Annotated in this window: 52 protein-coding genes (1 of these 52 running past the window's edge); 45 read left to right on the top strand and 7 right to left on the bottom strand. The window is 51.6% G+C overall.

Annotated elements, in window-relative coordinates; genetic code table 11:
• From mutL to trxA, 15 genes are all read left to right on the top strand, one after another.
• Nucleotides 1-1,487: the 3' portion of a DNA mismatch repair endonuclease MutL gene (gene mutL / locus JUF22_RS10170; RefSeq protein WP_203646103.1), read on the top strand. Its footprint begins 514 nt before the window's first position; only the last 1,487 of its 2,001 coding nucleotides appear in the window; its start codon lies beyond the left edge, outside the window; it ends in the stop codon at nt 1,485-1,487.
• Nucleotides 1,488-2,212: 725 nt separating this feature from the next.
• On the top strand, nt 2,213-2,818 hold the full coding sequence (ruvA, locus tag JUF22_RS10165; RefSeq protein ID WP_203646102.1) for a Holliday junction branch migration protein RuvA: 606 nt from the start codon (nt 2,213-2,215) through the stop codon (nt 2,816-2,818).
• Nucleotides 2,819-2,839: 21 nt separating this feature from the next.
• The gene (gene ruvB, locus JUF22_RS10160) at nt 2,840-3,862 is read left to right on the top strand and encodes a Holliday junction branch migration DNA helicase RuvB (protein WP_203646101.1); all 1,023 of its coding nucleotides are present in this window, start codon (nt 2,840-2,842) and stop codon (nt 3,860-3,862) included.
• Nucleotides 3,863-4,016: 154 nt separating this feature from the next.
• Nucleotides 4,017-4,466: a preprotein translocase subunit YajC gene (gene yajC / locus JUF22_RS10155; protein WP_203646100.1), complete on the top strand. Its 450-nt coding sequence runs from the start codon at nt 4,017-4,019 to the stop codon at nt 4,464-4,466.
• Between the two features lie 590 nt (nt 4,467-5,056).
• A complete protein-coding gene (dinB, locus tag JUF22_RS10150) occupies nt 5,057-6,118 on the top strand; it encodes a DNA polymerase IV (RefSeq protein ID WP_203646188.1) in 1,062 nt (353 codons plus the stop codon).
• Nucleotides 6,119-6,529: 411 nt separating this feature from the next.
• Nucleotides 6,530-7,495: a DHH family phosphoesterase gene (locus JUF22_RS10145; RefSeq protein ID WP_125765748.1), complete on the top strand. Its 966-nt coding sequence runs from the start codon at nt 6,530-6,532 to the stop codon at nt 7,493-7,495.
• On the top strand, nt 7,492-8,850 hold the full coding sequence (locus JUF22_RS10140; RefSeq protein ID WP_203646099.1) for a DEAD/DEAH box helicase: 1,359 nt from the start codon (nt 7,492-7,494) through the stop codon (nt 8,848-8,850). Before JUF22_RS10145 ends, JUF22_RS10140 begins: the two co-directional genes overlap by 4 nt.
• A gap of 626 nt (nt 8,851-9,476) precedes the next feature.
• Complete coding sequence (alaS, locus tag JUF22_RS10135; RefSeq protein ID WP_203646098.1) at nt 9,477-12,116, top strand: alanine--tRNA ligase; 2,640 nt, start codon at nt 9,477-9,479, stop codon at nt 12,114-12,116.
• 283 nt (nt 12,117-12,399) lie between these two features.
• Nucleotides 12,400-12,672, top strand: a complete 273-nt coding sequence (locus tag JUF22_RS10130; RefSeq protein WP_024746979.1) for an IreB family regulatory phosphoprotein — start codon at nt 12,400-12,402, stop codon at nt 12,670-12,672.
• A complete protein-coding gene (ruvX, locus tag JUF22_RS10125) occupies nt 12,669-13,106 on the top strand; it encodes a Holliday junction resolvase RuvX (RefSeq protein WP_203646097.1) in 438 nt (145 codons plus the stop codon). Before JUF22_RS10130 ends, ruvX begins: the two co-directional genes overlap by 4 nt.
• An 8-nt stretch (nt 13,107-13,114) precedes the next feature.
• Nucleotides 13,115-13,426: a DUF1292 domain-containing protein gene (locus JUF22_RS10120; protein ID WP_125584156.1), complete on the top strand. Its 312-nt coding sequence runs from the start codon at nt 13,115-13,117 to the stop codon at nt 13,424-13,426.
• A gap of 464 nt (nt 13,427-13,890) precedes the next feature.
• Nucleotides 13,891-14,154: a cell division protein ZapA gene (locus JUF22_RS10115; RefSeq protein WP_125765752.1), complete on the top strand. Its 264-nt coding sequence runs from the start codon at nt 13,891-13,893 to the stop codon at nt 14,152-14,154.
• Between the two features lies 1 nt (nt 14,155).
• Nucleotides 14,156-14,695: a CvpA family protein gene (locus JUF22_RS10110; protein ID WP_203646096.1), complete on the top strand. Its 540-nt coding sequence runs from the start codon at nt 14,156-14,158 to the stop codon at nt 14,693-14,695.
• Between the two features lie 27 nt (nt 14,696-14,722).
• On the top strand, nt 14,723-17,086 hold the full coding sequence (locus JUF22_RS10105; protein ID WP_203646095.1) for an endonuclease MutS2: 2,364 nt from the start codon (nt 14,723-14,725) through the stop codon (nt 17,084-17,086).
• Nucleotides 17,087-17,924: 838 nt separating this feature from the next.
• A complete protein-coding gene (gene trxA, locus JUF22_RS10100; protein WP_125765755.1) occupies nt 17,925-18,245 on the top strand; it encodes a thioredoxin in 321 nt (106 codons plus the stop codon).
• Nucleotides 18,246-18,345: 100 nt separating this feature from the next.
• Here trxA and JUF22_RS10095 read toward each other — a convergent pair whose 3' ends face one another.
• On the bottom strand, nt 18,346-18,864 hold the full coding sequence (locus JUF22_RS10095; protein ID WP_203646094.1) for a YslB family protein: 519 nt from the start codon (nt 18,862-18,864) through the stop codon (nt 18,346-18,348).
• A gap of 187 nt (nt 18,865-19,051) precedes the next feature.
• On the opposite strand from JUF22_RS10095, the gene murI reads away from it, so the two are divergent.
• The 5 genes from murI to JUF22_RS10070 are packed head-to-tail and all read left to right on the top strand — an operon-like array spanning nt 19,052 to nt 21,719.
• A complete protein-coding gene (murI, locus tag JUF22_RS10090; protein ID WP_203646093.1) occupies nt 19,052-19,882 on the top strand; it encodes a glutamate racemase in 831 nt (276 codons plus the stop codon).
• Nucleotides 19,879-20,487: an XTP/dITP diphosphatase gene (locus JUF22_RS10085; RefSeq protein ID WP_203646187.1), complete on the top strand. Its 609-nt coding sequence runs from the start codon at nt 19,879-19,881 to the stop codon at nt 20,485-20,487. Before murI ends, JUF22_RS10085 begins: the two co-directional genes overlap by 4 nt.
• Nucleotides 20,487-21,005: a YfcE family phosphodiesterase gene (locus tag JUF22_RS10080; protein ID WP_203646092.1), complete on the top strand. Its 519-nt coding sequence runs from the start codon at nt 20,487-20,489 to the stop codon at nt 21,003-21,005. Before JUF22_RS10085 ends, JUF22_RS10080 begins: the two co-directional genes overlap by 1 nt.
• A gap of 21 nt (nt 21,006-21,026) precedes the next feature.
• Nucleotides 21,027-21,518 carry a cyclic-di-AMP-binding protein CbpB gene (gene cbpB / locus JUF22_RS10075; RefSeq protein WP_203646091.1) on the top strand — a complete coding sequence of 164 codons (492 nt, stop codon included), beginning with the start codon at nt 21,027-21,029 and terminating at the stop codon, nt 21,516-21,518.
• 42 nt (nt 21,519-21,560) lie between these two features.
• A complete protein-coding gene (locus JUF22_RS10070; protein ID WP_203639234.1) occupies nt 21,561-21,719 on the top strand; it encodes a hypothetical protein in 159 nt (52 codons plus the stop codon).
• Between the two features lie 105 nt (nt 21,720-21,824).
• On the opposite strand, the gene JUF22_RS10065 is transcribed toward JUF22_RS10070, so the two are convergent.
• Nucleotides 21,825-22,694, bottom strand: a complete 870-nt coding sequence (locus JUF22_RS10065; protein ID WP_203639232.1) for a mechanosensitive ion channel family protein — start codon at nt 22,692-22,694, stop codon at nt 21,825-21,827.
• A 900-nt stretch (nt 22,695-23,594) separates the two neighbouring features.
• On the opposite strand from JUF22_RS10065, the gene JUF22_RS10060 reads away from it, so the two are divergent.
• Together JUF22_RS10060 and JUF22_RS10055 are read left to right on the top strand one after the other, a co-directional pair.
• A complete protein-coding gene (locus JUF22_RS10060; protein ID WP_203639230.1) occupies nt 23,595-23,999 on the top strand; it encodes a DUF948 domain-containing protein in 405 nt (134 codons plus the stop codon).
• Nucleotides 24,000-24,025: 26 nt separating this feature from the next.
• Nucleotides 24,026-24,421: a hypothetical protein gene (locus JUF22_RS10055; protein WP_125765763.1), complete on the top strand. Its 396-nt coding sequence runs from the start codon at nt 24,026-24,028 to the stop codon at nt 24,419-24,421.
• A gap of 123 nt (nt 24,422-24,544) precedes the next feature.
• Here the strand turns inward: JUF22_RS10055 and JUF22_RS10050 are convergent, their stop codons facing one another.
• Nucleotides 24,545-25,642, bottom strand: a complete 1,098-nt coding sequence (locus JUF22_RS10050) for a M24 family metallopeptidase (protein WP_203646090.1) — start codon at nt 25,640-25,642, stop codon at nt 24,545-24,547.
• A 483-nt stretch (nt 25,643-26,125) separates the two neighbouring features.
• Here JUF22_RS10050 and ccpA point away from each other — a divergent pair, with 483 nt between their 5' ends.
• The 4 genes from ccpA to JUF22_RS10030 all read left to right on the top strand — a co-directional run bounded on the left by ccpA (nt 26,126) and on the right by JUF22_RS10030 (nt 38,342).
• On the top strand, nt 26,126-27,127 hold the full coding sequence (gene ccpA, locus JUF22_RS10045; protein ID WP_125765765.1) for a catabolite control protein A: 1,002 nt from the start codon (nt 26,126-26,128) through the stop codon (nt 27,125-27,127).
• 772 nt (nt 27,128-27,899) lie between these two features.
• Complete coding sequence (locus tag JUF22_RS10040; protein WP_203646089.1) at nt 27,900-28,730, top strand: hypothetical protein; 831 nt, start codon at nt 27,900-27,902, stop codon at nt 28,728-28,730.
• Between the two features lie 431 nt (nt 28,731-29,161).
• Entirely contained in the window at nt 29,162-33,586 is a 4,425-nt protein-coding gene (locus tag JUF22_RS10035; protein ID WP_203646088.1) for a leucine-rich repeat protein, read from the top strand.
• An 880-nt stretch (nt 33,587-34,466) separates the two neighbouring features.
• Entirely contained in the window at nt 34,467-38,342 is a 3,876-nt protein-coding gene (locus tag JUF22_RS10030) for a leucine-rich repeat protein (protein ID WP_203646087.1), read from the top strand.
• Between the two features lie 147 nt (nt 38,343-38,489).
• Here the strand turns inward: JUF22_RS10030 and JUF22_RS10025 are convergent, their stop codons facing one another.
• Nucleotides 38,490-39,230, bottom strand: coding sequence for an amino acid ABC transporter ATP-binding protein (locus tag JUF22_RS10025; RefSeq protein WP_275404333.1), 741 nt, complete (start codon nt 39,228-39,230; stop codon nt 38,490-38,492).
• Nucleotides 39,223-40,698 (bottom strand): ABC transporter substrate-binding protein/permease, encoded by a 1,476-nt coding sequence (locus JUF22_RS10020; protein ID WP_203646086.1) that lies wholly within the window; start codon nt 40,696-40,698, stop codon nt 39,223-39,225. The genes JUF22_RS10025 and JUF22_RS10020 overlap by 8 nt, the downstream gene beginning before the upstream one ends.
• 277 nt (nt 40,699-40,975) lie before the next feature.
• On the opposite strand from JUF22_RS10020, the gene JUF22_RS10015 reads away from it, so the two are divergent.
• The 17 genes from JUF22_RS10015 (at nt 40,976) to JUF22_RS09935 (ending at nt 54,751) form a co-directional block, all read left to right on the top strand.
• Complete coding sequence (locus JUF22_RS10015; RefSeq protein WP_125765772.1) at nt 40,976-41,713, top strand: YebC/PmpR family DNA-binding transcriptional regulator; 738 nt, start codon at nt 40,976-40,978, stop codon at nt 41,711-41,713.
• Between the two features lie 120 nt (nt 41,714-41,833).
• A complete protein-coding gene (gene comGA / locus JUF22_RS10010; protein WP_203646085.1) occupies nt 41,834-42,799 on the top strand; it encodes a competence type IV pilus ATPase ComGA in 966 nt (321 codons plus the stop codon).
• A complete protein-coding gene (locus tag JUF22_RS10005) occupies nt 42,735-43,790 on the top strand; it encodes a type II secretion system F family protein (protein WP_236000763.1) in 1,056 nt (351 codons plus the stop codon). Before comGA ends, JUF22_RS10005 begins: the two co-directional genes overlap by 65 nt.
• Complete coding sequence (locus tag JUF22_RS10000) at nt 43,783-44,103, top strand: prepilin-type N-terminal cleavage/methylation domain-containing protein (protein WP_203646084.1); 321 nt, start codon at nt 43,783-43,785, stop codon at nt 44,101-44,103. The genes JUF22_RS10005 and JUF22_RS10000 overlap by 8 nt, the downstream gene beginning before the upstream one ends.
• Nucleotides 44,090-44,557: a type II secretion system protein gene (locus JUF22_RS09995; RefSeq protein ID WP_203646083.1), complete on the top strand. Its 468-nt coding sequence runs from the start codon at nt 44,090-44,092 to the stop codon at nt 44,555-44,557. The genes JUF22_RS10000 and JUF22_RS09995 overlap by 14 nt, the downstream gene beginning before the upstream one ends.
• Nucleotides 44,508-44,714, top strand: coding sequence for a hypothetical protein (locus JUF22_RS09990; protein ID WP_203646082.1), 207 nt, complete (start codon nt 44,508-44,510; stop codon nt 44,712-44,714). The genes JUF22_RS09995 and JUF22_RS09990 overlap by 50 nt, the downstream gene beginning before the upstream one ends.
• Nucleotides 44,711-45,142 (top strand): prepilin-type N-terminal cleavage/methylation domain-containing protein, encoded by a 432-nt coding sequence (locus JUF22_RS09985; RefSeq protein ID WP_203646081.1) that lies wholly within the window; start codon nt 44,711-44,713, stop codon nt 45,140-45,142. The genes JUF22_RS09990 and JUF22_RS09985 overlap by 4 nt, the downstream gene beginning before the upstream one ends.
• Nucleotides 45,097-45,363, top strand: a complete 267-nt coding sequence (locus tag JUF22_RS09980) for a hypothetical protein (RefSeq protein ID WP_203646080.1) — start codon at nt 45,097-45,099, stop codon at nt 45,361-45,363. The genes JUF22_RS09985 and JUF22_RS09980 overlap by 46 nt, the downstream gene beginning before the upstream one ends.
• Nucleotides 45,364-45,431: 68 nt before the next feature.
• The gene (locus JUF22_RS09975) at nt 45,432-46,454 is read left to right on the top strand and encodes a class I SAM-dependent methyltransferase (protein WP_236000762.1); all 1,023 of its coding nucleotides are present in this window, start codon (nt 45,432-45,434) and stop codon (nt 46,452-46,454) included.
• A 15-nt stretch (nt 46,455-46,469) separates the two neighbouring features.
• A complete protein-coding gene (locus JUF22_RS09970; protein WP_125765780.1) occupies nt 46,470-47,660 on the top strand; it encodes an acetate/propionate family kinase in 1,191 nt (396 codons plus the stop codon).
• 279 nt (nt 47,661-47,939) lie between these two features.
• Entirely contained in the window at nt 47,940-49,364 is a 1,425-nt protein-coding gene (locus JUF22_RS09965; RefSeq protein WP_203646078.1) for an amino acid permease, read from the top strand.
• A 315-nt stretch (nt 49,365-49,679) separates the two neighbouring features.
• Nucleotides 49,680-50,468 (top strand): aldo/keto reductase, encoded by a 789-nt coding sequence (locus tag JUF22_RS09960; protein WP_203646184.1) that lies wholly within the window; start codon nt 49,680-49,682, stop codon nt 50,466-50,468.
• A gap of 14 nt (nt 50,469-50,482) precedes the next feature.
• Nucleotides 50,483-51,091 (top strand): metallophosphoesterase family protein, encoded by a 609-nt coding sequence (locus tag JUF22_RS09955; RefSeq protein WP_203646077.1) that lies wholly within the window; start codon nt 50,483-50,485, stop codon nt 51,089-51,091.
• Nucleotides 51,092-51,205: 114 nt separating this feature from the next.
• Nucleotides 51,206-52,585, top strand: coding sequence for a bifunctional metallophosphatase/5'-nucleotidase (locus JUF22_RS09950; protein WP_203646076.1), 1,380 nt, complete (start codon nt 51,206-51,208; stop codon nt 52,583-52,585).
• Nucleotides 52,586-52,596: 11 nt separating this feature from the next.
• Complete coding sequence (locus JUF22_RS09945; protein ID WP_203646075.1) at nt 52,597-53,322, top strand: YutD family protein; 726 nt, start codon at nt 52,597-52,599, stop codon at nt 53,320-53,322.
• Nucleotides 53,323-53,334: 12 nt separating this feature from the next.
• Nucleotides 53,335-54,129: a TIGR01457 family HAD-type hydrolase gene (locus JUF22_RS09940; RefSeq protein WP_203646074.1), complete on the top strand. Its 795-nt coding sequence runs from the start codon at nt 53,335-53,337 to the stop codon at nt 54,127-54,129.
• The gene (locus JUF22_RS09935; protein ID WP_203646073.1) at nt 54,122-54,751 is read left to right on the top strand and encodes a TIGR01906 family membrane protein; all 630 of its coding nucleotides are present in this window, start codon (nt 54,122-54,124) and stop codon (nt 54,749-54,751) included. The genes JUF22_RS09940 and JUF22_RS09935 overlap by 8 nt, the downstream gene beginning before the upstream one ends.
• A gap of 72 nt (nt 54,752-54,823) precedes the next feature.
• On the opposite strand, the gene JUF22_RS09930 is transcribed toward JUF22_RS09935, so the two are convergent.
• Together JUF22_RS09930 and JUF22_RS09925 are read right to left on the bottom strand one after the other, a co-directional pair.
• Nucleotides 54,824-55,489, bottom strand: a complete 666-nt coding sequence (locus tag JUF22_RS09930; protein WP_203646072.1) for a VTT domain-containing protein — start codon at nt 55,487-55,489, stop codon at nt 54,824-54,826.
• A gap of 126 nt (nt 55,490-55,615) precedes the next feature.
• Entirely contained in the window at nt 55,616-56,125 is a 510-nt protein-coding gene (locus JUF22_RS09925; protein WP_203646071.1) for a phosphatidylglycerophosphatase A family protein, read from the bottom strand.
• A gap of 128 nt (nt 56,126-56,253) precedes the next feature.
• Between JUF22_RS09925 and JUF22_RS09920 the strand changes: the two genes are divergently transcribed.
• Together JUF22_RS09920 and JUF22_RS09915 are read left to right on the top strand one after the other, a co-directional pair.
• The gene (locus JUF22_RS09920) at nt 56,254-56,847 is read left to right on the top strand and encodes a peptidylprolyl isomerase (RefSeq protein ID WP_203646070.1); all 594 of its coding nucleotides are present in this window, start codon (nt 56,254-56,256) and stop codon (nt 56,845-56,847) included.
• A gap of 35 nt (nt 56,848-56,882) precedes the next feature.
• The gene (locus JUF22_RS09915; RefSeq protein WP_125766254.1) at nt 56,883-57,272 is read left to right on the top strand and encodes a CvfD/Ygs/GSP13 family RNA-binding post-transcriptional regulator; all 390 of its coding nucleotides are present in this window, start codon (nt 56,883-56,885) and stop codon (nt 57,270-57,272) included.
• The last annotated feature ends 399 nt before the right edge of the window (nt 57,273-57,671 follow it).

Genomic DNA, 57,671 nt, shown 5'->3' with positions numbered 1-57,671 from the left:
TCGTCAACCGGCTGGCCTTAAGCTATCCCGACGTGGCGTTTTCCCTGGTCCACAACGGTCGTGAGCTTACCCGGACAGCCGGGCGGGGCGACCTGCAACAGGTGATTGCCGGCATTTATGGCGTCCAGAGCGCCCGGAAGATGGTAGCCATCAATGGCAAGAACCCAGATTTTCAGGTGAGCGGTTACGTGAGCTTGCCCGAGTTGACGCGGGCAAGTCGGCAGTACATTTCGTTACTGCTAAATGGCCGGTACATTCACAATTTTCAATTGAGCAAGGCTTTGATTGCCGGGTACGGGTCCAAGCTGATGGTCGGCCGTTACCCGCTGGCCGTACTGGATATTAAAATGGACCCCTTACTGGTGGACGTGAACGTGCATCCAACCAAGCAAGAGGTCCGCATCAGTGAAGAGCCGGAACTGACGCAGCTGATTCAGGACACCGTGTTCAAGCGGCTTTCCCGGGAGAATTTGATTCCGGATGTCTTCGATGAAATGCCAACGAAAAAGCGGGAAGCCGCCACCACGGATCAACTGACCATGGCGTTAAACGACGTCTCGGCCAAGTATGATATGTCGGCGCGCCACACCCAGCCAGCGCCACAACCGGCCGAGAGTGCGGCATCAACGCCTACACCGGCGCAACCAGCCGCAACACCGGCCGCTGGCCCGCAACCGTTGAGCACGCCAGAAGAGGTCCCGGTTGAGCCTGTGGTCGTGCATGACAAGCAGGATTTCCAATTGCCAGCCGTCCAGGAATTTGATGAGAAATATCAAACGGAACGGGTTGCCGCACCCCTGGGTGGGTCAACGCCGCCCGTTGAGGAACCGGTCGCCGAAGTTTCATTGACGGCGCCCGAACCGCCAGCCCAACGCTTCCCTCAGTTACGCTACCTGGGGCAGGTCCACGGCACGTACCTGTTGGCCGAGGCCGATGATGGGCTATATTTAGTCGACCAACACGCCGCACAGGAACGGGTGAACTATGAGTTCTACCGCCAGGCAATCGGCGAGGTCAGCGATGACGAGCAGAAATTGTTGGTGCCCATCGTCTTGGATTACCCGACGACGGACGTCTTGGAACTGACCAATCACTTGGAAACGTTAGCTAGTGTGGGCATCAACCTCGAGTCATTTGGCCCGAATAGTTTCATCGTGCACGAACACCCAACTTGGTTCAAGGCCGGGCAGGAGACCGATACCATTAAAGAAATGATTGACTGGGTCTTAAAGGACGGCAAGATTTCCGTGGCGGCTTTCCGGGAAAAGACGGCCATCATGATGAGCTGTAAGCGCGCCATCAAGGCCAATCATCACCTGGACGACCAGCAGGCTCGCGCTTTACTGGTGAAATTATCCACAGCGGAGAACCCGTTCAACTGTCCTCACGGCCGACCAGTGCTGGTCCATTTCACGGATCAGGACTTGGAAAAGCTGTTTAAACGGATTCAGGATCCACACCACTCCGGCGACGACTGGGGCGAATAGGTGGTCTTAAATTCTTCCGGCAGCTAAGGCCCACACCTGTGGGGACCGACTGAAGCCAAAGAGCGGTCTTCAGTCTCGCTTTGAGCTTGCCAAGAGCGCAATCTCAAAGTCGTCCCGGGACCTAAGCCGGCGAAAAACACCGACTAAGGTCCCCGACACAGGTGTGGGCCTTAGCTGCCTCCAGAATGACCACCTATTCGGTTCGCTTTTGTTTTTGCTTTGCTTGTCCCAGTTGACTGTCTCCGGCTAACCGCTCAGTTATTGCTGGGCTAGATTCTATTTTTTGGCGTCAGAAAACTCAGAACAGAATCTATAGTCTAAGTTGAGCCAAGTGTGGTACAATTTAAAAAAGCAAACATATGTTTTCTTAAAGATAGATAGATGAATAAGACGCTTGAGGCTGGCTAACAATCAGTCAGTTTTGAGCTAGTAAAAATGTCTCGGCCAATGTAAGTGACCAGAGGCGGGCCAAACTGACCAGCTGTGTCGGTGGTCTTGGCTGAGGGATTTTTCTCAGCCTAGAGCACGGGACGGCCTTGGAAACTCGTGATTCTTAGCGAGGTTTCAAGACGAGGCCCCAGACCGCTTCTCAGGCTGGAGCCGTTCCCCACAGCAGGGCAGTTTGAGCCCGCCGCCGGGAACGAAAGCATCGGCCCGACTTCGTTTTTACTAGCTAACTGATCCGGTCATTTACCTGGATGCAAGCGCAAAGGAGACTAACTGGCATGTATGAATACCTTCATGGCACGATTGCGGCGGTCTATCCGGACCACGTGGTCGTTGACGTTAACGGGGTGGGTTATCTGGTCAATACCGCTAACCCTTACCGCTACGCCGTTGGCACCACACCAGTCACGATTTACGTCTATCAGGCGGTGAGTGACACGGCGCAGACCCTTTACGGTTTCGCAGATTTTGCTGAAAAACAATTGTTCCTAAAATTAATCAACGTTAACGGTATTGGGCCCAAGAGTGCACTGGCGATTCTGGCCAATCCGGACCATCAAGGGCTGATGTTGGCGATTAAGACCAACGATATCAGCTTCCTGACGAAGTTCCCCGGAATTGGGAAGAAGACTGCTGGCCAGATTGTCTTGGACCTGCAGAACAAGTTGGATGACCTGGCACCAGTCGACGATGGGGCCTTGTTCACACCCGAAGCCGTCACGACTGGCGAGGGAAATCCGAAATTGGATGACGCGATTGCGGCTTTGACAGCACTGGGATACAAGGCCGCTGCCGTTAAAAAAATCACGCCGCAGTTGCGGAAATTTGCCGGCGACTCGACCAATGATTATCTGAGCGAAGGCTTACGTTTATTGACAAACTAGTTTTTGAAAGGAGGCTGACCCATGACTGATGATGAACGTGTCGTGTCACCGGAACCAGCGGATGATAACGAAGACTCGATTGAAAAATCATTGCGACCGCAAACCCTGGCCCAGTATATCGGTCAGGACCCCATCAAACACGAATTGTCCGTCTACATTCAGGCGGCCAAGCAACGGGAAGAATCCTTGGACCACGTGCTGTTGTATGGACCACCTGGTTTAGGGAAGACGACCTTGGCGATGGTGATTGCTAACGAAATGGACGTACACATCCGCACGACCAGTGGTCCGGCGATTGAAAAGCCGGGCGACCTGGTGGCTTTACTCAACGAACTGCAACCGGGGGATATTCTCTTCATTGATGAAATTCACCGGCTACCGAAAATTGTTGAGGAAATGCTCTACTCCGCAATGGAAGATTTCTACATTGATATCGTGGTGGGGCAGGGGCCAACCGCCCATCCGGTGCACTTCCCGTTGCCACCATTCACGCTGATTGGGGCCACGACCCGGGCCGGCTTGTTGTCCGCACCGTTGCGGGACCGGTTTGGCATCGTGGAACACATGGCTTACTACCAAACGCAAGATCTCCAAGAAATTGTGACGCGGTCGGCGGACATTTTTAACACGCGCATCGCAACTGAGGGGGCCCACGAGATTGCCTTACGCTCACGGGGCACGCCCCGAATTGCGAACCGCTTGTTGAAACGGATTCGGGATTTTGCGGAAGTCTCGCCTGATCATACCGAGATTGACCTAGCCATCGTGAACCATGCGCTGAAATTACTGCGAGTGGATTCGGCCGGGCTAGACGCCACTGACATCAAGCTGTTGGAAACCATGATCGATTACTATAATGGTGGACCAGTCGGGTTGAATACTTTGGCGGCCAATGTCGGTGAGGAAACGGAAACTGTCGCGGCCATGTACGAGCCCTATCTCCTGCAGCGCGGGTATTTGAAACGCACAGCCCGGGGACGGGTCGTCACGCCGGCGGGGTATGAACATCTCGGCCGCCAATTCCCACAACAGGAAAATGGTTAAGCGCCTGATCGATAGCGTCCGTCCGCGGTGACAAGCCGTTTCTGAAAGTACGCGGCAATGCCGAACGTCTAAAGAATTTCTAGAAATAATTGGACGGATTCCCCGTATTCTGGTAAAGTTGTCCAATAGATAGAATATAAAGGGGTGAACAAATGTGTTTGATAATTTAAATATTGCTGCTGGCGCTGCCGGTGGTTACTCAACGTTGATTATCTTAGTTGTCTTCTTGGGGTTGATGTACTTCTTAATGTTACGTCCACAACAAAAACAACAAAAGAAGCATCGTGACATGATGAGCGAACTTAAAAAGGGCGACCACGTCATCACGATTGGCCGGTTACACGGTGTGATCGACGAAATCAACCAAGCTGACCAAACGGTTACCTTGGATTGCGACGGGATCTACTTGGTCTTTGACTTGCGTGCCATTGCCCAAGTAACGTCTCAAGCACCACAAGCCGTTACGGCCCCAGCCGCTAACGACGCAACCAGTGAAGCAGCCAGCGAGGATCAACCCGCTGAAGATGCCACTGAAGAACCAGCAAGTGACGCCGCTGTAAGTGACGAAACTGCTGAAAAAACTGACGATGACTCAGCTAAATAAGACATCAAAAAGTTCGGTCTCCTAGAGGCCGTTTTTTTTTCGGCCAAATTTTGAGTGAACGGTGAGTAAAAGCCGAAGAATTACGGGAAAAAGATAACGGCTTTTGATTGAAGACAAACGTTTGTTTGGGTATAATTTATATACTAATAAACAGTAATAGTTCGGTGAATGCTCAGTTAGACCTGGTGGGTTAACGGTTAATTCAGGCCTTTTGGGGGTGAAACATCATGTTGTTCGCGCAGACAGCCCATATTCATACAGTTAATTAAAAGCTTAAATAAAAGTTGTTGTAAAAAATGGCTAGTCTAAGTGACCAGAGGCGGATCAAGGTGATCAGCTGTGTCGGTGCTCTTGGCTGGTGGTTTTACAGCCTAGAGCACGGGACGACCAGGGAAACTCGCGAATCTTTGCGAGGTTTCCTGGCGAGGTGGAAGACCGCCCCTCAGGCTGGAACCGTTCCCCACAGCAGGGCACCTTGAATCCGCTGCCGGGAACGTACCGATTCGACAAGCGTTTTGTTACATCGTGGAAAGGAGGGGACGGCTGTGGTCCCAGAAAAATACACGCAAAGAAAAATCATTCACGTCGACATGGATGCGTTTTACGCGTCGATTGAAGAACGGGACCACCCCGAGTTCAAGGGTCACGCGCTGATCATTGCCAGAGATCCCCGAACGACTGGCGGTCGCGGCGTTGTGACCACGGCCAATTACGTGGCGCGACAGCTAGGCGTGCATTCCGCCATGAATGCCAACGAGGCGTTTAAACTGGCCCCGCACGCGACGTATAAGACCCCAGACTTCCCCCATTACCGCGAAATTTCCGACCAGATTCACGAAATTTTTCATGAGTACACGGATAAAATTGAAACCGTGGCGTTTGATGAAGCCTACTTGGACATCACGGAGAATAAGAAACACATCCGCTCGGCGGTTCAGGTGGCTCACGAGATTCAGGTGGAGATTTTTGATAAGACCCATTTGACCTGTTCGACCGGCATTTCCTATAGTAAATTTCTGGCCAAGGAGGCCTCGGACTTCCGTAAGCCGGTCGGCGTGAGCGTGATTCTACCGGAGGACGCACACGATTTTTTGATGGGGTTGCCGATTGAACGTTACCGGGGCGTGGGCAAGAAGACCGTGCCTAAAATGCATGAGCTGGGCATTCAAACCGGGGCGGACCTGTATCAAAAATCCCAATTGGAATTGATCCACGACTTCGGTAAGTTCGGTTACATTTTGTATCAACGGGTACGCGGTATTGATGAGCGGCCGGTCGAGTATCTGCGCGAACGCAAGTCGATTGGCAAGGAGCGCACGTATGGGCCACCCTTGTCGTCGGTCGGTGAGGTGGAAACACAATTGCAACGACTGGCAGAAATGGTCGCGGCAACGGTCAAACAAAAGCAACGGCACGGTAAGACGCTGGTGCTCAAACTACGGGACAGCGAGTTTAACACCATCACGAAGCGCGTGACCCAAACGGACTTCATTGCCAACGACGCCAACATCTATTACGACTTAGCCCTGGACCTCTACCACAGCGTGGCCAGGGATGACGAGCAGGTCCGCTTGCTGGGCATCACGCTAACCGGACTAGCCGCGCAAACTTTTGAAAACGTCAAGTTGCCACTGTTTAGTGGCGATGAGTAGAAAATGTTGGACGAGGTCAGGCTATCGGTAGTTAGGAATTAAAGCAAGCTTACAGGAACAGTGATTAATGACAATTAGCGACAAGATTAATGAAATGCGGCAGCGTGGGTTCAACCAATGTCAGCCGCAGGGGTGGGAAAAATGGACTCAGCCGTGGGATTTCTTAAGGGGAACCCTTAAGAAATGGCGACTTTGAAACTCGTTTCTCAGAGGTTCAAAGCGAGTTCAGAGACCGCTCTTTGGCTCTGGACGTCCTGCCCACCGCGTTCCGGTCCAATTTTTCTCACCCCGGAGGCGATGGTTTAACCCTACCAGCCGAGTTTTATTGAAATTGCGCGCTAAAACTTGTATACTGAAACGCGGTATCGACGCGTCTTGGTCGAAAAAATCGGATAGAAAACGGGTGAACCTATGGCTATTGAAGCTGCCATTTTAGAAGAAATCAAAAAGTATCAGACAATTATTATTCACCGTCACCAGCGGCCTGATCCCGATTGTATCGGGGCTCAACTGGCTTTACGGGACATTTTACAAGCGAGCTTCCCAGAAAAAAAGGTTCTGGCTGTGGGTAAGCATTACCCTGGCTTCGACTGGATGGGCCAAGCCGACCAAGACGTGGAAGATGGCGTTTATCAGGGTGCGTTAGTGATTGTTGTGGACACCGCTAACCAGCCTCGAGTCGATGATGAACGGTGGTCCACTGGGGCCGCGGTCATCAAGATCGACCATCATCCGAATGACGATGCCTTTGGCGACATTCAATGGGTGTTGGATCAAGCGTCCAGCACGTCCGAAATCATTTATGATTGGTATGCCAAGAATGCCGCGGCACTCACCATGCCTGACGATGCGGCACGACTACTTTATGCCGGCATCATTGGCGACACCGGGCGGTTCATGTACCCGGCTACGTCAGCCAACACGTTTGCCGTTGCCAGTAAGTTACTGACTTACAACTTCTCAATGACGGACGTCAACCAGGCTGAGGATGAAATTTCCCCAGAAATGGCGCGGTTGTCCGCTTACGTTTACCAGAACTTAGAAATTTTGCCTAGTGGGGCGGCTTATTTGAAGCTGACCGACGAAATCGTGGAGTCCTTTGGCCTCGCTGCCAGTGACTCCACATCCGCCGTCGTGCCATTGCCCGGTAAGATCACCTCCGTTGTGGCTTGGGCCATCTTCGTTGAAGCCAAGGACAAGACCTTCCGCATTCGGTTGCGTTCAAAGGGACCTTCCATCAACGAATTGGCTAAGAACCACGGTGGGGGCGGTCACGCCTTGGCCAGTGGTGCCACAGCCCACGATCAGGCAGAAATTGACCAAGTTATTCACGAGCTCGATGAGTTAGTGGCTAACACTAAAGGAGAAAATGAATGACCGCAGATTTTAAACAATTCAACTTGCAGCCGTACTTAATGACGGCCTTGCAAAAGATTGGTTTCGCGACCCCGACCAAGGTCCAGGAAAAATTAATTCCCGTGATTGCTTCGGGCAAAGATGTCGTGGGCCAATCCCAGACTGGGAGCGGGAAGACGCATACGTTCTTACTGCCCATCTTTAACCAGTTAACGTCAGAAAACCAGGTTCAGGCCGTCATTACCACGCCTAGCCGGGAACTGGCTTACCAAATTCACACGGCCGCTGAACAATTAGCTGCTGAATCCCCATTTGAAATTCGGATTGGGAACTACGTCGGGGGGACCGACAAGAAGCGCCAAGTTGAAAAACTGCGGCACTTCCAACCCCAATTGGTTATCGGGACGCCCGGTCGGGTCATGGACTTGATCCAATCTGACGCCTTGGATGTGCATACCGCACGCCAATTTGTCGTGGATGAAGCCGACATGACCCTGGACCTTGGGTTCTTGGACCAAGTCGACCGGATTGCTGGGCGGATGCCGAAAGACTTACAAATGATGGTCTTCTCGGCCACCATTCCGCAACGATTGAATCCCTTCTTAAAGAAGTACATGAACCATCCAGTCGTTGAAGAAATTCCTACCGATACGATTATTTCTGATACGATCGACAATTGGTTGATTTCAACCAAAGGTCAGAACCGTAACCAATTGATCTACCAATTGATTACCATGGGTGAGCCTTACCTGGTCCTGATCTTCGCCAACACCAAGACGCGGGTTGAACAAATCCACGACTTCTTGCAGGCCCAGGGCATGAAGGTCGCCATGATTCATGGGGGCATCAAGCCTCGTGAACGGAAGCGGGTCATGCGTGAAGTCAAGAACCTCCAATTCCAATTCGTTGTGGCCACCGACTTGGCTGCCCGGGGAATTGATATTGAAGGGGTCTCCCACGTGATCAACGATGACATTCCAGAAGACTTAGACTTCTTCGTCCACCGGGTCGGCCGGACGGGTCGTCAGGGGATGCACGGAACGGCCATCACGTTGTACTCACCAGATGAAGAAGCCAAGGTCGCTGAGATTGAAGCCATGGGCATCAAGTTCCAGCCTAAGCGAATCAGCAACGGTGAAATCATCGATTCCTACGACCGGAACCGCCGGACGCAACGGAACAAGAGTACCGAAAAGCTTGATCCAGGTTTGATTGGTTTCGTTATGAAAAAGAAGAAGAAAATCAAGCCAGGCTACAAGCACCAAATCAAGCAAGAAATTCACCGTAGAAAAGACCAAGAACGGCGAATCGCCCAACGCCAAAGCGCCAGAAATGAACGCAAGCGGCGCAAGCGCGAGTCGGATCGGTATCAATAAAAGAGTGCGGAACAGGGCGGTTAGGTCCTGAGCATTAGCGAGAAGAGAGTCTCAAGTCGGCAAAGCCGGCTTGGGACTCTCTTTTTGCTAAGCGCAGGGACCTGTCCTGTGGAGCACGTTTCAGAAGCCGCAAGTTTCCGAATAGACTGGCGAGAGCAAGAATAGCGCAGTAAGCCAGCACAGCCAGCAAAGATGCAGCCAATCAAGGGAAGCCAGGTCCTACACAACCGTCAATAAGCTTAAACACACGACAAATAAGTTCAGACGGGAACGCCCCAAACCAGTCTAAGCCGATTGGCCGTCCGGCAGGCGATGCAGACAGCTGGCGTTCACCCCAAAGTTTTCCCGAACGTTTAGTTGACAAGAAAGTGCGCCACACCTATAATTTCAAGTGGACATTTAAATATACTATCGAGGACATACCCTGACCCCATGACTTTCAGAAACGTTTTGGTTGCTGTGAAAAACGACTCATGGATTCAGTGGCGCTCCCTCAGGAACATCGCGACTCAGCGTTATGAGTTTAAGAGGTTAACGATTAAAACATCGTTGCAAGTAGAGTGGTACCGCGCTTCGGCGTCTCTACGGGCAACGGTGTTTTTGACATTTTTGGAGGTATTTGAGAGATGAAAGAGCTAACTAGTAGTCAGATTCGGCAAATGTACCTCGACTTTTTCAAGTCGAAGGGCCACACGATTGAGCCTAGTGCATCACTGGTTCCCAAGGATGATCCATCATTACTGTGGATCAACTCCGGGGTTGCCACGATGAAGAAATACTTCTCCGGCCAAGTTGTGCCAGAGAATCCCCGTTTGACCAGTTCTCAAAAGAGTATTCGGACAAACGATATTGAAAACGTTGGGAAGACCGCACGGCACCATACGTTATTTGAAATGCTCGGGAACTTCTCAGTGGGTGATTACTTTAAGAAAGAAGCCATCACTTGGGCATGGGAACTCTTAACGTCCCCAGACTGGTTCGGCTGGGATCCAGATAAACTGTACATGACCGTTTACCCAAAGGATACCGACGCCAAGACTGATTGGGAGGCTGCTGGTGTCGCCCCTGATCACATCATCGCTGTCGAAGATAACTTCTGGGATATTGGTGAGGGTCCTTCTGGTCCTGACTCCGAAATTTTCTACGACCGTGGTGAAGCCTTTAACAATCTGGCCGATGACGATCCTGAAAACTACCCTGGTGGCGAAAACGAACGCTACCTGGAAGTTTGGAACATCGTGTTCTCCCAGTTCAACCACGAACCCGATGGCAGTTACAAGCCATTGCCGCGGAAGAACATTGATACGGGGATGGGGCTCGAACGGGTCGTTTCGATTTTCCAAAACGCTCGGACGAACTTTGAAACCGACTTGTTCATGCCAATCATTGAAAAGACCGCTGAACTCAGCGATGGCAAGAAGTATGGTGTTAACAAGGAAGACGACGTGTCCTTCAAGGTGATTGCGGACCACGCGCGGGCCATCACATTTGCCATCGGTGACGGTGCGCTGCCTGGTAACGAAGGCCGGGGCTATGTCATCCGTCGTTTGATTCGGCGGGCTGTTGTGAATGGCCAAAAGTTAGGCATCAAGGGTGCCTTCTTAGACCAATTGGTTCCCGTCGTTGGGACCATCATGCAGTCTTACTACCCAGACGTTTTGGCTCAGGCTGATTACATTGCCAAGGTCGTTCGTTCCGAAGAAGACCGCTTTGGCGAAACGCTGGACGGTGGGTTAACCTTGCTGAACAGCTTGATTGCTGACCTGAAGAAGCAAGGCGGTAGCCAAATCGCCGGTCCCGACGCCTTCAAGTTGTACGATACGTACGGCTTCCCAGTTGAACTGACCGAAGAATACGCCGATGACCAAGACATCACGGTCGACGTTGACGGCTTCAAGGCCGAAATGCAAAAGCAAAAGGATCGGGCACGTAATGCGCGTGGCAAGCAAACGGCCATGGGCCTGCAACACGACCTCTTGATCAACGTGACGACGCCTAGCCAATACGTGGGTTACACCCAACTTGAAACGACGAGCAAGTTAACCGAACTCGTGGTTGATGACCAACTGGCTGACGAAGCCACGACTGGTACCGTTGAAGCGATGTTTGACACCACGCCATTCTACGCTGAAATGGGTGGCCAGGTCGCTGACAAAGGGGACATCTTGGACGAAGCCGGTCACGTGGTTGCTCACGTTGCTGACGTGCAACACGCCCCTAACGGCCAGAACCTGCACACGTTGACGGTTGTTGCCCCATTGAAGAAGGGCGCCACTTACCAACTCAAGGTTGATGCTATCTTCCATAGCAAGGTCGAAAAGAACCATACCGCAACCCACTTGTTAGACAAGGCGTTGCGTGAAGTCTTTGGCGAACACACCCAACAGGCCGGTTCACTGGTTGAAGGGGACTACTTGCGGTTTGACTTCACCCACTTCGGTCAGGTTGATCCTGCCGATTTGGCCAAGGCCGAAGCCATTGTGAACGAAAAGATCTTCGCTGAATTACCTGTGACGACGGTTGAAACCGATATCGAATCCGCTAAGCAAATGGGCGCCATTGCCTTGTTCAGCGAAAAGTACGGTAAGGTCGTTCGGGTCGTCAGTGCTGGCGATTTCGTCACCGAATTCTGTGGGGGGAACCACGTCAAGAACACCAATGAAATTGGCCTGTTCAAGATTACCTCAGAATCCGGTGTCGGTGCCGGTGTCCGGCGGATCGAAGCCGTGACTTCTGCGGCTGCTTACAAGTACCTGCATGAACACGATGACATCTTGCATGCCGTTGCAAGCGATTTGAAGGTGACTCAGGTCACTGAAGTCGCCCAGAAGGTCAATGCCCTGCAAGCTCAAGTCAAGAGCTTAGAACAAAAGCAAGCGGCCTTAGAAGGCAAGTTAGCTAGTCAACAGGCCGGTGCTGTCTTTGATAACGTGGTCACGGCTGGTAACTACAAGTTGATCAGCGGGACGGTTCAAGTTTCCAAGATGGACCAGTTGCGGGCCTTAGCCGACACTTGGCGTGACCAAGCCCTTTCCGATGTGTTAGTATTGGGTGCGGAAGTCAATGGTAAGGCGAACCTGATTGTGGCCGTTAGCGCGGACAAGCAAAAGCAGGTCAAGGCTGGCGATTTGATCAAAGCCATTTCACCAAAGATCAACGGTGGTGGCGGCGGTCGGCCTAACCTGGCCCAAGCCGGTGGGAAGAACCCAGCGGGCTTGCCAGATGCCATGACGGCTGCGGCCGATTGGTTGGCTGATCAAGACTAACGCTGAGGCGTTTTGCTTGAAAACTGTGGTCATTCTGTTAAACTATTAATCATGTTTAAGGTTGGTGTTGCCGTCGGTGCTGGGGAGTTTGCCAGTGGTGGCGCGACCCGGCTGTGTAAAAAATTAGCGAAAAGCTTGGTCAAGAGAAGGGAGCGGCTCGAGTTGAGTGGCTCCCTTCCCAGCAACAGTATTACGAATAGATTACATTGCTGAAGTGCGTTGTAGTTTGGGCGGTAATCGAGTAAAATTGAGGCTAAGCGAGGAAGTGCGGGGGTGTTTTATAGTGAGTTCATTAGACAAAACGATGTATTTTGACTTTGGGGCTAACCAACCAAAGGACGTTCATGATACGCTGGTAACGGTCTATCAAGCACTAGAGGAAAAGGGTTATAATCCAATTAATCAGATTGTCGGCTACCTACTATCGGGCGATCCTGCATATATTCCACGTATCAATGATGCACGGAACTTGATTCGGAAGCACGAGCGCGACGAGATTATTGAAGAGTTAGTGCGTTTTTATCTGAACCAGAATGGACCGGTGAAGCCTTCATGAAGTTAATGGGTTTAGACGTGGGTTCCCGTACCGTGGGTATTGCAATCAGCGATGCTCTCGGGTGGACCGCCCAAGGGATTGAGATCATTCCAATCAAAGAAGAGGAAGAAGTCTTCGGGTTGGATCGGGTCGCAGAACTGGTGGCGACACACGAAGTCCAAGGCTTTGTGGTCGGGCTCCCCAAGAACATGAACAATTCGTTAGGTCCCCGGGCCGCGGCATCTAAGCGGTACGGCGAGATGTTAACTGAACGGTTCCATTTGCCCGTCGATTTTGAAGACGAGCGGTTGACAACCGTTGAGGCGGAGCGTATGTTAGTGGAACAAGCGGACACTTCGCGCCGCAAACGTAAAAAAGTAATCGATAAATTAGCTGCCGGACTGATTCTCCAAAACTATTTGGACCGTCACGGCAAGTTAACTCAAGAAAAGTGAGGTTTCCCATGAACGAAGACCAAGAACAAATTACATTAGTTGACGAAAATGGTAACGAAGAACTGTACGATGTCCTGTTTACCTTTGAATCTGACGATTTTGGTAAGTCATACATCTTGATTTACCCTTCAGGCAAGAGCGACGACGAGGAAGTTGACATCCAAGCCTACGCGTTACCTGCAGACGATGACCCAGCTAACCCATCCGGTGGCGACTTGCAATTGATCGAGTCCGACGAAGAGTGGGACATGGTTGAATCCGTACTGAACACTTTCCTGGCTGATGGGACCATTGATCCTAACGCTGGTAAAAAAGACTAGTCAGTTTCAACGAAAGGACGGAATTTTTCCGTCCTTTTTTGTATGACGAGAAAATTTGGTGGGATTAACAGGTAAATGGGTGGCTTGCTAGTGGGTGGAAGTGGCAGTTTAAAGTGTATTTAGCGGATGATGAAACTGTCGGACAGAAAACGTTGCAGTTAAAATGGCTGAAAGCCAGTGTGAGTGTAGCCGGAGGTAGACAGATACGTAGACCTGTGTCGGTGGTGTTAGGCCGGTGAATTTCCGGTATTACACCACGGGCGAGCTTTGAGATTCGGATTTTTCGAAGCTCAAAGTCGAAGTCAAAGACCGGTTCACAGGCTTTGATTGGCCCCCACGGTCGGTGTATCTGTCTACCGCAGGCGAAACGGACAATCTTACAACCATTTTAAAGGCCAAAACGTGCGCCCGACCACTGTTTAATGGTAAAATAAGACGTTGCGCAAAACAGGGGGAATTTTAAAATGACTGAAGAAACACACCGCTTTAAAGCCGTCATTGCCGGCAAGAGTTACACGATTGTCGGGCAAGCCACGGACGAACATATGCGGGCGGTGACTGAGGTGCTGAATGAACAGTTCACCCAGCTCAAGGAGCTGTCACCCAATATTAGTAAAGAAGACGCGGCAATCTTGATGGCGTTCAACGCTGTTTCGGACCAATTAAAGATGGCAGCGGCCAACGACCAAGCGGATTCCGCTAAGGACTCATCAGAAACGGAGGAATAGTTTGGTTTTAAGCTTAATTATTCTCGCAGTTCTCATCTTTGGTTTTCGTCGGGGCTACCGGCGGGGACTGGTATTACAGATTATTAGCACGATTGGCTACTTGATTGTTTGGATTATCGCCCGGTTGGGTGCCAAACCACTGGCGAGCGGCGTGGGCCAGTTCGTGGGAAATCTTTCCCTGAACAGTTCCGCTAGTGCCGTGACCGCGGCTGAGAGTAGCAGTTTCTTTTTAAATGGTCTCGCATTTTCGGCCATTTTGACCGTGGGCTTTTTCATTGTCCGCAAGTTAGCTTATGGCATCAACAAGGTGACCTGGTTGCCGGTGATTCATCAAGTTAATTCCTTAGCGGGTGGTCTGATTAATCTGGTCATTCGTTATGTGGTCATTTTTTTAACCTTAAATTTACTGATCCTGTTACCAATTCAGGGTTTTCAAAACAGTTATCAAGCCTCTCCAGTCGCCCAGTGGATCGTCAAACAGACACCCGTGCTGTCAAAGCAGGTGTTCACCTGGTGGCTGACGGAGCATGAATCGAATTAGATTGATTCGGGAGAGAGGAGTTCGCCGATGAATCAAAAAACATTAAAAATTATGGAGTACGACCGAATCAAGCAAGCCTTACGCACTTACTTGGTCTCGGCAGCTGGTCAGCATGAGCTGAGTCAGCTGGCCCCAACCGCGGATGCCAAACAACTGCAGACCTGGTTGGATGAAACCAGAGACGGTGCCGACATCTACCGCTTAGAGAGTGGGATTCCACTGCCCAAGTTGGATGATATCCGGCCGCATTTACATCGGTTAGCCATGGAGGCTGCCCTGAACGGGTTGGAATTGGCCCAGATCAGTCGGGTCTTATGGACGACTGGAACCGTGGTCAAATTTTTCCACGACCTCGCTGAAAAGGAAGTTGATTTACGCCGGCTGGACCGGGTCGTGAAGGAATTGGTCACGTTACCCGATGTGACGCGGCGGTTGCGAATCTCATTAGAGGGCGACGGTCGCATCACGGATGAAGCCTCACCCGCCTTGAAGCAGATTCGCCAGCACATCACCCAGACCGAAGCTGAAATCCGCCGGACCATGGACCAATACACCCGGGGTAAAGATGCCAAATATCTGAGTGAAACCATCGTGACCATTCGGGATGACCGTTACGTGATTCCCGTTCAGGCCGCTTACAAGCAACACTTTGGTGGCATCGTGCATGACCAAAGTGCCAGTGGCCAAACGCTGTTCATTGAACCCCAAGCAGTTGTGGGCTTGAACAACCGGTTACGGCAAAATCAAATGGATGAACGTCACGAGGAACAACGGATCTTAGCCGAATTGACGGCCTTACTTGACCCGTACCAGGATGAAATTTTACGGAACTCAGAAATTTTGGGGCACTTTGATTTCATCAACGCCAAGGCCAAGTACGCCCACCATTTGAAGGCCACCGAACCCAAACTGTCCCTGGATAATCAGGTCAGCTTGCGGCAAGCCCGTCATCCACTGATTGATCAGCGGAAGGTCGTGGCCAACGACATCACCATCGGTAAGGACTACAAGGCCATCATCGTGACCGGGCCCAACACGGGTGGGAAGACCATCACGCTGAAGACGTTGGCGCTGGTCCAATTAATGGGTCAGTCGGGACTATTTATTCCCGCCAATGAAAACAGTGTGATTGGTATCTTCAACGATATTTTCGCGGACATCGGGGATGAACAATCCATCGAGCAGAGCCTGAGTACGTTCTCCGGGCACATGGAAAATATCGTGTCTATCCTGAAACAGGCCGACGACCACAGCTTGATTGTCGTCGATGAACTGGGTGCCGGTACCGATCCCCAAGAGGGGGCCGCACTGGCCATTGCCATTTTGGATGAAATCGGAACGCTGGGCAGCTATGTCATGGCGTCGACCCACTATCCTGAGCTGAAGGCTTACGGGTACAACCGGCCGGATACGATTAACGCCAGCATGGAGTTCAACGGCGAAACGCTCCAACCAACGTATAAGCTGTTGATTGGGATTCCTGGACGGAGTAATGCCTTAGACATTGCGGCCCGGCTGGGGATGCCGTCACAGGTGATCGACGCGGCTCGGGGGTTGACCGACCAAGACAGTCAAGACTTGAACGCCATGATTTCCGATCTGACCGAACAAAAGCGGCGGGTCGACGATGATGCCGAGAGTTTGCGGACCCAATTGGCTGAGGCCGATGAGTTACACGATCAATTACAAAAGCAATTTAACAGTTATCAACAGCAAAAGGATCAGCTGATGACGGACGCTAAGCGCGACGCCAACCGGCTGGTCGATGAGTCTCGCAAACGGGCCAACCAAATCATTTCTGATTTGCGGAAGAAACAGTTGGCGGCCGGTCAGAGCGTTGTTAAGGAAGACGAACTGATTGCGGCTCAAGGGGCTTTGAACGCCCTGCAACAGGATACCAAGCTCAAGAAGAACCGGGTTCTGCGGCGTGAAAAGGCCAAGCTCGACTTCCATAAGGGTGACAGCGTGCTGGTCAAGTCCTACGGCCAAATCGGGGTCCTGATGCAGCAGCTGGATGACGGCCACTGGGAAGTCCAACTGGGAATCCTGAAAATGAAGATTGCCACCAACGACCTGGAAAAGGCCAAGGATCCAGCCAAGTCGGCTAAACAACCGCGAGCCAGTGTGAAACGCAGTGGCTCCAACGGCATGTCGCCAACCTTAGATCTCCGGGGTCACCGCTACGAAGAGGCGATGGCCGAAGTCGACCGGTACATTGATTCCGCCTTGCTAGCGGGTTACCCATCCGTGACGATTATTCACGGGAAGGGTACCGGGGCATTGCGGAAAGGGGTCACCGAGTACTTGAAGCGGAATAACCGCATCAAGAGCTTCGGCTTCTCCCCAGCCAACGCCGGTGGTGACGGGTCTACGGTTGTACGGTTTAAGTAGTCTTTTTCAGCGCCTTACCGGGCGGGGAAAATACTCTGGAACGTTAGGGGGAGGACGGCTGAAGCCTGAGAAGCGGTCTTCAACCTCGCTTTGAACCTCTGAGAAACGAGTTTCAAAGTCGCCATTTTCTAAGGGAAGCACTTAGAAAATCCCCCAACTGAGAGTATTTTCCCCGCCCTCACGGCTTACAGGGCGTGAGAGCCCAACGGTGGAGCCATCACCGGGGCGTGTGTGGAGTTGTGTATGTATTAAATTGTCTCATGTTCAAAGTCCCTCAGTAAATTGCTTACTGGGGGACTTTTTGGTTAGGCGGATTATAACATAGCTGCGTTATAGTAACCATGTGATTGGAACTGTACCAACTAACCAATTAGTCAGACAATTAAGTGCGACCAAATTGATTGATGAGCCGTTTGATGCGGGGTAATGCCGCGTCAGCCGCAGGACTGGTGAAAATGAGCCGAGCTGGCCAGTATAAGTGACCAGAGGCGGGGCAAAATGCCCAGCTGTGTCGGTGGTCTTGGCTGAGGTTTTTGCTCAGCCTAGCCCACGGGACAACCTTTGCGACCGGGTTTCAGGCGCAAGGTTGAGGTGGAAGCCCGGTTCTCAGGCTGGAACCGGCCCCATAGCAGGGCGTTTTGAACCCGCCGGCGGGAACGGACAGCTGACACAGCGTCACGGCTCAGTTTTCACCGGCCCGGAGGCGAAGACAACGACGTACCCCCGGATCAAATGCGAATGCTAATAAATTGTAAGCAACTTAGTTGTGATTTCAAAAAATTCTGGTAGACTGAAAGATATGAAGTCGTGATTAAATTTGATAAGGAGGCAATTCTGAATGGCAGCAGTAGCAGAAACAACTGATAAGACCTTTGAACAGGACACCGCTAAGGGCGTAACCCTGACGGACTTTTGGGCAACTTGGTGTGGTCCTTGTCGGATGCAATCACCAGTCGTTGAACAATTATCTGAGGAAATGGACAACGTCACGTTCAACAAGATGGACGTTGACGCCAACCCTAACACGCCACAATCCTTTGGGATCATGAGTATCCCAACCTTACTCGTGAAGAAAGACGGCCAAGTGGTCGATTCTATCGTGGGTTACCACTCCAAGGATCAATTAAAGAAGATTTTGGACCAATACGTGGAAGCTTAACGCGTTGGCAAACGGTCGTCACTGCGGTGGCGGCCGTTTTTTTTAACGAAAAAAGCACTGACCCTCGTGATAGCGCGGTCAGTGCTTACGTGAAACTTGGCTAGTTTTCTTCAGGTGATTCGGCAGGTTCGTCGCGAACCACCGCCAGTGGGGTGGGGGCGTCGTAGTCCGGAATCACATCTTCGGGATCGGTGTAGACGTCGAAGGTGACGGTGGTAGCCTGCAGCTTACGTGAAGTTTCAGTCAACTCGGCTTCAGCGGAAACACCCAGTTGTTGGGCCATCATTTCTGCGAGGAAGCCCGCTTCCAACGTGAAGTCGTCATCGCCCTGTAATTGTTTCCGCAGCTTAACGGGCGTACCGCTGAGTTGCCAACGGGTCATTTGGGCCGTCTGTTTGATCAGGGACAAGTGGCCAAACCCAACTTGCTCAAAGAAGGTAGCGGCGTCCTTGGGATTGCCGATTGGGAACCGGCGAGCCAGTGATTTGCCCGCCCAGTAGTTGATATCGCCCTGGTCATCGCCTAACAATTCTGGGAGTAAGGCTTCTCTGAGTAACATTTGTGGCAGATTTGCGGCACCGTCGGCATCAGCCATGACGGTTTGATATAAGTTTTTCACGATGGTGGACTCCTTCATTCCGATAGTTTCTGAACTCATTATACCGTATTTGTTTCAGGAATATGACTATCCGGTGAATTTTACGTATATTTATGAGAATTGGCGTTTTGCCTGGCAGGAAACTTGAAACCGGTTAATAAAAAGGCGATAATGGAGATTCAAGAACATCGAGAAGGAGCGTTGATTCATGCAAACAGATCCGATTGGTCTCATGGATTCAGGAGTCGGCGGTTTAACAGTTTTAAAGGAAGTTCAGCGGTTATTACCAGCTGAAAATACGGTCTTTTTGGGCGACCAGGCGCGCTTGCCATACGGTCCCCGAACGGTTGAAGAGGTCACGACCTTTACGCGACAGATTGCCACTTACTTACGGCAACATGCCAACATTAAAATATTTGTTATCGCTTGCAACACGGCGACAGCAGCGGCCTTAACGCAGATGCAGTCGGAACTACCCGTGCCCGTGGTTGGGGTGATTGCTCCCGGGGCCACGACGGCGGCTAAGGTCACCAAGAACCACAAGATTGGTGTCATTGCAACGGAAGGCACCGTCAAGAGCGGCCAGTATCAACAGGATATTTTGGCCGTCGATGCGCAGAACCAGGTTGTGAGTGTCGCCTGTCCCCAACTGGTGACGTTGGCCGAACACAATGATTTGACCTCGGCTCACGCCCAAGAAGTGGTGGCCCAAAACTTGGCACCCTTCCAAGGCACCGACATTGATACGTTGGTCATGGGTTGCACTCATTTTCCACTGCTGCGGGACGCCATTCAACGGGCAATCGGGCCCGACGTCACGTTGGTCGATCCCGGTGTATCAGCTGCTGAACAAACGGCAGCCATTTTGAAAGACAAGCATGAGCTGAATACCACGGGGCAACCCGTGACGGCGACGTATTACACGACCGGTGACGTTGACCAGTTTAATCAATTGGCCAGTGAGTGGTTAGACATCGCACCGAAGCACGTCACCCACTTAGATGTCAGCACGTTAGCGACTCCCGCGGAGGTAGAATAAGCATGGACAACACATTGGTAATCGCCACGAACAACGCGGGGAAGGCCCGTGAATTTCGCGCTATTTTTGAGCCCAAGGGCCTGACGGTGAAGACGCTGGCAGATTTCCCCAATCTCACACAGGTTGCGGAAACGGGGACGACCTTCACGGAAAATGCCACGCTGAAGGCGACCGCGGTGGCTGAACAGACGCAGCTGCCCGTTTTAGCGGACGATTCCGGCCTGATGGTCGACGCCCTCAATGGTGAACCGGGCATTTATTCTGCGCGGTACGCCGGTGATCACGATGATGCCAAGAACAATGCCAAATTGTTGGCGAATCTACAAGGCGTTCCCGCCGCACAACGGGGCGCTGGGTTTCATACGTCGCTAGTGTTGATCAAGCCAAATGGCAAGAAGCTCGTGGCTACGGGTGAGGTGCGCGGTGAAATTTTAACGGCGCCCCGTGGCGAAGACGGTTTCGGGTACGATCCCTTATTTTATGTGCCCGCAGAACACGCGACCTTTGCCGAAATGAGCTTGGCCCAGAAGAATCAACACAGTCACCGGGCTAAGGCCACGGCGGCAATGTTACCGCAATTCGATGAATGGTGGGAGGAAAAATAATGACACGTTGGCTGGTAGTCAGTGATAATCATGGAGACCGGGACATCCTGGTCAGTCTCAAGCAGGCATTGCAACCGGATACCATTTTTCACTGTGGCGATTCCGAAATGAACGCCGATGATCCCTGGTTTAAGGATGCGTACGTGGTGATGGGCAACATGGACTTTGACAGTCAGTTACCGTTGGTGCAAACGCCCACGGTCGATGGCTGCAAGGTGCTATTGACGCACGGCCACTACGATGAGGTGCATTGGGACCTGACCAAGCTGAAATTGCACGCGGATCAGGAACAGGCCGACCTGGTCTTTTACGGCCACACCCATGAGCTGGCGGCCGAAGCGGTCGGGGGCCACGTTTTCGTGAATCCCGGGAGTATCAGTCAGCCGCGCGGCGAGTTCCGTCAGCTAGGAGGCACCTGTGCCATGATTACCGTGACGCCGACGCAATGGGTCGTCCAGTATTACACCCGTGACGCCCAGCCCGTGCCCGATTTAAAATTTACCTTTGACCGTTCGTAACTAGAAAGGATGACATGACCCATGATTGACCCTGCTGTTGAGCAGCTATTGCGCAATGACCCCAAGAGCTATGTGATTCCAGCCGCGGTCGTTGCCAACGTGACAGCGACCAATACGCTGGAGCATGCTTTGATGGTGCTCTCTAAGGTCGGGTACAGCCGGATTCCGGTTCTCGACCCCGATGATCACCTGCAGGGGATGATTTCGCTAGCCGCAATTACCGATAAATTGTTGCATGTGCCAGGCGCTGCGGTGGAACAGCTGAGCAACTACACCGTGGCCGACGCCATGTTACCGGTAGAGCACTGGGTAGATGACCCAGCTAAATTAGAAACAATCTTAAGCTATATGGTGGATGAACCCTTTATCCCGTTATTAAATCAAGATAATGTTTTTCAGGGTATCATTACCCGCCGTGAAATTTTAAAACGCGTAAACTACTTAGCCCACAATTTAGATGACCATTACCTGGTCACCCCGCGGGAAAAAGTGATTGAAAATGGCGACCACTAAGCATTGGTGGTTCGCCGTCGTTAAATGAAGGGGGAATTTCTGATGAAACTGGTTTTAGGTATCCTGATTGGGATCCTCTGGTTATTTGCGATTGGGCTAGCCTTCATGGCAGCTACCGGTGCCGGAAGTTACTGGTCATTTTTGATCCTATTTGTCCTGGCCTTGATCAGCACCATTGATTGGTGGCGGCTGGACCGCTAGGTAACTGAAAATCGCAATTAGGAAAACAGGTGATGGCCGCGGTCGTTACCTGTTTTTTTCGTGCAAAAAAAGCTTGACCCCAGAAGACTCGAGTCAAGCTTCGTGTTATTTATTCTGGAGCGTGTTGTGCGTGGGCAGGAGAATGCCAGCCTCACGAATCGCCTTGAGATAGGCGGTTAGGAAAGCGGCCTGTAAGCCAAATTGGCTACCACTCTTGGCAACCAGGTTGACCTGATAAACCAGTTCGCCGGTTGGTAACGTGACCACACCGGTGATGACGGGTTCGCCGACCACGCTGGGATGTTCCGGCAGCAGGCGGTCGTTTGTGGCATGAATAATGGCGGGTAACTTTTCGACCGGCGTCGTTGGCGCGATGGGAATATTGATGGTGGCGTGCATGTCGTTACGCGAGCGGTTGGCCACGATGGTGATGTTGCGGTTGGGGATGAAGTTGACGGTCCCATCCGCCTCGGTAACCTGCGTGGTGCGCAAGCCCATGGCTGAAACGGTCCCGGTGATCAGCCCAATTTTAACCGTGTCGCCCACGTCAAATTGTTGTTCCATCAGGATGGAAATCCCGGTGACCAAGTCGCTGACAAAACCCTGGGCACCCAGGCCTAAAGCCAAACTGAAGATCCCGGCACCAGCGACCAACGTCCCGACCGGCACACCCAAAGTGGAGAGCATGGCGTAGGCCCAGAAGAAGATAATCGTGTAGTGGAACAGATTCATCGTCAGCATGCTGATGGTCTGTAGGCGGTTGGTGGGGCCGTCTTTAGGTACCAGGTAGCGTTTGAAACTCCGGTTGAGAATCCACCGACCCACCACGTTGATCACGAAGAACAACAGGGTGAGGAAGAGGAGACTCAGAAAGCGGCTGGTAATCAGGTGCAGCACCTTTTCCCAGTCAAAGGTATTTAAATAATGTTGCAGCCACTTGGAAGAGGTGGCTGTGGTGGTTACTAGGTCCGTCACGAGACGAGCCCTCCTTTTCTTTTTTGATTTTACGGGTTAAATACGTTTTTGACATCGCCTCCGGGCTGGTGAAAATAGGCCGTGACGCTGTGGGCGCACGCCCGGAGCCAAAGGGCGGTCTCCGCGCTTACTTTGAGCCGAAGATCACGTCTCAAAGATATCAGTTGCCTAAGCGGTAAACCGCTAAGGCAACTCCCACGGCTGAGCCTATTTTCACCAGCCCTGCGGCTGACACGGATTTAGCCCGTCAATAAATTTCTTAAAGTGTTGGTTGGCAACTGTTTGTGGTTGAACAAGATGTTCGTTAGCAAGGTTGAACACACAGGATACTCATTAGTGAGGAGTCTTGAGTAAATACCGGTTTACATAATGTAAAAGAAACTGATTAGTTGTCCGATTTGATTGACCAGCCATTGATTGGTGACAGCAACTGAAACAGGGCTGACGAGTTAGTGACTCAATTAATAGTCGTTAATGCAATGTCCATCGCCCGGAGTAGGTGAAAATGAGCCAGACCGGTCAGTGTTAGTGACCAGAGGCGGGTCAAAATGCCCAGCTGTGTCGGTGGTCTTGGCTGGGGTTATTTCCCAGCCTAGCCCACGGGACAACCTTTGCGACCGCTCTTCAGGCGCAAAGTTGAGGTGAAAGCCCGCTTTTAGGCTGGAACCGGCCCCATAGCAGGGCGTTTTGAACCCGCCGCCGGGAACGGACAGACCCGCCACAGCGTCACGGCTCAATTTTCAACCTCCCGGAGGCGAATGACAGAGACCTAAGAATTAGCGCTATCCCATATTTTACTAGTCTTGTTGAATAAAACCAATCGAATTCGGGGTTTTAATTGCGTGTAAGCGCTGAGAATGCTATTCTATTGGTAAGTAACGAGCACAAGGAGGGGTTGTCATGACCGGTGGACAAGTAGCGGGCCTAATCGCGGCGATTGCGTTTTTGATTTTGGTTCTCTTCATTGGCATGTTCTTAGTAAAGATGAATAAAACATTGGGTGAGGTGAATCGCTCAATGAAGACGATGACTTCGGACGTGGACGTAATCAGCCACCAAGCCGAGGACATTATGGCAAATGCCAACGAACTGTTGGAAGACGTGAACAAGAAGGTTGCGACCATTGATCCCGTTTTCCAAGCTGCCGCTGATTTGGGTGAAAGTGTTTCTGATTTAAACACCGCCACTCGTAATTTAACCGACCGGGTAAGTGAGACCGCCAAAACGACGGCTAAGACATCACTGGCTGCCCGCGCTGGCAAGACCGTGTTTGATTTATACAAGAACCGCAGAAACAAAGAATAGTTGCTTACGGAAAGGGAGTCATGAAGATGGCAAAACACAAGTTATTAGCAGGATTAGTACTGGGTGGCGCAGCCTATGCGGCTTACCACGCCCTCGACTTGGAACAACGCGAAGCCTTAAAGGATGCCGCTCGTGACCGGTACAACGCCTTCAAGGACCGCGCTGTCGACTACGCATTTTACGCAGCCGATGCCGCCGACGACTTCAAGGAAGCCTTAGACGACCGGTTGGCCGGTAAGAACGATGCGCCAGCTTGGCGGAACACGGATGCCGATGAAACGGCCGAAGATGAAGACGACGATATCGTCTTGAGCAGCGACCAGGTTCCTGATTTACCTAGTGAAGACGCCGATGCCGCTGATGAAGCCGACAACGACGAAACGCCCGCTAGCGACGAACCAACGGCGGACAAGCCTGTTTAATTTAAACAAAGACTAGTTAGGAGTTGCGACTGCGGTCGTGGCTCTTTTTATTTTGCCGGTGAAAAGAAAAAGTTCCCGCAACTTTCAACGTGAAAGGCGAGAACTTATTTGTTGATCATTTAATTACCCAACGTAAGTTAATTCCTTAGAGGTGTGGGTGAATGGTAAGCTGCCATCGGCCGTGACGTGGACACAGTCTTCGATCCGGACGCCGGCGACACCTGGGATGTAGATCCCAGGTTCGATGGAGAAGCACATGCCGGGTTCGAGAACCAGGTCGTTGCCTTCCATGATGGATGGGAATTCATGATCGCTCATGCCCATCCCGTGGCCCAACCGGTGAATGAAGTATTCGCCGTAGCCGGCCTTGGTGATGATGTCGCGGGCAATCTTGTCGAGTTCAGCGGCGGTCATGCCAGGCTTAACGGCGGCTTGGGCAGTCAATTGGGCTTCCAAACAAACGTCGTAGATTTCCAACTCTTTGGCCGTTGGGGTGCCTAAAGCAACCGTCCGGGACGCATCGGAAATGTAGCCATCGTAGACCGTTCCCAGGTCAAACAGCACCAGTTCGTTGTTCTGGAACTTGGTGTCGTTGGTGGCACCATGGGGTTCTGCGGCATGGGCGCCGGCTTGAACCAGGCTACCGAAGGACATTTCCATAATGCCTTCTTGCATCAAGGCGTATTGGAGTTCGGCAACGGCGGATTGTTCCGTCTTACCGGCCTTAACTGCGGCAAAGCCGTGTTCAAAGGCGAAGTCGTCCCACTTACCGGCGATTTCCAACTTCTTGATTTCTTCGGCCGACTTGATCAAACGCATGCGTTCGATGAAGCTGGTGATATCCAAATCAAATTTAGGATTGTCGAATTGGGCAGCCAAGGCTTCCATCCGGGCAACCTGAAGTTGGCCCTTTTCCAACGCGATGTGGTCGGGGTTGACGTGGCGTTGCTTGACTTGAGCGGCAATCATTGCCCAGGGGTTCTCGTGGTCCAAGTAACCAACGACGGGGAACTGCCAGCCGGTTGCCTTAATCACTTCGACCTCTAAGGCTGGTGCGAAGATGAATGGGTCTTGGTCTGGGAAAATGACCAGGGCTAATACCCGTTCGATCGGGTCACTCCCAAAGCCAGTGAGATACTGGATAGTTTTGGGATTGCTGAGGTAGGTCATACTAGCGTGTTGTTCTGCGGTCCATTGCTGAATTTGTTCGAGTTTAGTCATTCAATCACCCCTTTAAAAGATGTGTTAATTATAGCATAAGCCAGAGACTAGTTGCACTCGTGAAAAGGACTGCCGCGTCCCGCAAAATGTCGCGCGGAAATCGGGCCGGTCGCGGGCGTAAAGTGCTGGGATATCAGGGCAGGCTGATGTTGGCATAATTGAAATTATATAATGAAAAATATAAATTAGCTATCTCTCATAATTCAAGCGAATAAGGTCGGATTAATTTTTTATCACCCGCTAATTGATTTTGTTTTCTGTAAACGGCTTAACAACGCGGTTAAAGTGACCTATAGTAAACAATATCAGGGCCAAAGATTCTACCGTATGGGGAGATGTGCCTTGAAAATTCGATGAAATTAAGGTATTCTTTGATATGAAAGCGTTTTCAATGTTGCGTCCCTGATTGACTTTCTGTATACTGGTCAAGTTGCTTGAAAACGAATGAAAACAAACCAAAACAAGGAAGAAAGGGCTATCGCTATGGAAAAACAAACAGTTACAATTTACGATGTGGCACGGGAAGCGGCGGTCTCCATGGCCACCGTCTCGCGGGTCGTCAATGGAAATCCCAACGTCAAGCCAGCTACACGAAAGAAAGTGCTTGAGGTCATTGACCGTCTTGACTACCGGCCAAACGCCGTTGCACGAGGCTTAGCAAGTAAGAAGACCACGACGGTTGGGGTCATCATCCCAGACGTCACCAACATCTACTTCTCATCACTGGCGCGAGGCATCGATGATATTGCCATGATGTACAAGTACAACATTATCTTGACCAACTCCGATGAAAACGGCGGCAAGGAAGTTCAAGTGCTGAACACCTTGATGGCTAAGCAAGTTGATGGCATCATTTTCATGGGTAATCAGGTGACCGATGAGCTTCGCGAAGAATTCAAGCGTTCTAAGGCACCCGTTGTCTTGGCTGGTTCCGTGGATTCTGAAAAGGCGCAACCTAGTGTCAACATCGACTATGTAGCCGCTGTGGCGGAAGCCGTTAAGAATTTGATTGATCACGGCAATGAAAAGATTGCCTTCGTTTCCGGCTCCATGGACCAAGCCATCAACCACGATTACCGGTTGAAAGGCTACAAGAAGGCCTTGAAGGACGCAGGGATTGCTTACGATGACAAATTGGTCTTTGAAACGGACTACACGTACAAGGCGGGCCAATCATTGGAACCAGCCTTGAGCGCAGTGGGTGCCACGGCTGCCTTTGTCGGCGACGACGAACTGGCTGCTGGCGTGATGAACGGCTTAACGGATGCCGGCATCGACGTTCCTGGCGAATTTGAAGTCATCACCAGCAACGATACGAAGCTGACTGAATTGGTTCGGCCTAAGATGAGTTCTATCACACAACCTTTGTATGATATTGGTGCCGTTGCCATGCGTCTACTGACGAAGCTGATGAACAACGAAACAGTTGAAGAGAACACCGTTATCTTGCCTTACGGGTTAATGAAGCGGAGTTCGACTAAATAAGCGTCATGAAAAGGTTCCGGAACCCGTTTCCAGAACCTTTTCATATACATAATTTTTGTTTTAGTGAAAACTGTGTTGGTACGCGGTTGCGTGTGTTGTTCGTTCCCGGCGGCGGATTCAAAAAGCCCTGCTGTGGGGACCGGTTCCAGCCGAAGTGCGGTCTGGAACCTCGACTTTGAGCCATAGAGCGGTCTCAAAGGTCGTCCCGTGCTCTAAACTGAGAAAAGCGCTCAGTTAAGACCACCGACACAGCTGGTCATTTTGATCCGCCTCTGGTCACTGACACTAGCCGTGTTGGCGCAGTTTCACTAGCTTTGTGGTAGAGAACGGTTTTATAGCAATATCATTGTTGGCTGAGGCCAGTTACTGATTGGACTCAAGTTGCTGAGACAGCTTGTGATATGGATAAAGTCAAACTGTAGCATGTTGCTGAGTGTCTATCGATGGGGCTATGTTAGCCGTAGGAAGCCAGGAACGTAGCCAGCTGTGTCGATGGTGTTAGCTGGTGATTTTTCCAGCTTACAGCATGGGACGACTTTGAAGACGTGTGGTTTACACGGCTTTAAAGCGAGACGGAGGACCGGTTCTCAGGCCGCAGTCGTTCCCCACAGCAGGCGGAGTCCCTGGAAGCCGGAGGCGGACAGCCCCATCCATGGTACAGTGGGGAACAATTGTGTAAGATTTTGCCCAATTAAGCTGCTCTTAACCAATCTGAAATTTAGATGTGCTACAATGATAAGCAAATCATATTGGGTAACGGGAGGTGGTTCTTATGAGTGAAAATAGTCGCATGGCGCGCTACCACTCAGATGAAGAACCGGAACCACAACAAGCACCACAAACAACTGAAACGTATCAACGGCGCCCAGCCTTGGCCCGGTGGGTGGCTTTTCTAATCTTATTATTGACGGTCAGTGCGGGCCTGAAACTCACCGTGTTTAACGCCAACTATACGGCGGGCGTGGTGTCACGGTCGTCGGTTGGTGAAAAAGTCATCAATCACGTCAATGATGATCTGCAAAACCTGGGGGTCTCCGGGGCGCCGGTCACGTCTAGTCTGATGCAACCGTATTTGGCCATGGGCGTTGCCAAGCTCTACGGGGAAACGGTCGATACGCCGGTTGACACCACGGACCTGTCTGCCGCCATTAGCACGCAGGCTCAAACCATGGGGGTAACCGCGACGGCGGGGATGACCGCGGCCATCGCTAAGCAGGCGAAAAAACGGGCCCAGGCGGCGTTTAGCACGTCTGCCATGTCCCGGGCTGCTATTCAGGTGCAACGGGCCAAGAAGATTAATTTTGCGGTCCTCCTGGGGAGCATCCTGCTGCTGATTGTCACGTTCTTCTATGCCTTCAGTGTGCATCACGTGTTTGCGAGCCTGGGTTCCGGCATGACGGTGGGTGGCTTACTGACTGGTCTGGTCGGCGTCGGCGGTTACTTCTTCTTGCCGTACGTGGTGACGAGTGCTAGTAAAAGTGCAGCCAGTTTGTTGACCACAATTGGTCGTAGCGGTCTCGGCGTCGTTATTTTCGCCGGCATGGCGGAAATCGTGATTGGCCTGGTCATCATGCTGGGTCACCGAACATTCCGAAAAGAATAGGTGTTAGTCGAGGAGCTGGGTGAAAACCGCGGCTCCTTTTAATTTTTGTCAAATAGGCATTTAGTGATGGTCTGTAAGCTGGGCACATCGCTGAATGTCTTTTCATTTGCAAATTTTTTACTGAAAACGATGTACCCCATGTCGAATTGGTTAAGTGGTAATTCTTTTTATTAGATTGACTTTTATTTAAATTATTTGTTGACGGGCGCAATTCTTGGGGATAAAATATGGATAACTTTAATGTATAAATGGAAAGAACCACCGAACAAATGGCTATCTAACAGCGTTTAAAAAACGATTTGGCGCCACAAATTAAGATTAGTAGTATTGATTGATTTGGGCGTTAAAATATCAGGGCAGCATGCGGACCGAGAAATTGGGTAGATGTTCAGTGGGAGTGGCCATCCCCGCCTTAAGAGGAGTAAGAAATCGTGCAAGAGAAAAAACATTATAAGATGTACAAGGATGGGAAACATTGGGTTGTCGCAGCTGTGACCGTTGCCGCCATGGGACTAGGAACCATGATTGGCCAAGGCACCGTTGCCCACGCCGAGACGGCATCGGCAGGGACGGACAGTAGTCAACCAGCGACCGGGACGCAAACGACGACGGGTTCGACCGCAACTTTGAAAACTACTGGGGCGGCTGAAGAGACCTCAGCAGAAAAAGAGTCGCAGCCGGGAACTGAGACGACTGGTGAGAAAGATACTGAAACGAGTGGTCTGAATCAAGGGATTAAAGAAGTGACGAACGATACTGAAGCTGCGTCAGGCTCAGATGCCGGTTCAGGAGTGGACTCAGATACGGGTAAAGACGTAAATTCAGATAAAAACGTAAATTCAAATACGGAAACAAATACAGATACAAACTCAGATACAGATAAGCAAACGACCGATACCGATTCGCAGGTAGCGGCTAAGGAAACGTCTGACACCAAGGTCGTTGTGGACGAATCAGCTCAGAATAATGATAGTGAAAAAGCTGACGAGAACGCTGTGAACAACACGCCATCGGACCAACTGGCTGACGACACAGCATCTGATTTAGACAAAAATGGGACTGACGTCAATCAAATCAACCAAGACGGTTTGGATGTCAACAGTTTAGAAGACGTCAAAGTGTCCGACTTAGCAGGTTCATTACTGCAAATGTCAGCTGGTAAGTTGGGCATGATGAAAGCCATGGCCCTTTCGGCTGATGTACCAACGACTGACAGTAATTTTTCGTATACCTTCAATGATGATGGCACGGCGACGGTTAATGGGGTCATCAATACGGTGGACTCGACCACGCTGACAATCCCGGGGACGGCGGTCAACCAGAAAAATAACCAGACTTATACGGTGACAGCTATTTCGAGTGGGGCCTTTGCCAGCAGTACGTCTAAGACAGATAATGTGACGACCGTTGTGATTGGTGACGGCATCAAGAGCATTGGTGACGATGCCTTTGCTTACCTGAAAAATCTGCAGGTGGTCGATCTTAGTGAGAATCACACGTTGGAAACAATCGGCAAGCAGGCGTTTGTTAGTACGGGGGTGACGTCCTTAACGTTACCGGAAACGGTCACTAGTATTGATGATCAGGCCTTTCTGTATGATAACTTAACCACACTTGATTTAAGCCAAGCCACGCAGCTACAAACGATTGGCAACGAAGCCTTCTTGGGCAGCAAATTTGATTCCTTAGTCTTGCCTGACAGTGTCACGACTATTGGTGATCAGGCCTTTCAGTTCAACAGCAATCTGACAAATGTAAAGCTCTCGCAAAGTTTGACCAAGATTGGGGATTCTGCCTTTGCCAATGATAATCAGCTTGCGGATGTGGACCTTTCCGTGGCGCCAAATTTGGCTAGCATTGGGCAAAACGCTTTTGCCGGCGCTAAGATTACCAGTCTTAACCTCAGCGGCGTGACGTCAATTGGGGCGGGGGCCTTTAAGGATAACCAGGATTTGACCACGGTAACCTTGGGCTCTAACGTGAAAGAAATTGGGGAGTCAGCATTTAATGGCGATAAGAATTTAACGACGCTGAACGTTCCGAGTGACAGTCAATTAACCACCATTGATGCCAGTGCCTTTTATGGGACCGGTTTAACGGCTGTGCACTTCCCAGCTACCTTGACTTCAATCGGGACCGCAGCCTTTGAATCGAACACCGATTTGGCCGATGTCACGTTTGCTGGTCAGGCGGCGAACGACGACCTCACCATTGGGGAAGACGCGTTTGCTTATGACGGGCATATTGTGAACCTGACTTTGCCAGCGAACCTGGTGACGATTGGCAAGGAAGTTTTTGCCGCAGATAATTTAAAGGATGCCGCTGGGAATACAATTGGTGGGCTGAAAACGGTGACCTTTGCCGATGGCAGTCGACTGACAACTGTGGGCGACAGCGCGTTTGTTTATGACACGGTTTTGGAAGATATTACTTTGCCAGATAGCGTGACGGCGATTGGCACGCAAGCCTTTTTAGCTAATTCAGCGCTGAAGAGTTTCACCTTGCCAGCGAGCCTCCAAAGTATTGGTAATAACGCTTTTACCTATGATGATGGGCTCAAGACGGTGGACACTAGCAAGGCAAATCAGCTTGAAAAAATTGGTAACGGGGCCTTTGAATATTCTGGGGTCACGGGGTCTGGTCAAACGGATGCCGATGGTAATCCAATTTTTGTGATGCCAACCAACACCCAGACAATTGGGAACTATGCGTTTGCTGGGAGTCAATTAAAGCAAGTGACCTTTAATGATGGCCTTCAGTCGATTGGTGAAGGCGCCTTTACCTACAATGAACTGGATGGCAGTCTCGATTTGCCAGATTCAGTGACAACTGTCGGGACGAAAGCCTTCTATGGGAATCAAATCAAGGGGGTCACAGTCCCATCGGCAGCGAATGTTGGGGAAAGTGCCTTTGATTATAACCGGATTGTCCAGCTGTCAACGAGTGCAGATAACGGGGCAGTTGCTTTGAACCAATTTGCGGCTTATTTTGGTAATTCTAAGAATGTGACGATTGATACGTTATTTGATACGCAAGTTGGCGATTTAACCAATAAGAACCTGGTCGTTGATGCTACTTCCCTGACCAATGGCGTGACATACAATCAGGCGGATGGCACTTTCAGTATTCCGGCAGGGACAGCTGGCTTTAAATTCAATTGGTCTCTGCCAGGTACAGATGGCACTAACCTCTATGGTGGGTCCTACCAAGTTGTCTTGAATGATCCAGTGATTAAGGTCGTAGATGGGCAAGCATGGTACAAGGATAATTGGACCCCTGCGGATAACTTTATTAGTGCTAAAACACTAGATGGTAAAGTTATAGATCTTAGTGACTTAACTGTGACAGCTGCGAAAGTAACAGGAGACTCTGTTCCGGTTGATCAGGTAACACAAACGCCAGGGACTTATCTTATCACCTATAGTTATAAGGGTGACGATGCGCAAACAATTACTTTGACTGTTTCTAAGCGACAAGGAACCTACACGTTGACGGGCAATCAAACGGTTCAGTATACAGGAACCACGCCAAATCTGGTTGTGGCAGATGGTAACTATCAAGTTGCGATGTCCGATGGGTTTGTGTACACGGTCAAGGATGACGATTTAGAGGTTGTCCCAACTGATGATACAGCCACTCGTACAGCAACCAGCAACCTGCCAAATGTGGGGACCTACCGGGTGCAACTGAAAAAATCAGCGATTGATCGGGCGATGGGTGAAGCAGCCTCTGCGGAGCTTTTTGAATGGACGGATAAGAATTCAACGGCAACGTTGACCATCACGCCAGCCAAGGTAACCGTAGCTGTTAAAGGTGATCAGATTGACGGCACTACGCAGTTAACTAAGGTTGCCGGAACCCAAGATCCAACACCAACGTTTGTGGTGACGGCCGACGATGATGAAACGCAAACGCCACTGACTAACTTCCCCTTAACCATTGACTATACTCGGGAAAAGGGTGAATATGTTGGAGCGTATAATTACACGCCACTGATTCACGGCACTGACGCGGTACCTGCGTCTAACTTTGACGTCACCTACCTACCGGCAAAGTTAACCATCACGCCGGCGCAAGTAACGGTGTCTGGTAAGGATCACACCATGACGGTGGGGGATGCGACGCCAACGGCCGCAGACTTCGGCGCCACGGGGACGGATGAAAATGCCCAAGCTGTGTCAGCTGATAAGATTGCCGTAGATTTGAGCAAGGCTGACCTGACCAAGGCCGGCGATTATCAAGTCACACTCAGCTATGGTGAAAAGACATTCCCAGTCACTTTACACGTTAAAGCGGCCACAACCGGCGGCGATAACGGCAATTCTGGCAATCAGACCGACCCGGACACGGGCAACGGTGGTGGCACGACGACTGAGCCAACCGCACCGACGAAGCCGGTTAAACCAACCACACCGGTCAAGCCGACGAAGCCAGTAACGCCAACGAAGCCTGTGACACCAGCTAAGCCGACCCCTGGTCAGAGTGGTGATCAGTACATCGTTAGCGAGACGGGGACACATGAAAATGTCTCCGCTGGGACATCCGGTGAACACGATGTGCAACAGTTCTTGGTGAAGTCCGGTTGGGCGGCCGCCATGGTTCAAGTGGTTGACGACACGCCAACGACCAGTCACCAGACTGCGCCGACACGGTTAGCTAAGGCAACCACGGCAACCGCACCAGTCACTACCAAGCGAAACCAAGGCACGACCGCAACGTCAACCACGGACACGGACCAACCAGCAACTGCTGAGCTCCCCCAAACGGGCGACGCGCAAACCCCATGGTGGGCTATGTTGGGCACCTTACTGGGCGGATTGAGCCTGGTCGGTTGGCAACGGAAGCGTCATGAATAAACCGCGTTAAAAGTGATTAAATTTAAAGCAACGCCTCATCAGAGAAACTCAGCCAGATTAACCGCTGACTTCTCTGATGGGGCGTTTTTGCGTTCACTGTCAGGCAAATTGGCGCCTCTTCTTGATTGAAAAAAGTGACAGGCTCCATTGATGCCTCCTGATTTTCTAATCTTGTTGGGGCGTTCACATTAATTTGTCATTTTGAGCAAGCGAGTCGGAAAATTTAGGTGGATAAAGGACTGAGACGGTCGATGATTTCGATGACTAGAAATCTAAAGATTGATTTATCAAGGGATAGCCGATAGTTTGCACAGAAACCGTTTTAGACATGAACTAAAGGTCATCTTGAAATGAAATAGCTGGCCAGAGAGAGAACAATGTGCAATTTATATTTTGTCAAAAAACTAGATTAATTGAATTTTAATAGTCAACAAAAATACCGTTACAAAGCGACTTCAGACTATTATTTCATTTGATAATATGCTATAGTAACGCCATATAACAAAGCAAAAAGTAGACACAATGTCCTAAAATCAATCGGCGTTTAAACGCCGATTGATTGCGAGCCAAGAGTGCTAACTAGGAGCCTAAGTGGCGGCTTGCTTCATCGTGAGTGCGACCTTTAAATCATGGGATTGGGGACTATTGTGTTGAAATAATTTTCAAATGAACAGTAGATAGGGATTTATAAAGTTGAGGAAAATGATTAGTGACTTGGTAAGGCTTAGAGCCCAACTTGATGGCATAAGTTGGGTTTAGTTGCACTCATTGGTTGAGGCGCTAAAATGCTCAGTAAAGGATTGAGCCAGCCGGTCATTTAGTTGTTGATAGACAGGCTTTGGGGGACATGAGACTCCAATGGTGAGAGGGGCAAACAACGATGCAAACAAAACAACACTACAAGATGTATAAGGATGGCAAGCACTGGGTCTTCGCAGCGATTACGGTCGTTGCGGTTGGCTTGGGAACGCTGGTTGGGCAAGAGACGGCCCAAGCGGATACGGCGCCAGCCAGCAATGACAACGTGAGCCAGCAGAGTTCGGGGTCGGACAAATTGACGGAGAAAGTCGTGCCAATTGCCAACCCAACGAGCGACGCTGAAAATGCAAGCGCTGCCGTGGCGGGTACGGTTACAAAGAACAATGACACGACTGGAAATGGCTCAGAAGCGGGTGCCGGAACCGGGACTGAAGCTGGGACACCAGTGGACGATGGCGACACCACTACTGGCAGTGAATCGGTAAGTGGTGCTGGTCAAGAAAACGTCGAATCTGGTAGCCAGGATGATCATCAGTCGGCTGCGGGTGAAGAAGCCGCACCCACTAATACGGAAAATGAGGAACAGTCACAGGAGAAAACCGGTGATGGCTCGACTGGCGGCGTGAAAACGGAGTCACCAGCTTCCGATACAGACAATCAAGAAAAATCGAATGATCAGTCAGCTTCAGGGACTGGGTCAGACAACGATGCCACGAATCATGATCAAAAATCTGATCAGTCCGGCGACACACCAGTTCAATCAGTATCCGCGGTCAGCTTTTCAGCACCGAAAATGGCCCGAGTCGCCCTACCTGTGACGGACCAAAGCAATTTCCAGTTTGACTATGATGATGCCACTGGGACGGCGACACTGCTGACGCTGAATAACCAGGCTTTGTCGGGGACCGTTGTGATTCCAACGACTGTGACCAATGGTGGTAAAACCTACAACGTGACGGCAATCGGGGACGGGGCGTTCTACAACCAACCAGACCTAACAGAAAACATCACGGGTCTGGTGATTGGGGACGGCATCACGTCAATTGGTGACTATGCGTTCGGGTATCTGAACAGTATTAAGGTCGTTGATTTAAGTGAGAATCATACGTTAACGAACATTGGCGAAGGAGCCTTTCTCAGTAGTAGTATTACCGACCTGGTCTTACCGGCGACCGTGAAAACGATTGGGGCTAGTGCCTTTGAATACAACACGCAACTGGCCAACGTCGACTTCAGTCAGGCGACCCAGTTAGAAAGCATTGGCGACCTCGCTTTTGCCGGGGATGAGTCCTTGACGAGCTTAAATATCCCAACGTTGACGACCATGGGAACGGCGGCCTTTGCCGGCACAACGAGTCTTAAGAGCCTGACATTAGGCGACGGGGTCCTTCAGATTGGGGATAACGCCTTTTCAAGTTACCAAAGTGGGGATGTCAGTTTTGACCCCGACACGGCCCTGACTTCGGTCGATTTTGGCAACGGCTTACAGACGATTGGCAACTACGCCTTCACGTACGATGGCGGCATCACCACGCTGAACCTACCAGCCAGTCTGACCAGCATCGGTGACTACGCGTTCGGTGCCATGACGACCAAGGACGCTACGGGCACCACGGCCGGCGGTTTGACCACGGTCAACTTTGCCGATGGCAGCCGGTTGACCACGATTGGCAACTCGGCGTTCATCTATGACACCATGCTGGCCAACATCACCTTACCCGCCAGCTTAGTGAGCATTGGCGACCAAGCCTTTCTGGCGAATTCCTCGCTGAAAAGTATCAAATTACCGGCCAGCCTGGTTACGATTGGGGCTAATGCCTTTACCTACGATTCTAAATTAACGTCCGTGGACACCAGTGAAGCCACGGCACTCACCACGATTAAGAGTGGGGCGTTTGAATACGCTGGTCTGACAGGGAGCTTAACCTTGCCACCAGCCTTAACGACCATCGGCGACCTGGCCTTTGCCGGGAACCGTTTGGAATCATTGACGGTCAATGCGAATCTCACGACGATTGGCACGAGCGCCTTCACCTACAACGCCCTGGGCGGTCAGCTGGACCTCAGTAACCCGGCGCTCACCACGATTGGCAAGCAGGCGTTCTTCGGCAATCAACTGGCGGGTGTTCAGGTTGCAACGTCGACAAAGGTCGGTGCCAATGCGTTTGACTATAACCGGTTGACCAGCCTGACTGCAGCGGGTGACATGGCGATTCTGGCCCAAAACCAGACGGCCACCATCTTCACGAGTAAGGCTAAATTAAATTCAATCGATGATCTGTTTGACGTTGCTGTTGGTGACCTCAAAAACACTGATTTAACCTTGACCAAGTTGTCTAACGGCGTGACCTACAGCAATGGCAAATTTACCATTCCGGATAGCGTGGAGAACTTCACGTTTGCCTGGACACTGACCGACAGCACCGGCGCTACTTACACAGGAAACTACCAAGTCGTCTTGAATGACCCGAAGATTCAAGTGGCCAACTCAACGGTTTGGTATGGCGATGGCTGGCAACCAACGGACAACGTGGTTAGCGCCGTGATGACTAACGGTGAAAACATTCCTTTAGACCATCTGGTGGTCACGATTACCGATGCCAAGGGAGCTAGCGTTGATGCTAATCAGGTGACGCAGAACGCGGGCGTTTACAACGTGACTTACAGCTACGAAGGCGTTGATTCCTCGACGGCTCAGGTGACCGTTATCAAGCGGGAAGCTAGCTACAGCCTGTCCGGCAACGCCACCGTTACGTATACTGGCCAAGCGCCGGTCTTTGACGCATCGCAGTACACGTTGACGTTGTCCGATGGGTTCGTGTACACCCTGAAGAGCGGGGATTTAATCGTCACACCGTCTGGCGAAACGAGCACGTCTAAATTTAACGGCAAGACCTCAGCCTTGACGGCGGCCTCTCTGCCAAACGTGGGGACGTACCAGGTCAGCCTCGACCCAGACGCCATTGCCCGGGTTCAAGCGGAAGCGCCCGCCAGCGATTACTACGACTGGACCGATAATGGGACCGACGCGACGCTGACCATTGTGGCGGCACCACTGACGGTCAACGTTGCCAGTGCTACCAAGGATGCCGGTACCGCTGATCCAACGCCTGTCTTTACGGTGACCGATAGCAAGGGCGACGCGATGACGACTTCTGGCCTGCAAGTGACGCGGGTGCCTGGCGAAACAGCTGGCGACTACGCTTATCTGCTGGATACCAGCCAGTTGGACGCAAACTACATGGCAGCTAACGTCGCCCTTGGCAAATTGACCATCAATCCGGTTGCGGCAACGTTGACCGGGAGTGACTACACCATGCAGGTGAATGGCACTGCGCCAACACTTGCTGATTTTAAGGCCGCGGCAACGGATACCAATGCGTTACCGGTTGCCGACAGCGAGCTGACCCTGGATATGGGGGATGCGGACACGACTAAGGCCGGTGATTACACCGTGACACTCCATTACGGTAACTTGACCAAGACGGTGACGCTTCACGTGGTTGCCCCAACCACGGGCGGCGGAGGCGGCACCACGAATCCTGGTAACGGGGGCGACCCAGATATCACGGATCCAACCGACCCGACCGACCCAACCGATCCCGTTAAGCCCGTTGATCCAGCCAAACCGACAGATCCCGACGATGTGCACAAGGTCATTAGCGACCAGGGTGTTCATAAGAAGGGGGCCGGAGCAACCATCAACGTGCAGGCCAAAAAGAGTGCCCAGAAGACGCTTGAACGTTACAATGGCGGCATTGGTGCCGCGATTACGGGTGACCCAGCAACGGGGACCCTGCACCACGGTGGGGATGGCGCGTTGATTACGCCAACCACCACAACTGCTAATAAGTCGGCCGCACAGCCAGTTGTCGCACCTGTCACGAAGACAACGTTGCCACAGACTAACGAGGCTCCGACAACCTGGTGGGCAGCCTTAGGCGTTTTGCTAGGCGCCCTCGGTCTTGCAGGATTGAAGAAACGTCGTCATGAATAAATTAAGTTAGTCGTTATCACGAAAAAAGAGGACCGTTCACGAGACAAAATCGTGAACGGTCCTCTTTGACTTGCCCTTGTGAGAACGAGAATCAGATAGAAAAAATGCTCGCCGGCGCAAGGTCGACGAGCATTTTTAAGCAGTTATTTACATCAGAATCTTAGATAAGAAGTCTTGTGCCCGTTCCGTTTGGGGATTACTGAAGAAGTCGTCCGGGGTACTGTTTTCTTGAATGTAGCCATCGGCCATGAACCAGACGCGGTCGGCCACGGACTTGGCAAAGCCCATTTCGTGGGTGACTACGACCATCGTCATGCCTTGTTCGGCCAATTGTTGCATAACGCTCAGCACTTCACCGACCATTTCGGGGTCCAGGGCAGAGGTTGGTTCATCGAACAGCATGACCTTGGGATCCATGGCCAGGGACCGCGCGATGGCAACCCGTTGTGCTTGACCACCGGAGAGGCTGGCAGGGAAGGCGTCGGCGTGGTCGTCTAAGTTGACCTGCTTGAGAAGTTCATGGGCCCGCTTAGTTGCTGTGGCGTCATCCACGTGCTTGACCTTCATGGGCGCCAGCTTGATGTTTTCGAGCACAGTCATGTTCGGGAAGAGGTTGAAGCTCTGGAAAACCATCCCCATTTGTTCCCGCAACTCGTTGACACGCTTGGTATCCAGGGTCGTCAGATTTTCACCGGCGAAGTCGACCTCTCCAGAGGTGGGCGTTTCCAGTAAGTTCAAGCACCGCAGGAAGGTTGATTTCCCACTACCTGAAGGACCAATAACGACGATGACTTGGCCAGGGGTGACTTGTTCCGTAATATCTTTTAAGACTTGGTTTTTGCCAAAGTTTTTGGCGAGATCTTTAACCTCAATAATTGGTTTAGTCATGTTGCATTCTCCTTTCGAAGTAGTTCAGAATCCGAGAAGCCGTGAACGTCAAGATGAAGTAGAGCACCATGATGACGGCGATTGGGGCAACCCCCCGGTAAGTGTCAGAACGCACAATGTTGCTTTGGAAGATCAGTTCGGAGACCCCAATGATGGAGACGATGGAACTGTCCTTGATCAGGGTGATAAATTCGTTTCCGAGTGATGGCCAGATGTTCTTTAGGGCTTGTGGTAAGACGACGTAGCGTAAGGTGGCACCGCTGGACATCCCCAGGCTCCGGGCAGCTTCCGTTTGACCGTTGTCCACGGAGTTGATTCCTCCACGGATGTATTCGGCCACGTAAGCCCCAGAGTTCAAGGAAATGGCGATGATCCCGGAAGTTAAGGCGGGGAGGTTAACGATGAGTCCTAGGCCAAAGTAAACGAACATGACTTGGACCATCATTGGCGTGCCCCGGATAAATTCAACGTAGGCCGTTGCCAACCACCGTAGGGCCGTTTTGAAGACGCCGCCGCGGGCCATCCGTGCCAGGGATAAGAGCACCCCTAAGATAAACCCGAAGAAGACGGAGCAGACGGTGATGATTAAGGTGTATTCGATCCCAGTCAGGAAGGCTTTCCAGTAGTGGAACATGCTGGTGTTAACCGTGTTGGTCTTTAAGTATTTCCCAGCAGCGGGCAGGTAAGCCTTGTTGACGAGGTTCTGTTGCTTAATCTGGTCAACGGACTTGTTGGCCTTGTTGACTAAGGCCGTGGAGCCCTTAGCGAAGGCAACGGAAGCACTGGTATCCGAAGCGCTTAAATTAAAGTCACTGGGAATAGCGGCAAGTTCCTTGTTGTTGGCCACGTAGGCTTGCGCAGAAGGCTTTTCCATCGCGACCCCTTGGATCTTGTGGCTTTGCAGCGCCAAGATCAGGTCGGACACGGAGGTCATTCCTTTAACGGTCGTACCACTGGTTTGCTTCTTGGATTCGTTGTACATGGTCGACCCGGTTTGCGCCCCAATGGTCTTGCCAACGAAGGAATCTTTGTTCTTATAAATACCCTTGTCACTCTTGTTGATGACGATGCTGTACCCACCTTGGTAGTAGGTGTGGGTGAAGGCCACGTTTTTCCGCCGAGCGGGCGTGGGGTTCATCCCGGAGATAACCATGTCGACTTTCCCCGTTTGTAAAGCAACTAACAAGGAATCAAACGACATCGACTTCACGACGAGCTTGACGCCCATGTCCTTGGCAATCTTTTGGCCGACGGCAACGTCCATCCCGACAATCTTGGTCTTGCCGTGAACGGTTGCCTGGAATTCATAAGGTGGATAATCGGGCGAGGTCCCCATGACCAGCGTCCCCTTTTTCTCAATCTTTGTCAGTGAGTTGTCGGTGGCAGCGTTCGCCGTCGTGGTTAGGGCGGTGAAGCCGGTGACCAGCGCCAACAGCAGAGCAAAGAATAATATCAATCTCTTCTTCATATAAAAGCTCCTCAATATTTTTTGATGTTGCTAACGAGTATAGCAGGACTCGATTATTTATACAAGAATTATTTTGAAAAAGGTGGTTTTATACATAATCTATTCTTTTGAAATTCGTGAAAACACTGTTTTAAAGGGGAAGGGTGATAACGTTTATACATTTTTTGTTGTATAGATAAATAGTGAGCTTGCCAATTGAATGAAAGCGGAGTAAGTGCTAATATGAACAGTGTCTGTTTTATACGGATATATAAAACTTTAGAAAAGAGGAGTTACGATGTCAGGACATTCTAAATGGCATAACATCCAGGGCCGGAAAAATGCTCAGGATGCAAAACGTGGAAAAATCTTCCAAAAAATCTCACGTGATTTGTACCAAGCTGCAAAAGCAGGTGGTCCTGATCCCGACGGTAACCCTCAACTTCGTTTGGAAATGGACAAAGCGCGGGCAGCTAACATGCCTAAGGACAACATCAAGCGGGCTTTAGATAAGGCCTCTGGTGTTGGTGGCGCTAAGTTCGAAGAAATCACCTACGAAGGCTACGGTCCAGCCGGGACAGCAATCATGGTTGCTGCCTTAACGGATAACAAGAACCGGACGGCTGCGGCTGTTCGTTCTGCCTTCACGCACCATGGTGGTGCATTGGGTGCAGCCGGTTCCGTTTCATACATGTTTGATCGTAAGGGTTACATTGTCATCTTACGTGATGGCTTGGATACGGATGAAGACACGATGTTGATGGATGCTTTAGACGCCGGGGCAGATGACATGCAGACCACGGACGACGAGTTCAAGATCTTCACGGATCCACAGAGTGAAATCAGTGCCCGTGATGCATTACAGGCCAAGGGTTACAAGCTGGACACCGCTGAAGTGCGGATGTTCCCACAAAACACGACCGAAGTACCAGAAGCTAAGGCTCCGCAATACCAAGGTTTGATTGAAGAACTCGAAGACAACGACGATGTTTCTGATATTTATGAAGCAGCCGTTTTGCCTGAAAGTGTTGAATAGATTTTTTCGAAATAACGTTCACTTCGGTGGGCGTTATTTTTTTTGCCTTTTTTTCAAAAATAAAAAACATTTGGCGATTGATTACGGAGTTAACTTAAAAGGACTTGGAGGTGGCACAACTTGATTGAGGACCTGATTCAAAAACTGATTGCCGCAGCGGTAACGCAACACGCTAGCGATATTTACGTCTTACCCCACGAAACGGGGTATCAGATTCGCTTGCGAACAGCATTGGCACTCGTCATTTGGCAAACGGTGACGCTGGCAGTGGGGATGCAGATCATGACGTATTTTAAATTTCACGCCAACATGGCCGTTAGTGAACGGCGGCGGCCTCAAGTCGGGGCACTGACCTGGTCGGGACCCGTGCCGGTCGAGCTACGTTTCTCGACCGTGGGGGACTACGCCAACCAGGAATCCCTGGTGATTCGCGTCATCTACCCTTATGCAGCTACCCGGGCGGCCTATTTAGTGCCGCCACAACAGGGACAACTCGTGTCTTTGGCCCAGCGACGGGGACTGATGCTATTTGCCGGGCCAACCGGGGCGGGGAAGACCACGACCATGTACACGACGGCGAGCGGCTTAGCCCAGTCTGCCGTGGTGCTGACCGTGGAGGACCCGGTGGAAATCAAAGAGTCGCGGTTTATTCAGCTACAGGTCAATGAACCGGCGGGGATGAGTTACGATGCACTGATCAAGGTGGGCTTACGGCATCGACCTGACGCCTTTATTATTGGGGAGATTCGCGACCAACAGACGGCCCAGGCGGCGGTCCGGGCGGCGCTGAGTGGCCATCTGGTCATGAGCACGGTGCACGCTCAAACGGCGGTCGGGACCGTGAGTCGGTTGGCGGACTTGGGGGTTGCCCCGAGCCAGCTTCGTCAGGTGTTGACGGCGGCGTGCTATCAGCGATTGATTCCTAAGCAAGACGGCACACCGGCCGTGCTCCTGGATATTGTGACGGATTCTTCCCTGTGGCAGGCAACCGTGACTCCGACAGAAAGGTGGCGAGAAACCCTTGAAAACGCAGCAGCAACCCAGATTATTAGCGCGGCTACGGCGGCAAAATTTCGGGCGGGCTAGGTGGCCATTGACGACTCAGGCCCGGTTCTGCCAATTACTGGCCGACCAACTTGCGAGTGGCTTTTCACTGAAGCAGGCCGTGACCTTCCTGCGTACGGTCGGCGGCGAGTTTCCGGCCGGCTTGGCAACACTTGAGCAAGCACTGTTAGGTGGGGCCGACCTGGTCCCCTTGCTAGCGCCATACCTGCAGCCCAATATTTATTTTCAACTGCAGGTCACCACGACCTATGGCGAGCTGGCACCAGCATTACGGGAGGCGGCCGAACTTTTACGGCTGATGGCGACCCAGCGGCAACGGTTGCGGCAATTGTTAGCGTATCCGCTGGGCCTATTTGTCAGTATGGCCGGGTTGTTTCTGACACTACAGGTGGGGATTCTCCCTCAGCTTCAGCATGAGGTAGCGCCGACCCAAACACTCCCGATTGGCTGGCAACAGTACAGCTGGCTGGGCGGTGGTCTCATCTTGGTGCTGGTCTTAGTCAGTGCCGCGCGGTGGTGGATGCGCCAACCCAGTCTGCGTTTGGCGAGCCTGTACTTGCGGGTCCCCTTTATCGGCCGCATCTGTCAGACCTACTATGCGTACTACCTGACGGCAAACCTCGGTCAGCTGGTGCAGAGCGGCCTGAGTGTTAAACAGATGATAGCGGTGCTCCAGCACTTGCCGGAACGCGCCTTGCTTCACCAACTGGCTTATCGGCTGGAACGCCAGCTAGCCGGTGGTCAGTCGCCCGTTGGCTGGTTAAGGGAGCAGGCGTTTATTCCGGCACAGGTGTTGGTCTTTCTACAAAAGGGGAGCACCAGTGCCCAATTGGCTCGGGAACTCCGGGCGTTCAGTACGCTCCAGTATCGGGAGCTGGTGCGCCGGACGGAACGGGGGTTAGCTTTGGTCCAACCGATTCTGCTGGGCGTCGTCGCCCTGCTGATTGTCGGCGCCTATCTGAGTCTCTTGTTACCGATGTATCAAAACTTACAGGGGGTCTACAATGACTAACGTGCGGCACGGCTTTACGCTGGTGGAAATGACCATCGTGCTCTTTATTATTTCCTTATTGATCTTAATTATCCTGCCCAACCTGAATAATCAGCGGCAGCGCGCCAACCAGATTCATGGGAATGCCATGACGACGGTCGTTCAGGGTCAGGTCACGGCCTATCTGGATGATCACCCGGTCAAGGATGCTCGGGAACCGCATGTGACCTATGAGATGTTACAGAGCGGCAAATACCTGACCGCCCAACAGGTTGAACGTGCCGAGCAGGAACGCATTCAAATTAAAGGGGACCAGGCCATTGCCCAGAAGTAGGGGCTTTACCCTATACGAAATGCTGATTGTTCTGGTCATCGTGTCGGGACTCACAGTATTGGTCACGTTTCAGGGGCAGCGGCACCAACAGCTTTTAGCGGAACGGGCTTTCTGGCCCTCTTGGCAACGGATGTGGACGGCGGGTCGGCAAGCCGCCATCCGTCGCCGCGAAGTGGTAGGCATTCGGGTGATTTCAGCGCAACACGTAGTCACGCTTAGCACCATCAAGGGTCACCAGGTTCTGGGGCAGTTAAGGATTCCGCCAACCCTACAACTGCGCGATCCGGACACGGCTTGGACCATTCGGCCTTCCGGTGCCTCGACAGCGTTACGAATGGAATGGTACAGCACGGCCAGCCATAACTGGATTTATCAAACGTTTCAATTGGGAGGAGCGATTTTTTATGTGGAAACCACGTCAACACGACGACCGCCACGGGTGGGTGCTACCTGATGCCTTGTTGGCGCTCGCGGTTGTGTGTCTGGCAGTGACCCTGACCACGGATTTCTTACAGGCCACCCATCATTTAGAGCGGCAGCGACAGGTTAGATTAGAGACGGCGCGTCAGGCCCACGACCGGGCCTTACAGCACTGGTTGGACCAGCAATGAGGCGCCGCGCGGGATTCACCCTAATTGAAACTGTCGTGGCGTTAGCGATTGCGGCGGGGATGTTTGTCCTGGCAACCGGCACGGAGCAAACATTTCTGCGGCCACTTCGGCATGACCCGGTTGCTTGGTATCAGGTGGTTCAGCTTCTTGAACAGCCGGGCCGTTACCGTCTCGCAGCGGCTGACGATGACGTCCTCACCGTTTACGACCAGCAGCAGGCAAATAAACCAGTGAGACTGTCAATTGACCGTAAGCAAGTGTTGAAGCTGACCAACGCTCGGTTTCGGGGATACGACCCCTTGCTCCGCCAGGTCACGGCCATTCACTGGCAGGATTTGGGCAAAGGGGTGGTGCGGCTACGACTCAAACAGGAGGGATTACCTTGGCAGACCACACTCGTCGATTTACGCGGCATCACGGGTTCCTGACACTCTGGGCGCTCTTTTTCTTAGCCAGTGTCAGCCTACTTTTGAGCGTCGTTGGGGTCGGGCTAGCTGCGCGTCGAGAGACAACCAATCAGCTGGTTCGCGACTATCAGCAATCGACGCAAAAGATTGTGCACCAGACCCGACAGCTCGTGAAAAAGGGGGCGACACCCCGACGTCACCAGCCGACCAAAGCGGATTCGCCGCAAAGATTGCTTGAATAAAGGGTAAAAAATCGGTAGTATAGATAGCGGATACAATGTGTCATGGAAAATTCACAAGGAGGCGAAGCGTGCTGTCACAAGAACAGACTGAAGCGCTCTTTAAGGTCCTGGACGAGTCCACGACGACCTTACAAGCAGCACTAAGCACATCTTATTTAGATGCGTTCGTTGAGACGGGGGATAACCTCCTCAACGGACAAGTTCAAGTTGAAGACGATCGGCCAGATCAAAAAACCGTCGCCCAATTAACTGACTTGTACCAGCAGGCCGATTGGCAAAGCTTTGATTCGGAAACGGTGCGGCGAGCAGTGCAATTAGCAATGCTGAAAGCCATTCGTATCGATGAAATCCAAGCCAATCATCAGTTAACGCCTGATACCATTGCCTACATCATGGGCTATTTGGTTACCCGGTTAGAGAAGGGGAAGACCCACCTGTCATTGCTGGACCTAACAGTAGGGACAGGGAACTTGTTAACTGCTGTGATTTCACAGCTAAAAGCGGTCGTTGCTGGTAAGATTGATGCGTACGGAATCGATAACGATGACACCATGTTAGCGATTGCCCAAACATCCAGTGACCTGCAACGCATTCCGGTGGAACTGGTTCACCAGGATGCCTTGGAACGGTTATTGGTGCCAGCTAGTGACTTGATTGTGGCTGACTTACCAATTGGGTATTACCCAGTTGATGACAATGCAGTCAACTTCAAGACAGCGGCGCAAAAAGGGCACACTTATGTGCATCATTTGTTGTTGGAGCAAGCCATGAATCAGTTGACGCCTGGCGGTATCGGTGTCTTTCTGGTGCCCTCACAACTCTTCCAGAGTGAACAGGCAGAGAACCTGTTGAAGTGGTTGCCAAACAACGCTTATTTGCAGGGATTGTTGAATCTGCCAAGTGAGTTATTTGCGAATGCCAACGCACAAAAGGCCATTTTGATCTTACAGAAGCCGGGTGCGGGCGCCAAGCAAGTTGAACAAGTCATGTTGGGGGAATTCCCTTCATTTAAGAATCAATCAGCGTTCCAAAAGTTTGTTGCAGAGATTGTGCAGTGGGAAGAACAAAACCTACTGACCGATCGCAAATAAAAGGAGAAATACCACATGGGAAAATCATTAGCAATTAACGCCGGCAGTTCAACTTTAAAGTTCAAACTGTTCGAAATGCCTGCAGAATCAGTTATCGCTGAAGGGGCCATTGAACGAATTGGTTTGGGCAACTCGTTAGTTGAAATCAAGTACGGCGACGGCCAAAAGTACGAAACGCATGAAGACGTGGACGACCACAGTGCCGCTATCCAATTGATGCTGAACCAATTGACTGACTTGAAGATTATCACCGACTTCAACGAAATCACGGGTATCGGTCACCGGGTTGTTGCCGGGGGTCAAGAATTCAAGGACTCTGCCATTATTGATGACGAGGTCTTACAAAAGATCAAGGACTTGTCCGAATATGCTCCATTGCACAACCCAGCCGCTGCTTTAGGCATCGAAGCTTTCAAGAAGATTTTGCCTAACGTCTTGAGTGTGGCCGTCTTTGATACGTCCTTCCACACCTCTATGCCCCAAGAAAACTACATGTACGCCATCCCTTACGAATACTACGAAAAGTATGGTGCCCGTAAGTATGGTGCCCACGGGACTAGCCACCGTTACGTTGCTGGCCGGGCCGCTGCCATGTTAGGCAAGCCGTTGAAGGACTTGAAGCTGATCACCATGCACCTGGGTGCCGGTGGTTCCATCACTGCCATCAAGGATGGCAAGTCATTTGACACGTCCATGGGCTTCACGCCACTGGCCGGTATCGAAATGGCCACCCGTTCTGGGGATATCGATGCTTCCTTAGTGGCTTACCTGATGGAAAAACTGAACATCGACAAGCCTAATGACATGATCAACATCTTGAACAAGAAGTCTGGCTTGATCGGGGTTTCTGGTGTTTCCGCTGATATGCGTGACCTGGAAAAGGTTCAAGCTAAGAACCCACGTGCGAAGTTAGCCCGTGACATGTTCATCAACCGGATCATTCGCTACGTTGGATCTTACCTGGCTGAATTGGGTGGCGCTGACGCCATCGTCTTCACGGCCGGTGTGGGTGAAAACGACATCATGATTCGTCAAGAAGTTGCCGACAAGTTAAGCTACTTCGGCATTGGCGTTGACCCAGAAAAGAACAACATTCGTGGCGTTGAACGCGACTTAAGTGTTGCCGGTTCTAAGATCAAGACCCTCTTGATTCCAACCGATGAAGAATTAATGATCGTTCGGGACATCGAACGGTTACGGAAATAAGCTTTAAAAAGTGAGGGCCTTGCGCCACTCACGACAGCGACTTCACTGGCATTTTGCGCCGGTGGGGTCGCTTTTTTGTGCCATCTTTTCTCACGGTTTCATAACCGGACGGAATCTTGCAACAACAGTTGAATATATTTCATCTAAAATCCACGAAAGTGACGTAAACTGGATTACACTGGGCTGGCAACGCTTTTTAATTTACCAAACCAACCAGTGTCGCTACTAGTATTGCCCCCTTGGACGTGTATAATGAATTTCAACAAAGGGGCGATTAAGATGAAAAAAAGTCAAGTGAATGAAAACCAAGAATTTTCACGGGGCCTTCAGAGTCGTCACGTCCAACTGATTGCGCTGGGGGGCACAATCGGGACGGGGCTATTCTTGGGGGCCGGCCAATCGATTCACCTTGCCGGACCATCCATTGTGTTGGCCTACCTGATAACGGGAATCATGTGTTTCCTGTTAATGCGGGCATTAGGTGAACTCTTACTCTCAGATTTAAATGCACACTCGTACATTGATTTTATTCAGCGGTACCTGGGTGACAATATGAGCTTCGTGGCCGGGTGGACCTACTGGGTCTGCTGGATCACGATTGCCATGGCAGAAATTACCGCCGCGGGGCAATACATGCAATTCTGGTTCCCACACCTGCCACAGTGGGTCACGGGACTGGTCTTACTGGGTATCCTGTTGACCTTAAACTCGGTCACGGTCAGTGCCTTTGGTGAAACGGAATTCTGGTTTGCCATCATTAAAATTGTGGCCATCATTGCCTTGATTCTTGCCGGGGCGTACATGGTTGCCGTGCACTACCCGACACCGGCTGGTCACGCCAGCGTCACAAACTTGGTTTCCGGCGGCTTCTTTGCCAACGGGGCCAAAGGCTTTTTCCTTTCCTTCCAGATGGTGCTCTTCAGTTTCGTCGGCATCGAAATGGTGGGGATGACCGCGTCCGAAACGGCCAACCCGAAGAAGGTCTTGCCTAAGGCCATCAACGAGATTCCGCTGCGAATCATCCTGTTCTACCTGGGCTCTCTGTTAGCACTGATGTCCATCTACCCATGGCAAGCCGTTTCCCCAACCAGCAGTCCCTTCGTTCAAGTGTTCAAGAACGTGGGGATTCAATCCGCTGCGGCCGTGATCAACTTCGTGGTCTTGACGGCGGCGGCTTCGGCCTGCAACAGTTCGTTGTTTACGACCGGGCGGATGCTGTTCTCCCTGACCTACCGGGGTGAGGGGAAGTTCGCCAAGCACATGGGTGTTCTCTCACGTGCGCAGGTCCCAGTCCGGGCGCTGCGGTTCTCAACCGTTGTGATTGCTGTGTCAGTCTTCCTGAACTTCCTGATTCCGGGTCACGTCTTCGCGTTTGTTTCCAGTGTGGCGACAACTTGTTTCCTGTTCATCTGGGGCGCAATCGTTGTGGCACATATCAAATACAAGAAACAACAGTTAGCGGCCGGCGTCACCACCAAGTCCAGCTTTAAGATGCCATTCTTCCCGTGGAGCGATTACTTTATTCTGGCGTTTCTGGCCATGGTCGGAATCGTCCTCCTGTTCCGGGTGGACACGCTGATTGCGTTGATTGGGTCCATCTTCTGGCTCGCAGCGTTGAGTGTCGGCAAATACCTGAAGGATCGGCGGACAGCTAGTCATCCCGTTGTGGATGATGGCACGACCGACGACACCAAAGAAATCTAAATAATGTCAAACGAAATACGTGAGCCTGGGATAAAATTCCAGGCTCTTTTTAATTGGGCGCATCCGCGGGCCAGAGTCAGCGAAAAAACGCTGAAAGTGCTACGATAGGAGTAATATAACGGTTGCCGCTTTGGTGAGGATATCTGATATTTGGGGGCACAGACTTGGGCAAATTGCCAAGTTATTAGTCGTCTAAATGATCGGACAATCAGCTAAGTTGGTGACTAAGCTAATAGGGGTGTTTAATGATGAAACAAGTCACGATTGCCGGACAGACAGTGCCCACAATTGGTATTGGCACTTGGCACTTGGCACATGGGCGACCGTCCAGACCAACGGGAAACTGAGATTGCGGCCATCCGCGCGGGCATCGCTGCGGGAGCCCGGGTCATCGATACGGCCGAAATGTATGGTTCCGGTCGGGCCGAGGACCTGGTCGGGGAGGCGTTGGCCCCCATCGACCGGCAACAGATCTATCTGATCTCCAAGGTGTTACCGGAAAATGCGTCCCGGCAACGCATGGCCGTCAGCTTGGATGCCAGTCTGCGGCGGTTACGGACGGATTATCTGGATCTTTACCTCTACCATTGGCGGGGCAACGTACCGTTAGCCGAAACGGTGGCGGAGCTCCAACGCCTGCAACAGACCGGGAAAATCCGGTCGTGGGGCGTGTCTAACTTTGATATTGACGACTTAAAGGAACTCTGGCAGCTCCCCGGCGGTGATCAAGCCGTCGCCAACGAAGACCTGTACCACCTGGGGAGTCGAGGCTTGGACTACGCCGTCTTGCCCTGGCAACGAGAACACCAGCTGCCGCTGATTGCCTATTCACCAATTGCTCAGGGGGATGCTTGGGGCCACCATTTGACCACAAACGAGACGGTCAAGGCCATCGCGGCTCAACACCACGTGTCAATCTATCAAGTCCTCTTGGCGTGGGTCATTCACCAACCGCAAGTCCTGGCGATTCCGCAGACCAGTTCCGTGGCGCATATGACACAAAATGTGGCCGCGGCCGACCTGACGCTGTCACCGGCTGAATTAACGCAGCTGGACCAAGCCTTTCCAGCACCAACGACGAAGCAACCATTAGATATCTTATAAAAGGGGGAGCACTCATGGAATTTTTTACGTCAGATACCCATTTCTTTCACGAAGATCTGTTGGGGGACAGCGATTTTGCCCCACGGCCCTTTGCCAGCGTGGACGAAATGAATCAAACCATCATTGATAATTGGAACAAGCGGGTGGCGCCGACCGACACGGTCTATCATCTGGGCGACATTGCCCTATACTTTACCAAGCCAGCCGTGAAGTCGGATGAGGCCGTCTGCAACGTCTTATCGCAACTGAACGGCCATTTGGAACTGATCAAGGGAAATCATGACAGCCGCGCCCTGTTCAAGTACCTGGCGGCGCACAATCCCATTGAAAACGGTCAGTCTAAATTTGCCTTTCACGACGTCGGCGTACTGATCAAATATGATCACCGGCAGTATTACATGACCCATTATCCAATGATGCTGGGAATCGTGAACCAGATTATTAATTTGCACGGGCATATTCACCATTACGCGGTGCCGGTCAAAGAGAATATCAACGTTGGCGTGGATACGCCAGAAACCCGCTATCTCACCGAACAAGTGCCATTTGGAACGCCATTTTCAACCAGTGAGATTGAAGAAATGGTCGCTGGCAAGGCCCAGGAGTTCCAGGAAAAGCAATAAATGGTCGTTTAGGATGGTCACGGTTATCAGGCCGGTCAGGTGATGCGGCCCATGCTTGACCGTTTCTCTCCGATGCCGTACGATTGAAATCAGTGTTAAGAGGAGAGAGAATTGATGGAACGGATTACCATTTTGCATACCAACGACCTGCATTCACACTTTGAGAACTGGCCGCGGATTCGCCGGTACCTGGCGAACACCCGGCAACAGGCCGAACAAGCGGGGGACACCGTCTACACCTTTGATTTGGGTGATAACATTGACCGGGTCCACCCCGTGAGTGAGGCGACGGTCGGTCAGAAAAACATTGAACTGATGAATCAGATTGGCTACGATGCGGCCACGATTGGCAACAACGAGGGCCTGGGGTTCATGCGCGCGCAGTTGGACCATCTCTACGACCATGCAAATTTCCCCGTGATTCTGGGCAACATCCTGACTGGGGACACGCACAAGCAACCGGATTGGGCCATCGACCATCAGGTTTTCACGACGCCGGCAGGGACCCGAATGCTGGTGTTAGGGCTAACGGCGCCGTACCATCTGACGTATCCTTTGGCCGGTTGGTACCCGATTGCCGTCAATCCAGCCTTAACGCAGCTCTTACAGACCTATGCCGGGCAATTTGACGTGTGCGTCTTGCTGTCACATTTGGGATTAGACGTCGACCGGCAGATTGCCAAGCGCTTTCCTGAGGTGACGGTCATCATCGGCAGTCACACGCACCACTTGCTCAAGCACGGCGAGCAGGATAACCATAGCCTGTTGGCCGCGGCTGGCAAATGGGGGCGTTACGTGGGTCGTATCACGTTGGACCTCGAGGATCATCAGCTGAAGCGGGGCCAGGCTGGCGTCGTGGAAACGGCGACCTTACCCGAACAGAGCGGGGATGCTGCTGAAATTGGCGCACTCGATGACCTGGGCAAGTCCATTTTGTCCGAACAACGGGTCGCCAACTTGCCGGTTGCCATGGAGGCTGATCCGGCTGGTCATCCCCGGCTAGTCCAAGAAGGCTTGCACGCGGTGGCAGAGTACGCCGGCACCCAGGCAGCCATTTTAAATGCCGGGCTCTTTCTCCACGATTTACCTAGTGGTGTGGTCAACCAGAATCAACTCCACGAGCTCTTACCCCACAACATGCACGTGATGAAGATCACGTTAAGTGGCTACGACTTGTGGCGGTTGATTCAGGAATTTGAGCTCGCCCGACTATTTTTACGGTACTTTCCGCAAAAAGGCATGGGATTTCGTGGTAAAATCTTTGGAGAGATCAATTATTTGGGTATCGCCTATGACGCCAAGACCCACGAGGTCACCTGGCGGGGCGAACCGCTATCACCAACTAAGCAGTATACGATTGCGGGATTGGATCACTATTTGTTCATCCCATTTTTCCCAACGATCTCAATCGTGGGCCAGAATCAAATCTTATATGAAGACTTATTACGGGAAGTCTTTGCCAAATATCTGGCGAAGCACTACCCCTTAACTTAGAAACAGAGAGGATGACGACGGTGGATCGCAAAGATTTAGAGGCACTTGTTGCCGAACAAAAAGAAACCCGGGAGCCAGCCGCCGAAGTGGTCCGGGTCGATGAGACGCATTTAAACATCAATGGCCATCCCTACGAAGTGGTTGCCGACGTCCGGGATGGATTTGATTTCACGGAATTCTCCCAACGCTTCAGCACCATCTTGAGCAAATTCGACTACATTGTCGGCGACTGGGGCTTCGAACAGCTCCGGTTGAAGGGCTTTTACGCCGAAGACCGTGCGGGCGCCAAGCAAAATCAGATTGATGCCGTACAGGACTATCTCTATGAATCCTGTAATTTTGGCTGTGCCTACTTTATTCTGCACAATTTGGATGTGAAATCGGCACCCAAACCACGGCGGCCGAGACGGCGTCGAAACGCACGGCCGACCAGTTCCAGCAATCAGACGAAAGCCGCGGCAGAAAAGCCAACGAACCAGTCGGCTAAGCGCGAAGCTGCACCAGCTAAGAAATCGGCCACGGCTGAAAGCCATGCTACTGTTAACGGCAACGGCAATGGCGCACACAACACGCATCGGCGACGGTCACACCGCCGTCACCGTAACACGTCGCATCCCTACACGGAAGAACGGCGACCAGTCGCCAAGCCCACTACGGGCAACGACAAGAAGACGGTTACCGTGGCTTCTGGCGGTCAGGGACGGCGGCACTTTACCATTCGTAAAAAAGAAGATTAGGGAGAGTTGGCAGTGAAAAAGTATCAGGCTTATTTAATCGACCTTGATGGGACCATCTACGCGGGTAGCAAGCGCTATCCCAAAGCAAAGGCGTTCGTGGAGCGGCTTCAGGCGGCGCACGTGCCCTTTAAATTTGTGACGAATAACACGACCAAACTCCCGGTCGACGTGGTGGCCAATCTGGCCGATAACCACGATATTCACGTCACCACGGATAACGTATACACGGCCGGCCTGGCAACGGCGGACTTTTTAGACCACCGTGCCGGTCAGACGGGCAAACGAACCGTTTACGTGGTGGGCGAGATTGGGCTCAAACAGGCTTTGGCTGCAAAGGGGTTTACGGTCGATGAGGACCATCCCGAGTACGTGGTCGTGGGGCTAGACAGTGACGTGACCTACGAAAAATTTGCGAAGGCCATTCTGGCGATTCGCAGTGGCTCGACGTTTATCGGGACCAATTCGGACTCCAATATTCCCAAGGCCCGGGGCTTGATGCCCGGTGCCGGGGCGCTGGTCGACATGGTGCGCTACGCCACGCAACAGGACCCGATTTTTGTGGGTAAGCCGGAACCGATTATCTTAAATAATTCCCTGGCACAGCTGGGGATTGCGGCTGATCAGGCACTGATGGTAGGCGATAACTACCAGACGGACATCCTGGCCGGCATTCACGCTGGGGTGGACACCCTGTTGACCTATACGGGTGTGTCGACACCGGCACAAGTGACGCAACAGGCCATCCAACCGACCTATACCGTGCCGGACCTGGCTCACTGGGATCTGGAGGCGGGGCCGATTGACTAGGTTAGCACGCTGGGGTGGGTTAACCGCCCTCTTTTTAGCGCTGATCACGTTAAGTATCTTCTTAACGATCAACGCCGTGTGGCTGTATCGCCTAGACATTCACTGGTTGGCCATCAGCCAAACGGTCCAGATGTCTGCAAATAAAATCATGCACAATTATCTGCAAATGCTGGCGTACCTGGAACTGCCGTGGGTGACCGATTTAAACATGACCGATTTTCCCACGTCATTTACGGGGATGGTCCATTTTCATGACGTGAAGAACCTCTTTTTGCTCAATAACGTGGTTCTCGTGCTCAGTGTGGGACCTGCGGGGTGGTACTTGCACCAGCTCAAGCAACGGGCTGAACAGTGGCGTCTCTTGCGGCCGGTCCAGATTGCGGCGATTGTGCCCCTGGTGCTGGGGGCGATGCTAGCCGTGAACTTTAACGGCTTCTTCATTGCTTTTCACGAGGTGCTCTTTCGTAACAACGACTGGCTCTTTGACCCGGACCTTGATCCCATCATCAATGCGCTACCGGATACGTTCTTCCTGCACTGCTTCGTGCTGGCGTTCGTGCTGTTCGAGGCTGGACTCGGCTGGTTATACTGGCGGGGTCGTGTCGCCATTAAACGCGCCTAATTGGCAAACTAAAAAGCAGGACTTGAGAAAATTCTCAGGTCCTGCTTTATTTGTGTGACAAGAACTTATTTTTTAGTCGTCTTCCGGGAGGCTACTCGGAGTTGATGGGTGACGCCCCTTTAACCAGCCGACGACGGCGGGAATCAGGGAAATCACGATGATGCCTAAGACGACGGCAGAGAAGTGCGCCTTGACGAAGGGGATGTTTCCGAAGAAATACCCACCGCCACAGCAGATGGCTACCCAGGTAAGGGCGGCGCTAACGTTGTATTTGAGAAAACGCCGGTAAGGGAATTGGGAACCCGCAGCCGTGAAGGGCACGAACGTCCGAATGATGGGCATGAACCGTCCCAAGAAGATGGCCAACGGTCCGTGTTTACGGAAGAACTTCTCCGACTGCGCGAGCTTATCCTTGTTGATCAGGCGACCGAACCACGAGTGACTGGACAATGCGGCACCGGCCTTGCCCCCTAGGTAGAAGTTGAGCGAGTCCCCGCCGATGGCAGCTAATAGGAAGAGTGCCACGAAGAACCAGATGTTCAGCTTGTAGGCGGGGTTGGCAGCGAGGGCCGCTGCGGCGAACAACAGGGAGTCGCCGGGAAGAAAGGGCAGAATCACCGCACCGGTCTCCACGAAAACGATGGCGAAAAGAATGAAGTAGGTGGATCCGCCAAAGGTGTTGACGATGTTCACCAAGTGGTCGTCGATGTGTAAGACGAAATCAATTAAATATCCCATTAAGGGTCTCCTTATGCTAGTGTGAAATTTGTTATGCCTACATTGTAGAAGGTTTTGACCCCACTGTCAGCAGAGCCGGTGAACCTTAACGAAATTATGATATTTGATGCTAAGCTCGTGCGACGCTTATTTAAACGGGGTATCCTGCTCGCCAGTGTCGTCATGAGCTAACCGCGCAGCCGCAGCCGCCGCAATCGCCCCAACGAGATCATCGAGGAAGGTGTGGATGATCCCAGGTTCGTGCGCGTTGAGCTTGGCCAGGATACCAGGCTTGACCCGGTCGATGTACCCGTAGTTGGTAAAGCCAATCGAACCGTAAATATCTACTATAGAGAGCGCCATGGTTTCGTCCACGCCGTAAAGCCCCTCGTCCCGTTCGACAATTGTCTGTAGAGGTTCCAATAGAGTGTGGTGTTCCGCGGCAATGTCGAGTTGAATCCCGGTGAGGATGGCATTTTGGACTTCTCGTTTGCTAAGAACGGTTTGCACACTGGCGAGAGCTTCCTCGGTGGTGAGACCGGCGATGTAATCTTTTTGGAGGAAGATAACCAGGTCGGCGATGGCCTCAAGCTCGACACCGCGTTCGTTAAGTAAGTCAATCGTCCGTTGCTTTAAAGCCGTTGTTGGTTTTGTCATTTAATCAGACTCCTTCGAATTAAATTGTGTTCTCTTAGTATAACACCGTGGCTGTCAGTTGCATTTTTGACGGTTGGCGGTGATAATAGATAAGCAGATAGTGTTTTGAAAAGATATGGAGGATAATTATGACAAAGTTTCCACAAATTGATTTGGCTAACGCCAGGGGTCCACAAGTAACGATTGAAACGTCCATGGGGACCATTCAGCTGCAACTCTTCCCCGAACAAGCACCAAAGACAGTTGAAAACTTTGTGACCCATGCCAAGGCCGGTTACTATGATGGCTTGACGTTCCACCGGGTCATTCCTAACTTTATGATTCAAGGTGGCGATCCAACCGGTACTGGTATGGGTGGCGAAAGCATCTGGGGTCAACCCTTCGAAGATGAATTCTCACAAGAGTTATACAACTTGCGTGGGGCCGTCTCGATGGCGAATGCTGGTCCTAACACCAACGGTAGCCAATTCTTTATCGTGCAAGATAAGGATATGACGGAACAGATGCAGGCTCAGATGAAGGATGCCGGTTTCCCAGAAGAAATCGTCGATGCTTATAAAGACGGCGGGACCCCTTGGTTGGACTTCCGTCACACGGTCTTTGGTCAAGTTATCGCGGGGATGGACGTTGTTGACGCCATTGCCAAGGTCAAGACGGATGCTAGTGATCAACCAGCAACGCCTGTCACCATGGACAAAGTCACGGTCACAGAAGCCAAATAGGCTAGCACCAGATGATTAGTGAGGAGGGCACGACTATGCCGTTTCAAATTGGTCAACGGGTGACCGGCCACATTACGGGCATTCAGCCTTACGGGGCGTTTGTCAGTTTGGGCGGTCATCGTCAGGGCCTCATTCATATTTCTGAATGCCATTGTGGGTACGTGAAGGACATTCACGACTATTTAAAGGTCAATCAGGAAGTGAACGTTGTTATCCTGGACATTGATGAGTTCACGGGAAAAATCAGCTTGTCGCTGCGGTGTCTTGAGCACGTGGCGTATAGTCCAGAGCCCCTGGAGCATCAGCACCGACATTACTGGACGAATCATCGCATCAACATTGGGTTTAAACCAATTGCGGATCGGCTAGAAGGCTGGAAGTCCGAGGCCTCACAGCGCTTAGATCAAGAACAAGCTTCCTCTTAGGGGGAGGCTTTTTATTTTATTTGCAATTAGTGCTTGACCTACTTAAAGATGATTGGTAAGATATTACCTGTTGCTGATTTGAGACGAGCAATGCATAAATAACAGGTTCTTGAATAGTTAATCAAAATTTGAAATTTGTGCTTGACGAGTTAAATCGTAACTGATACAATGCTTTATGTTGTCAAGGCGTGTCAATCACGTCGAATTCATTTCTTTGGATGTTGAATAAATATTCAAAGAGTTGAAAAAAGATGTTGACACGATTTAAACGACATGATATACTTTAAAAGTTGTCACGGAGCGATTGCTTCTTATGGCAACTTGGTAGACCTTTGAAAACTGAACATTGTTTCGACAAACCAAATATGTGTAGGGCGGTTTGATACTTGGTATCAAACC

The sequence above is a fragment of the Levilactobacillus lanxiensis genome, assembly GCF_016861655.1.
GTDB classification, from domain to species: domain Bacteria; phylum Bacillota; class Bacilli; order Lactobacillales; family Lactobacillaceae; genus Levilactobacillus; species Levilactobacillus lanxiensis.
The sequence above is the reverse complement of the archived record's forward strand: the minus strand, read 5'-3'. Positions and strand labels throughout refer to the sequence as shown.

Bases quoted from the DNA above. Each gene is read 5' to 3' on its own strand.
- ruvA (WP_203646102.1), top strand. From the start codon at position 2,213: ATGTATGAATACCTTCATGGCACGATTGCGGCGGTCTATCCGGACCAC.
- ruvB (WP_203646101.1), top strand. From the start codon at position 2,840: ATGACTGATGATGAACGTGTCGTGTCACCGGAACCAGCGGATGATAAC.
- dinB (WP_203646188.1), top strand. From the start codon at position 5,057: ATGGATGCGTTTTACGCGTCGATTGAAGAACGGGACCACCCCGAGTTC.
- JUF22_RS10145 (WP_125765748.1), top strand. From the start codon at position 6,530: ATGGCTATTGAAGCTGCCATTTTAGAAGAAATCAAAAAGTATCAGACA.
- JUF22_RS10140 (WP_203646099.1), top strand. From the start codon at position 7,492: ATGACCGCAGATTTTAAACAATTCAACTTGCAGCCGTACTTAATGACG.
- alaS (WP_203646098.1), top strand. From the start codon at position 9,477: ATGAAAGAGCTAACTAGTAGTCAGATTCGGCAAATGTACCTCGACTTT.
- ruvX (WP_203646097.1), top strand. From the start codon at position 12,669: ATGAAGTTAATGGGTTTAGACGTGGGTTCCCGTACCGTGGGTATTGCA.
- JUF22_RS10120 (WP_125584156.1), top strand. From the start codon at position 13,115: ATGAACGAAGACCAAGAACAAATTACATTAGTTGACGAAAATGGTAAC.
- JUF22_RS10115 (WP_125765752.1), top strand. From the start codon at position 13,891: ATGACTGAAGAAACACACCGCTTTAAAGCCGTCATTGCCGGCAAGAGT.
- JUF22_RS10105 (WP_203646095.1), top strand. From the start codon at position 14,723: ATGAATCAAAAAACATTAAAAATTATGGAGTACGACCGAATCAAGCAA.
- trxA (WP_125765755.1), top strand. From the start codon at position 17,925: ATGGCAGCAGTAGCAGAAACAACTGATAAGACCTTTGAACAGGACACC.
- murI (WP_203646093.1), top strand. From the start codon at position 19,052: ATGCAAACAGATCCGATTGGTCTCATGGATTCAGGAGTCGGCGGTTTA.
- JUF22_RS10080 (WP_203646092.1), top strand. From the start codon at position 20,487: ATGACACGTTGGCTGGTAGTCAGTGATAATCATGGAGACCGGGACATC.
- cbpB (WP_203646091.1), top strand. From the start codon at position 21,027: ATGATTGACCCTGCTGTTGAGCAGCTATTGCGCAATGACCCCAAGAGC.
- JUF22_RS10070 (WP_203639234.1), top strand. From the start codon at position 21,561: ATGAAACTGGTTTTAGGTATCCTGATTGGGATCCTCTGGTTATTTGCG.
- JUF22_RS10060 (WP_203639230.1), top strand. From the start codon at position 23,595: ATGACCGGTGGACAAGTAGCGGGCCTAATCGCGGCGATTGCGTTTTTG.
- JUF22_RS10055 (WP_125765763.1), top strand. From the start codon at position 24,026: ATGGCAAAACACAAGTTATTAGCAGGATTAGTACTGGGTGGCGCAGCC.
- JUF22_RS10050 (WP_203646090.1), bottom strand. From the start codon at position 25,642: ATGACTAAACTCGAACAAATTCAGCAATGGACCGCAGAACAACACGCT.
- ccpA (WP_125765765.1), top strand. From the start codon at position 26,126: ATGGAAAAACAAACAGTTACAATTTACGATGTGGCACGGGAAGCGGCG.
- JUF22_RS10040 (WP_203646089.1), top strand. From the start codon at position 27,900: ATGAGTGAAAATAGTCGCATGGCGCGCTACCACTCAGATGAAGAACCG.
- JUF22_RS10030 (WP_203646087.1), top strand. From the start codon at position 34,467: ATGCAAACAAAACAACACTACAAGATGTATAAGGATGGCAAGCACTGG.
- JUF22_RS10025 (WP_275404333.1), bottom strand. From the start codon at position 39,230: ATGACTAAACCAATTATTGAGGTTAAAGATCTCGCCAAAAACTTTGGC.
- JUF22_RS10020 (WP_203646086.1), bottom strand. From the start codon at position 40,698: ATGAAGAAGAGATTGATATTATTCTTTGCTCTGCTGTTGGCGCTGGTC.
- JUF22_RS10015 (WP_125765772.1), top strand. From the start codon at position 40,976: ATGTCAGGACATTCTAAATGGCATAACATCCAGGGCCGGAAAAATGCT.
- JUF22_RS10000 (WP_203646084.1), top strand. From the start codon at position 43,783: ATGACTAACGTGCGGCACGGCTTTACGCTGGTGGAAATGACCATCGTG.
- JUF22_RS09990 (WP_203646082.1), top strand. From the start codon at position 44,508: ATGTGGAAACCACGTCAACACGACGACCGCCACGGGTGGGTGCTACCT.
- JUF22_RS09985 (WP_203646081.1), top strand. From the start codon at position 44,711: ATGAGGCGCCGCGCGGGATTCACCCTAATTGAAACTGTCGTGGCGTTA.
- JUF22_RS09970 (WP_125765780.1), top strand. From the start codon at position 46,470: ATGGGAAAATCATTAGCAATTAACGCCGGCAGTTCAACTTTAAAGTTC.
- JUF22_RS09965 (WP_203646078.1), top strand. From the start codon at position 47,940: ATGAAAAAAAGTCAAGTGAATGAAAACCAAGAATTTTCACGGGGCCTT.
- JUF22_RS09960 (WP_203646184.1), top strand. From the start codon at position 49,680: ATGGGCGACCGTCCAGACCAACGGGAAACTGAGATTGCGGCCATCCGC.
- JUF22_RS09955 (WP_203646077.1), top strand. From the start codon at position 50,483: ATGGAATTTTTTACGTCAGATACCCATTTCTTTCACGAAGATCTGTTG.
- JUF22_RS09950 (WP_203646076.1), top strand. From the start codon at position 51,206: ATGGAACGGATTACCATTTTGCATACCAACGACCTGCATTCACACTTT.
- JUF22_RS09945 (WP_203646075.1), top strand. From the start codon at position 52,597: ATGACGACGGTGGATCGCAAAGATTTAGAGGCACTTGTTGCCGAACAA.
- JUF22_RS09930 (WP_203646072.1), bottom strand. From the start codon at position 55,489: ATGGGATATTTAATTGATTTCGTCTTACACATCGACGACCACTTGGTG.
- JUF22_RS09925 (WP_203646071.1), bottom strand. From the start codon at position 56,125: ATGACAAAACCAACAACGGCTTTAAAGCAACGGACGATTGACTTACTT.
- JUF22_RS09920 (WP_203646070.1), top strand. From the start codon at position 56,254: ATGACAAAGTTTCCACAAATTGATTTGGCTAACGCCAGGGGTCCACAA.
- JUF22_RS09915 (WP_125766254.1), top strand. From the start codon at position 56,883: ATGCCGTTTCAAATTGGTCAACGGGTGACCGGCCACATTACGGGCATT.